We start from the raw sequence: 56,138 nt of genomic DNA on the forward strand, positions 1-56,138 counted from the left end.
CTCCCTCCCCGGCTCGGTTCAAGCCAGGATCTCTCCGGGAAGCTGGTCAATTTTCAGTTGCCGCCCACTGGTCAGTTTTCAGCTGCCGTCGACACGACACCGAGGCCTTCGGCTTGGAGCGCTTGGTCGCTTCCAGATCCTCGGAGGCCGCCTATATCCCAGCTCTTGGGGTCACCCCGGTCAGGCATGAAGCCTGCCGGGACCGACAGATCAGAAGGGCGTCCGGTGCGTCTGGTCGGGCGAGACCAGGCGTGAGCCGCGACCTGGGGTGGTCGAGGTGCATGGCATGACTCGTGGCACCAAATGACGGATACGCATGGGGAATCTCGCGCTCGTTGGGGGCGGCCGTGTTGCTAAAGCGCTGGTAGAGAGAAGATGCGACGGTGTAGTTCTTCCTCGTAATGAGAAGGTCGTCAGTCCGACTTCGACAGGTAGCCTCACCGAAGTCCCCCGGGGGAACACTCCCTCCGCCGTGTAGCCGGTTTCAACCTCGCCGCTCTTGGGATACCGCGCAGACCCGCCCAAGCTGTGATCCGCCAACAGATCCGCGACAGATTTCCTCGGCTTATGTCCGACGGTCTAGCAGGCCGACAACGACGCCGAGACCCTTCGGTGGCTGCAGAGCAGCTCGGAAGAGAACGCCCTCGTCTTCGCACTGTTCAGCTCGCTGCGCGAAGACCCCCGGCCGCGCCGCGTCCCGATGATCTCTACACCGCCCTGGACCTCGACGACGACAAATAGCGCCTGCGGCTGGGCACTACCGAGTTCCTCACCAAGGCCCGAACACGCCCCACAGAGGTCGAACAACAGGTACTGGCCCTGCTCAACAGCGTCGTCGCCACACCGCCGCGATGAACCAGAACAGACAACGGCTGGCCGGGGGCCCGGGCACAGCTTGCGACCGAGGGCCGCGGCGCTCCTCATCCAAACCTGGGCCGCCACTCGATACGCACACGGCCGCGACAGCGGACTCCCCTCTGACTTCGGGATGCATTTCAGGTCGAAGTAGCTAACGGCGGACGACGGCCACGCGTTCATGGCGGCCCTATCCACAGCTGCAGTGCTGGCTTGCCGGCGCGCCTCCGTTCCGCTTCGCTGATCTCCCAGGCCGCGTTGACCAGGCCGATGTGGCTGAACGCCTGCGGAAAGTTGCCGAGCAGCTCGCCGGTCTTGGGGTCGACCTCCTCAGCCAGCAGACCCACGTCGTTGACGAAGGCGGCTGCACGTTCGAAGGTGGCCCGCGCGCGATCAACCTGTCCGGCCATCGCCTGCGCTTGAGCGAGCCAGAACGTGCAGAGCAGGAAGCTGCCCTCCTCTCCGGCGAGCCCGTCGACACCAGTCTCGGTGCGGTATCGATAGACCAGGCCGTGCTCGTCGGTAAGGTGCCGCTCGGTCGCGTCGATCGTGGCAAGGACGCGCGGGTCGTCAGCCGGAAGGAACCCGACGATGGGGATCATCAGGTTCGATGCGTCGAGCTCGTGCGATCCGAAGTACTGCGTGAAGGCGCCGGCCTCGTCGCTCCATCCCTCCCGCAGTACGGCCACATGAATCTCGTCGCGGGTCCGCGCCCACGAGTCGACCCGGCCCGCAACCCCAAGACGATCGCACATGCTGACCGCGCGATCGAGCGCGGCCCAGCACATCACCTTCGAGTAGAGAAAATGCTGCGGATCGCCGCGCACCTCCCAGATCCCGTTGTCCTTCTCAGCCCAACGCCGAGCCGCGAGGTCGGCGCAACCCGCGAGGAAACGCTGGGTGGTGTCGTCAATGTTGCCGAGCAGTTCGACGAGCCGGGAAGCGGCACTCCACAGCTCTCCGTAGACATCGATCTGCTGTTGATTCCACGCCCCGTTCCCCACCCGCACGGGTCGACTGCCTCGCCACCCCCGCAGGTGGGGCAGGGTGCGCTCGGTCAGATCGCGCTCACCGCCGATACCGAACATAATCTGCAGCGGCTCGTCTCTGCTGAGTGTGGCGGCCGAGGCCAGGAAGGCGAAGAAGTCCGCCGCCTCGTACGGACACGCGGCCACCCAGAGCGCCTCCATGGTCAGGCTCGCGTCGCGGACCCAGGCATAGCGGTAGTCCCAGTTGCGCTCACCACCGACTGCCTCGGGAAGTGACGTCGTGGGTGCAGCAACGATGGCTCCGCTCGGTTGGTATGACAGAGCGCCAAGAACCCGTCCGCTGTGGTGGACGAGGTCCTTCCAGGGCCCCTCGTACGCCTGATGGTGGGCCGACCACAATTGCCATGCCTTAACTGTCTCGTCGAGCCGGTCACGCAGGTCATGCTGCTGCCACACGCGCGCCGGGGTCTCCTCCAGCGTCGAGCTGTGCATGCCGAAGTGCACGGTCTCGCCCGCGACCATCTTCATCCGACCTTGCATGCCTCCACTCTCGAGGTTCAGCGGAGCGGGTGTGGTGAGCACCAGCGAATCGGCTCCGTCGCGCGACGTCACGCCTCCGTCAACCGAGGTCAGGATTGGGGAAATCAGGCCGTATTCTGGACGCGGCCGGTAGGCGATCTCCAGCTCGACGCTTCCGGTTTTGCAGGCGACCCGTCGGACGAGTACGTGCGGAGCCCCCGCCCCCAGCCGGTGATCGTTCTTTTCCGGGCCAACGATCAGGGCGTCGGTGACCACCGCCATTCCCGTGTCGGTTTGGAACCGCGTCTCGAGGACCAGCGTTTGATCAACATAGCGGCGCGTCACGCTGAATGGACTTGATGGCCGGATCGACCAATGACCCGCCTCGTCGTCGAGCACCCGGGCAAAGACAGCCGGGCTGTCAAACCTCGGGAAGCACAGCCAGTCGACCGAGCCGTCGCGAGCCACCAGGGCTGCCGAGTGCCGGTCGGAGAGCAGCGCGTAGTCGGCGATGGGCGTCGTGCTCATGACAGACAGCCTGACACTCCCCGCCGGCCAAGGCGACGGCCCGACAGTGTGAGTCTCCCCAGGTCACCGACCGGTTGACGACGGGGATCGCACCCGCCGGCCGCGCCGGGCCGTGCCGAAGGCCCATCGTGCAGGACCTGGCCGCCGTCCCCATCATTGGTCGGGTCGTACGCTGGTCGCGATGACGTAGCCGTCGAGGACATGCTGATCTCGCTCGCGCCGACCTGGGTGAGCGCCGCCATCCCCTCGATGACCCATCATCAGCCTGCGCTTGTCGGCGTCAACGTCGTACAGGCTCGCTACGCTGCGCGTGCTCCACATTGACCCACTCCCACGCGCACGCCGTCGCAGCGTCAATCGAGGGAAGGCCGTTCACGGTCAATCAGCCAAACGTCGCCCGTGGTCACTAGGGGTGCTGCTGGGTTCCCCCGCTCAGCGAGATGATCGCGCAGATCGTGGAGTCGGACGGGTACGACCTGTCAGCCACCGAGCCCACTCGAAGGCGCTCAACGAGAAGGTGTTCGCCTGGGTGAGCAGCAAGGCCGCCGGGCATGCGCAGGCTCACGCTCGCGAGATGAAGACCCTTTGCAGCTCTGGCATGGTCGGATAACGAGCGATGGCCTGGCGTCGGATGCGCTAAGGTCGCGCCGTTCGGCCCTCGTAGCTCAGGGGATAGAGCAGTGGTTTCCTGATCCGAGCGTCAATCCCATGAAACGTGGGCCTGGCGGTTCGGCAGGCTCGCTTGTCTCTAGCTTCATTTCACTCTGTGAAGCACACGGCGATCTGAGCTCGGTGACCGACGCGAATGGTTGCCCATCGCCACCAGCTACAGTCGCGCGCTTTCCAGGTGAAGCCGTGACGAGTCCTGCCGCAACCAGTAGCGCGACAGCTTGATGTGCGGTGCTGGCAGCTACCCGTACCGGGTCGCCAGGGCCTTCTCGGTCGGCAGTGGATCATTCGGGCTCAGTATTCCGGCGTCGATCGCGCCACGCAGATCGGCGGCGATCCGCTGGTAAGGCTGAAGGGCCTCGTGCAGAACGCTGGCGCTGGAGCGGCGGCCTTGTCCGTGCGCGGGCTGCTTGACGTCGGTCTCGTCGGCATTCGGGTCGGGGTCGAACCTGCCGCACGTTGATCTGCCTCAGACCACCATGCGGTGTACACCCTCAGCGTTGTCGTCCCTCCACCGGAGGGCCCAATCGTCCGGCCGCCGCGCGCACGTTGTAGCCCGCGTTGATCAGCTCGGTCGCGTTGTAGTGACGATTGTTCTTCAGCGTGGTGTTGATCCCGAGGCGCTTCGCGAGCCTCGCGTACCGCTTCGTGACTGTGTCAGGGTGATGTGGAGTCCTTCCATCAGGGACGGGGGAGTAGATGTATCCGTGCGGATTGAAGGGGATGCCTGCCTGCTCGGCGCGCTGACGGGCTCGCTGTTCCTGCTCGTCCAGTACGGCATCTGACTCGGCGTCGAGAACAACTCGCCGTTGTTGGTGGGTCTTTGTGTCCTGCTCATCCAGTTGCCCGTTGTCGTTGATAGAGATCGAGCGTTCGACGCGGAGTACGGACGTTGCGCCGTTTCTGCGTTCGAGGTCGGTCCAGCGCAGTGCGCACACCTCGTCGCGGCGGTTCCCTTTGTTGTCTTCGTCGACAGGAAGGATCCCCAGCCCTCGTCCTCCTCCCATGCCGCAGTGATCAGCCGCCCGACCTCATCGACAGTGGGCGGCTGCGGATTCGGTATCGGTAGGCCTGGCTTGTCGGCGTGCTCGGCGGGGTTGACGGAGATCCACTTCCACACACGACTGCTCGGTCTAAAGCCCCGCTGAGAATCCAGTGGATCTGCCGCACGGTCGAATCGCCGAGGCCTCTGCAGACGTGTGGTTTGCACATGCGGCGGCATCGGCGACAGCCCTCTGGATTGTTGCGGGGGCACCGGTGTCCTTCGTGTTCGTCACACTGATGGGGGACCGCGGTTCGGTGCTGGATGTACTTCTGCCCTCGGCAGTGGTCCCGGCATCGGCGGAGGTCGGCGTAATACGAGTCGAGTATCTCGGTGTCGAGCCGGGTTGGTTGCGTCGTCCCGAGAAGGGGCATGATGTGGTTATCGTACTTCGATCGATAGTTCCGCTTCGTGAGCGTGTCGACATCGAGCACGTTGAAGTACTTGACCATTAGCTGGTCGACCGTCGCGCGGGTCTTGGGATTGCGCTTCTCATCCACCTGGTCAGAAGCCGTGTGCGGGCCTTCTCGGCCTCGGCGGCCTGACGCGGCCCGACGGGAACGACCTCGGTGAGGTAGAGGTCCTTCTTCGTGACTGGGTCAGCACCGGCATATACCCGCACCCTGAAGGGATCCGGAGGTCAGCCGGCGGACTGAGCCCCGGCGCCGCTGGCTTCTGAAGTTGACGCGCCATGCGCAGGCCGTAGCACGGAGTTATGGCGCGAATCATGGCACGCGACGCGACGCGAGCTAGCCGAGTAGTCGCTCGAATCGCCTCTGACCTACGGTTGTGCTTGGTAGGGCGGGTGGGACTCGAACCCACGACCCAAGGATTATGAGTCCTCTGCTCTAACCGGCTGAGCTACCGCCCCGTGTGCGGGAGATCGTATCGGGTTTGGGTGGGTGGGGCGCGAAACCAGGGGTGGGTCAGGGGTTTGACTGAGGGGTGGGTGGGGTGGACCGGGCATGATGGAGGCAGGTCCCGAGGAAGGGAAGACCGATGGGCTGGTTCATATTCTTCGTGCTCGTGGTGGGCGCGGTGGCGGCGTACAAGTACCGGGTGCCGCTGATCGCCAAGCTGACCGGGCAGCCGCAGCACCGCATCCAGCGGGCGATCGATCGGCGGAAGGACAACAAGAGCTGATCAGGCGCTCGTGAGCTGGGCCGGGCGGTGGGTGCAGGGTGCCGCCGTCCGGTCTGTCGGGTCCGTCCGGTCTGTCGGGTCGCGGTGCGGCGTACGACGGCACGCGGTTGGGCGTACGACGGCATGGGGTGCGGCGTGCGCCGTACGAAAGGCATGAAAGAAGCCGGTTCCTGAGCGGATACCGGCTTGGGTTGCTCCCGCGACTGGACTCGAACCAGTAACCTGCCGGTTAACAGCCGGCTGCTCTGCCAATTGAGCTACGCGGGATCGGTGTGTATCTTGCCCCCGATCCCCGAGGACCTGAGTAGGTTAGCAGGCCCGGGTCGAACTACAAAAACGGGATTCCGGGGCAGCGAGTTGGCTTCCGGAGCAAATTCGGGGGCAGCTTCTGGGGTGGCTGCCGGTCAGATGCCGAACTCGTCGCGGACCTCCTTCAGGGCGGCTTCGGCGGCGTCGACTACGCCCGGCTGGCTGGGCTCCAATCCCTTGTCCAGAACGAAGTTCCAGGTGACCGGGGCGTCGGTGTCGGCGGGGCTGCGGCGGCCGACGATGCGGACGCCGCGCTTGCCGGTCAGTGGGACGTGGCGCTGTACGACGATGCTTGCGTCGACGCGTTCGCGGAGCAGTTGGCCGAAGCGGCCGGGGTCGTCGAGCTTGAGCTCGGTCGCGCGCAGCGGGGTGCCGAATGCGGTGGTCTCGTAGATGTGCATCACAGACGCCTCGGAGTCCCAGCCGGCGCGCTCGATCGCCTCCCAGCCGACCCGGCGGAGCTCGCCCGGGGTGTCGGTGGGGAGGTAGACGGCGGCGCGGGTGCCTGCGACCCAGTGGCCGTCGGCCAGCTGGACCGCGGCCAGGATGTCCTCCTTGCCGCCGGCCGCTTGCTTGGACGTGGCGGTCACTGACTCGGTCAGTTCGCGGGGCCAGGTGCTGCGCCGGAGTCTCACGCTCCCATCATTCCAGTTGGTCCAAGGGGGGTTGGGGTGGGTGGTGCCCCTGCCGCATGCCGCCGCGGTTTGTGCGGGTAGCTCCCGTTCGGTGCTTTGCAGGTTGGTGGTCGGGTGGTCGTTGGTGGGTAGGCAAAGCACCGAACGGGAGCAGTTCGGGGGTGAGGGGGCGGTCGGACGAGAGGTGGCGGCGTGGTCGGGCGAGGTGGCGGGGTAGTTGGGCGGGAGGTGGCGGGGTGGTTGGCGAGGTGCGGCGGGGGGGTGGGGTTGGGGTGGGCGGTTAGGCGGCGTAGTCGCGGAGGTGGGGGGTGGCTCGGCGGCGGAGGTGGCGGAGGGCTTCTCGTTCCAGGGTTCGGATTTGGTCGGGGGGCAGGTTGAGGGCGGTGGCGGTTTCTTCGGGGGTGGACGGTGGGTGGCCGTTGAGGCCGTAGCGGTGGTGGAGGACGGCTTGGTGGAGGTCGTCGAGGAACTGGAGGTGGTGGGCCAGGTCTCGGCGGAGGGCGGCTTGGAGTACTACGGACTCGTCGTCGATCAGGGCGTCGGAGTCGTCCAGGTCGAGGGTTTCGGGGTGGACTCGCCAGGCCTGGGCGCGTTCGACGCGGGCGATGGTGAGGTCGGCTGCGGTGGCCAGCTCCTGGGTGGTGGGTTCGCGGCCCAGGCGTTGGGTGAGGTCGTGCCGGATCGCGGCCAGCCGGCAGGCGTCGGCGTACGCCTGGGCGGGCATGCGGACCAGGCGTGATCGGTCGGAGATGGCGCGGCCGATCGACTGCTTGATCCACCAGATCGCGTACGTCGAGAAGCGGTGGCCGCGGCGGTGGTCGAACCGCTCGACCGCGCGCATCAGGCCGATGTTGCCTTCCTGGATCAGGTCGAGGAGCGAGATGCCCTTGCCCGTGTAGCGCTTGGCGAGCGACACGACCAGGCGCAGGTTGCCCTCGATCATCCGGCGCCACGAGCGGCGGCCGAGCGCGACCACCTGCCGCAGATCGGCCGCGTCCTGACCATCGGTGCCCTGACCAGCGGTGCCCTGACCGGCCGGGTCACGGCCGCTCAGGTCGCAACCGGCCGGCCCGCCGGCCGCCGGTTGTCCCGCGGCCAGGCGTTCGGCGGCCAGCAGGCCGGCTTCGATCCAGTACGAGTGCTCGTTGACCTCCTCCAGGGTGAGTAGTTCGTGGTGCCCGATGTCGCGCAGGTAGGCGATGAGCGCGGTGATGTCGGCGGGTTCGCAGTCGAGCTCGGCCATCCGTTCCCCTCTCTTCGTCAGAGAGAGTGCCCCGATCTGCCCCACAGTGGGGCGCTGACTTTCCGTCGGTGGATAACTACCGGAGGTCATCACAACAGCCCTGTGGACAACGGGCTGGGCCGGCCACAGGAGCCGTACGATGCGCGGCTGCGCGCGAGGCGCGACGTCCGGAGGCGTAATGCGTTGGATGCCGCCGGGCCGTAGGCCCCAAAGTGGTGGGGCAGTTCTGAGTCGCACGTGGGCCAGAGCGTGCCCGGCTACTGCCAGCTTGGGTACGTCGAGGCGACTTCCTCGTAGCGAATGGTCCAGTTGGGGAGCTGGTTCCCGGCGAGATGGCAGGTGAGGCGATCCAGGAAGGCGTGAGTGCCGGGGAGGAAGCCTCGTGCGTTGGTCGGGGAGAGGCCGATATGGGTGAAGGTCAGAAGCGTGCCTTCGCCGTCCGGGCTGAGCTCGTAGCGGACAGCGCTCGACTCGACGATCCGCTGGTTCCACTCGTGTTCCAGGACGTACGGCGGGTCCCACACCAGGATGCGGCCGGTGAGGCGCTTGGCGTCGGGCGCGGCCGGCGGCTCGTCCGGCATCATCTCGATGAAACCGCCGGCCCGTGGGTCGATCGTGGTCTCGCCGAACCAGGCCTTGCGTTCCAGCGGATCGGTGAGCGCGGCCCACACAGCCTCGATCGGGTGCGGCAGGTGCCGGCGGAACGTCATCGTGGCCCGGTCACCATCGATGGTGAGCTCGCCTTGCGGGTCGGTCATTCGTCAGTCTCCTTCTGGGTCAGGTGGTGCTCCAGCGCGTCGAGGTGCCGCGGCCAGTACTTGCGGTACCGGCTGATCCAGTTCTCGATCTCGAGCAGCCGATCGGCGCGGAGCGCGTAGATCCGGCGCTGGCCGTCCGGGCGGACCTCGACCAGGCCGACCTCGCGGAGGATGCGGAGGTGGCGCGAGACGGCGGGTTGCGTCAGTCGGTGCAGGTGCTCGACCAGTTCGCCGGCCGGGCGGTCCCGCTCGGCGAGCAGGTCCAGGAGCTCACGCCGGCTGGGTTCCGCGATCGCCTCGAACACGTCCATGACCAGAAGTATTACAAGAAGCGTATATACAGATCAAGTGATATATCCGCGGAGCCCCGAGAGCAGACCGTTGTCGAACGGGTTGGCGTCGACCGCGTCGAACCAGGCCGATCCGGTGGTCAGCGGTTCGTACGGCGGAATGGTGACGGGCGGCGGCGTCGCGGCAGACGGGCCACGGCGGCGGAGCTCGCTGTCCAGCTCAGGCGCCGGCATGTCGGGCAGCAGGACGAAGCTGCCGTCGGTGTCCATCGGACCGTCACCGGCGACGGCCGCGGCGAAGCCGGTCTCGTCGGCAGCGGCCAGCGCGGCGAAGGTGGCCGCCGCCCGGGCCGAGGCGGCTGACGGGTTCTTCCGGATCTCCTCCAGCTCGGACAGCACCGAGTTCCAGGTGACCGTCGGGTCTCCGTAGTCGATCGACCGGGAGAGCCGCCCGACCGAGATCGCCGTCGCCGCCGGAGCCACCACCTTCATCAAAGACCGCAGGCCGTACCGAGCCCGCCCGCCCACGACGACCAGGCGTACGTCGGCCTCGGTCGCCGCGATCAGATTCCGGTGGACGTCGGCATGATCGCGCCGTACGACGATCAGGTCGGCCAGCGCGCCGCGTTCGATCCGGCCGAGTGGGTGCGGCCAGACACCCGACAACGCCTCGCCGGGATTGGACGTCGCCAGCTGCACCAATTCCTCGTCGGTGAACACCGGTGACGGCTGCGCTTTGTTCCAGATATCGGCGACCTTCAACTCCCACAGCACATTCCGGGTCCCCGACGGCGCCCAGTCCGAACCGATGCACAGCCGTACGCCGGCCGCTTTCGCCGTGGCCACGTCCGCGGTCGCGCCGTACAGCCAGTAGTTCGAGAACGGCGACCAGACCAGGCTCGACCGGCCGGCCTTCATCCGGGCGAAATCGGCCGCGGTCAGCGCGCCGCCGTGAATTGCCACCAGTTGCGGCGTGACGACGCCGACCTCGTCGAGCAGCTGGAACTCCTTGCGTAGTTTGGGATCCGACCCCTCGGCCGAGTGCGCGATGAATCCCCGCCCCTGCTGGACGGCGGCGGCGTACGGCGCCAGCGCCTCCTTGCTGTCGGCAACAAGAGTGCTGACCCGGATGAAGTCGTCGCGGGTGCCGAGTTTCTCCGAGTCGACGTTCCGGATCAGGTCGTTGTCCGGTGGTACGGCGCCCCGCGGGTTGCCCTGGATCGACGTCGTCCCGCCCACGATGGCGCGCGTCTCGACGTACCGCAGCAGGGCGCGCCCGGCCGCGGCGCCGAGCAACCTGGCAGGCTGGCTGATCTGCTCGCTGTACGTCGGCGCCCGCCCCCACTGGTTGTGGGAGGTCCACGGAACCGTGCGCGAAGGCTCCGTCCACAACGGCAGGCTGTTGTACATCAAATGGTTGTGCAGGTCGATCAGGCCGGGATAGATGAGGCCGCCTGCAACAAGTCGCGGCGCATTCTCGAATCCGGCGGGTACGGCGTCGAGCGGGGTGACAGCCGCGATCAGTCCGTCGTCTCCGACGTACACCGCGCCCTGTTCGAGCACCTCGCCACCGGACCGCATCGTCACGACGGTTCCACGCAGTACAAACATGTCCCCTCCCGCTCTACAATCCCCGTGCCGCCCCTGTTCACGAGCGTAGGTCAGGAATCGTTGAGGGGGAGGTATTGACGATGGCCGATTTCGATCCCGGCCCGCCGGCCGCGGTGGCCCGGCACTTCGCGAATGTGCCGAGTTATGCGGATTTCCGGCAATTGTTCTGGCACGACTGGGGCCCGGTGTTCTACCGGGGCCGGCTGAATCGCAGCGCGCGATTGCTGGCGATCGCTTCCGATCCCGGTCCGACCGAGCGGATCGCGGGCCGGACGCTGGTGGGGGATGCCGGGCAGCGCGTGCAGGGGTTCCTGGCCAAGCTAGGCCTGACGCGTAGCTACGCGCTGGTCAACGCGTACGCGTATGCGCTCTTGCCGTCGCGTGCGCAGCAGGCGGCGCCACTGCTGTCCAAGCCCGACCACCTCACCTGGCGCAACACGCTGTTCGACATGATCACCGGTCCGGACCTGCAGGCGATCGTCGCGTTCGGCACCCAGGCGCGCGCGGCGCTCAGGCTGTGGGAGAACAAGCCCGACGTGCCCGTGTTCGAGGTGCCGCACCCGTCGAGCCGCAGCCCGAAGGTGCTGGTGGACAACTGGCGCGAGGCCGTGACCGACCTCCGGGCGATCGTCACGCCGGACGACGACGGCGACCCGTCGATGCCGAACTACGGCCCGAAGTTCCTCGAGACCGACTACGCGCCCATCCCGCCGCGCGACCTGCCGTTCGGCGTGCCGCCGTGGCTGGGGGACGACGCTTGGGGCCGCAAGGACAAGCCGCGGCACAACAACAGCGTGGAGCGCCCGGCCAGCGACCTCCGCAACACCTTGGTCTGGCGGGCCCCGAAACTCGGCTGAAGCCTGAAATGGTCCGTGCCGGGGGCTACCGTGGGTCGGGTGCGAGTAGCGACCTGGAATGTGAACTCGGTGAAGCAGCGGCTGCCGCGGTTGCTGGGGTGGTTGGACGAGCGGCAGCCGGACGTGGTGTGCCTGCAGGAGACGAAGCTCGCGGACGACGCGTTCACCGAGTTGCTCGACGACGAGCTGACCGCGCGCGGCTACGAGACGGCCCTGTACGGCGAAGTGCAGTGGAACGGTGTCGCCCTGCTCTCCAAGGTCGGCCTGGAGGACGTGGTCACCGGTGTCGCCGAGGCGCCCGGCTTCCCGAAGCCGGAGGCCCGCGCGGTCGCGGCGACCTGTGGTGGCATCCGCATCCACTCCCTCTACGTGCCGAACGGGCGGGTCCCCGACTCCGATCACTACCACTACAAGCTCGCCTGGCTCGCGGCCCTGCGTGAGGTCGTCGCGGCCGGACCAGCCGATCAGATCGTCTGCGGCGACATGAACATCGCGCCGACCGACGCCGACGTCTTCGACCCGGCGGCGTACGTCGGTCAGACGCACGTGACCGCGCCGGAGCGGCAGGCGCTCGCGGACCTGATGGCCGCCAAGGACCTGCACGACGTCGTCCGCGATCGCTGGCCCGACCACCGGATCTTCAGCTACTGGGACTACCGCGCCGGCATGTTCCACCAGGACCTCGGCATGCGGATCGACCTGATGCTCGCGACCGAGCCGGTGGCCGATCGAGTGAAGGCGGCGTGGATCGATCGTCAGGCCCGCAAGGGCACCGGGCCGAGTGACCACGCGCCGGTCATCCTCGACCTCGACGTCGCGCCGGACGGCGACATCGGCCCGGTCGTGCCGCCGCCGTCCGCGCCGCGGACCGGCCGGAAGAAGACCACCAAACTCCCGCAGAACCGCTGATGCGTCGCCTGGTCGCCGCCGTCCTGGCGCTGGCATGTCTCGCCGCGTGCAGTGAGGCCAAGTCGTCGACTCCACCGGTCAACTGGACCAAGGTCGACGTCGGCGCGGAGCCCGTCACACTCACCCAGTACGGCGACCAGTTGCTCGTCGGACTGCGTGACCGCGGTGCCAAGGTGGTCCCGCAACTCGTGGTCCTGGACGGCGATCAGCGCAAGCAGGTCAAGGTGACGCCGTCGCCGAAGAGCCCGTACGCATTCGAGGCGATCTGGTACTCGATCGCGTACGACGGCAAGCAGTTGCTCGCGCTCGGCGGCGCAGCCGGTGGCGCCCACTCGAACACTCGCTGGACGGTGTGGACGGGCACAGTCGACGGCGGTCTGGTCGAGCGTCCGCAGGAGTTCAACACGTTCGGCGGGCAGACCGCGGGCGGGCTGTACTCGGCCGTCATCACGCCGAGCGGTCGCGCCTTGCTCGGCTCCTGGGGCGGTGTCGAAACCGGGAACGACGCCGCCGTCTGGCTCCCGGAGAGCGACGCGAAATGGGTCCGGCAGAACCCGGCGAAGACGGCCCTGCAGAGTACGCCGTCCCTCCTGGTCGGACCGAGCTTCGGTACGACGCTGGGCGACAGCATCGTCCTGGTCGGGTCACAGGTGCGGCTCGCGCCGAACGTGGTCGTCCAGGAGGCCGCGGTCTGGCAATCGACCAAGCTCAACCAGGGATGGCGTGCGATCGGGCTGCCTGATCCGGGCAACCGCAGCCAGGCGATGACCGCATCCTGTGACTCCTCCGGCTGTTACATCTCCGGATACGTCGACAACCAGCTGGCCATCTGGCAGCTGTTGCGCGGCGGCCCCGCCAAGCGCCTCAAAGACGTGCCGGCGATTCCGGTCGGGGACAAGGACAAGCTGCCGCCGCCGCTCGTCGTCGGCGACAAGGTCGTCCAGATCGTTGCTCAGGACAACAAGGTCAAGGTGGTCAGCGGGAATGACGGCGGCTGGACCGTGCGGGAGTCGAACGACGGCCCGCAGGGTCCCGTCGTGGACGCCGCCTACACCGCCTCGAACAAGCTCTACCTGATCGCCGGCACGTCGCTCTGGGAAACCAGGCTCAACTGAGCAGACCCTTCACGTACGCCGCCTGACCCGCGTGCTGGTCGCAGTCGTTGATCACGCTGACCAGGCGGACACCGAGCGAGACCGGCGGATTCCAGTGGCGGTCGACGATCCGGTCCAGGCCCTCGTCGGTGACTGTCTTCAGGAACTCCACTGTGCGCTCGTGAACGGCATCGTGGTACCCGAGCAACTGATCCGCAGACAGTTGGACCAGCGCGACCTGCTTCGGTGTGTGCGCATACCCGGTGTCGGCGGCGTCGAACGGGAGCCCGAGCCGCTCGTGCCACCCGTCCGCGGTGTACACCTGCTCGTAACCGCCCGCGTCGGCCAGATGGTCGTCCTGCACGCGGGTCAGGTGCCACACCAGCCAGGCGATCGAGTTGGCCGTGTCAGCCGGTCGCGCGGTCAGAGTAGTGTCGTCGAGGTCGGCTACGACGTCGTGCACCACCTCACGGATCCGGCTGTGGGCGTCGATCAGCAGCTCACTTGTATCCATGAACAGCCACCGTAGTCGGCCGTTCGGACAGTCTGAGAAGGAGCAACCGTGGAATACCGCACTCTGGGCGCCAGCGGCGCCGTCGTCTCCACCTACGCGCTCGGCACCATGACGTTCGGCAACGAGACCGACGAGGCCGGCTCGCACGCGCAGCTGGACCGGTACGTCGAGGCCGGCGGCAACTTCGTCGACACCGCGGACGTGTACTCCGCCGGGGTCTCGGAGGAGATCGTCGGCCGCTGGCTGGCGAAGAGCTCGGCGCGCGACGACGTCGTACTCGCCACCAAGGGCCGGTTCCCGACCGGCGACACACCGAACGACGTCGGCACCTCCCGTCGCCACCTCCGCCGTGCCCTGGACGCGTCGCTCAGCCGGCTCGGCGTGGACCACGTCGACCTCTACCAGCTGCACGCGTGGGACCCGGTCACCCCGCTCGAGGAGACGCTCGGCTTCCTGGAGGACGCCGTCCGCGCGGGCAAGATCTCGTACGGTGGCCTGTCGAACTTCACCGGGTGGCAGCTGCAGAAGGCGTGCGACCTGATCGACCGGCGCGGGTGGTCGCGGCTGGTGACGCTGCAGCCGCAGTACAACCTGCTGGTGCGTGAGATCGAGTGGGAGATCGTCCCGGCCGCGCAGGACAACGGCCTCGGGCTGCTGCCGTGGTCGCCGCTGGGTGGTGGCTGGCTGACCGGGAAGTACTCGTTCGACGAGGAGCCGACCGGCGCGACCCGCCTGGGCGAGAACCCGGACCGCGGTGTCGAGTCCTGGCATCGCCGCAGCCGCAACCAGCGCGTCCGCGACGTGGTGGATGCAGTCCGGGAGATCGCTGAGGCGCGGGGCATCTCGATGGCGCAGGTAGCGCTCGCGTGGCTGGTCGACCGCCCGGCCATCACGTCGGTCATCCTCGGCGCGCGCACGATGGAGCAGCTCGACGACAACCTCGCCGCCGCGGACCTGCACCTCACAGCGGACGAGACCGCCAAGCTGAACGAGGCAAGCGACCCAGGCGCCGCCGACTACCCGTACGGCGGCCCCGGCACCGACCAGCGCTCCCGCCCGATCACCGGCGGTCGCGCCTGATCTCCACTGCCTGCCGGAGTGCAGCGTGCGACGCCACCAGCGCGCGCCGCACTCCGGCGAGCAACGGGTCGTCGCGCTTGCGCCCTGCCTGGACCCAGCGGTCCGACAGGTCCATCGCCTCGACCCGCTTGGCGACCGCGGGGCGGACCGCCTCCGCCGAGCCGTCGTAGACATAGGCATAGAGGTCGGCCATCGCGTCCTCCAGGGCCCCGTTCGCGCCGGAGTCCCGGTGGACCCGCCACCACTCGACCTCCAGCGCCGCCGCCCGCGCCGGGTCCATGAAAAGGCAGCCGGAGCGTACGACGAGCTCGTAGAACCGGCGCATGTACGCACGGGCCGCGTCCGGCTGGTTGTCGGGGTACGGTGCCCACACCTGGTTCGCACGCAGTACGTACCAGGCTCCGAGCAGTGTCCGGCGCGGTGTCATTCCGAAGGCGGCTCCGACCAGTCCGACGGAGGCGACGAGGAAGTGACGCCATTCGTGCAGGTAGTAGGCGGCCCAGGCGTCGGCTTCGCGGTTGCCGACGACAACCGGGTCGAATGTGCGTGGTCCAGATGCCCCCATGGTCCCTCCCACCCCGAGGAGATCCGATGATCGATGGTATTGCAGGTGTTGTCGCCCGGATGCAGGAGCGGCTGGACGCGTTGCCGCCCGAGCTGGAGCACCGGCGGATCTTCCTCAGCACCTACCTGCGCACCACGCAGGCGGTCGGTACGGCGGTCGAGCAAGGCCGCTTCGAGGACCCAGAGTGGGTCGAGCGGTGGGACGTGGAGTTCGCCGAGCTGTACCTGGTTGCGCACGACGCGGCACAGAACGCTGCACGACCCTGGCGGCTCGCCTTCGGGACGCCCGCGGACATGCCTCCGCTGCTGCACGTCCTGCTCGGCATCAACGCGCATGTCAACTACGACCTGCCGCAGGCGCTGTTGGCCGTGATCAGTGACGAGGACTTCACCGATCCACAGCTGATGGCCATGCGTCGTCGCGACCACGAGCGGATCGACGGTGTGCTGGCCGAGCGGGTCGCCGCGGAGGACAGGCAGCTTGGCGGCGCAAGGAGTCTGCTCGACCAGGTGCTGACTCCGCTCAACCGGCTCGCGTCGCGGCGGTTCCTGCGCGAGTCCCGTCAGAAGGTGTGGCACAACACCACCGAGTTGCAAAGCGCTCGCCTCGACGGCGAAACGGCGTACGCGAACCGCTTGGCCGAGCTGGAGCTTCTCAGCGCCGCCAAGATCGCCGACCTGCTCCGCCCAGGCCAGGTGCTTCTGCGACTCGCGATCACCGGCTTCGGCGTGACGCTGCCACCACCGGCCTAGTCCGGCAAGACGCCTGACCACACGACGCCGACTGCCAAGCAGGCGAGCGTCACCAGTCCGAAGAACCCAACCCACATCAGCGCCGGTACGCCGGTCAGTCGCCGCAGCTGATCCGCGTCCGAACTACGGCCGCCACCGCCTCGACGTGAGTGCTGCAACTCCAGCACGGCGCGCGGCGCAGCCAGCAGCAGGAACCACGTCAGCAAGTGTGCGAACGCGGACTGCACGTCCGGCGATCCCCACCAGGACACAGCGAACACAACCGCACCGAACACCAGCACCGACCACAGTCCGAAGAGATTGCGGATCTGCAGCAACAGGACCAGCAAGGCGAGCAGCAGTCCCCACAGCAGCGCCACGGCGTACCCACGGCTGAGCACGAAGGCTGCAGCAAGCCCGAACAGTGCCGGACCGGGATAGCCGGCCAGCAGTACGGCGATCATGCCCGGGCCAGTGGGGTGGCCGCGGGACACGGTGACCCCGGACGTGTCGGAGTGCAGCCGGATCCCGGCCAGCTTCCGTCCGACGAGCGCGGCGATCAGACCGTGCGCGCCCTCGTGCGCGATCGTCACGACCTGCCGCGTGTACCGCCAGATCGGCCGCCAGGCGATCAGCAGCAGCGCCGCGACCCCGGTGCCGATCACCACCCGGAGCGACGGATCCGGCTGCACCGACGTCAAGCTGTCCCAGACCTCATCCACCACCCCATCCTTGCAGCACAGTGGTCAACCGCTGTCCCGTTGACATCGCCCGGTGCGCGGACGACGGTGGAGGGATCGTGGCCCGGGGAGGGGCTGCCGCATTGGGGGAGAGATGTCACAGCCACGCAGTATGAAGTCGACTACCCAGAAGACGACGACGGCGAAGAAGACCAGCACCGCCAAGAAGACCAGCACCGCCAAGAAGGCGCAGGCGACGGCGACGACCGCCTCCAAGCGGGCTACCAGGAAGACCATCGCGAGTACCGCCGGGACCCGCGCGGCCCGGGCAGCGACCACCGAGGCAGCGGCGGCCGCCGTACCCCTGCCGCAGTTTCTGGCCTCGGCCGGAACGTTGACGCTCGGGCAGCGGAAGCTGCTCGTCGACCAGTCGTTGCTGATCCTCGACCAGAACTACGTGCACCTGCCGCTGAAGGCTGCGATGCACGCGGTGAACCCGTTGCAGCGGCTGCGGGTGATGCGGTCGCGGATGGAACGCCAGACCGCCGACACGATGGAGCCCGAGTGGGTGTTCCACCGGCAGATGTCGAGCATCTTCCACTCGGTGCGCGACCTGCACACCAACTACCTGCTGCCGGCTCCGTTCGCCGGCAAGATCGCCTACCTGCCGTTCATGATCGAGAAGTGCTACGACGCGGCCGGCGACGAGCACTACCTGATCACCCAAATGGTGACCGGCTACTCGGCGCCGCAGTTCGGTCCGGGCGCCGAGGTGACGCACTGGAACGGCACCCCGATCGCCCGCGCCGTGGCCCTGAACGGCGCGCAGTTCGCCGGGAGCAACGACCCGGCCAACCTGGCGCGTGGGCTGGAGTCGCTCACCCTGCGGCCCCTGCTCATCCAGCTACCGCCCGACGAGGCATGGGTCACGCTGACCTATCTCGGTCTCGACGGCTCCACGCAGGAGCTGCGCGAGGAGTGGAAGGTCACAGCGAACCTCCCGCCGATGACGGATCTGGACGCGGTCAGCGAGACTTCTGCCTCGATGGGTCTGGACCTTGACTCCGACGAGAAGGCACGGGCGAAGAAAGCGCTCTACGTACGCGACGTCGTCGAGCTGGAGCGCGGTCAGAGCTCGGCCGAACTCCGGACGCCGGCCGCGGTCGGTGCCGCGGACCTGCCGACGACGATGCCCGGCGTCTTCCGGGCCCGCGAGGTCGTCACTCCGGACGGGGCCTTCGGGCACCTGCGGATCTTCACCTTCAGCGTGCAGAACCCGGTCGCGTTCCGGGACGAGTTCGTCCGGCTGGCCGGGCTGCTGCCGCAGCGTGGCCTGATCGTCGACGTCCGTGACAACGGCGGCGGTCACATCTTCGCCAGCGAGTTCACCCTGCAGACGCTGACCCCGCGGCGAATCTCGCCGGAGCCGGTGCAGTTCATCGCCACGGCGCTCAACCTGCGGATCTGCCGCCGGCACAAGGACAACCCGGCCGGCATCGACCTCGGTCCGTGGTTCGAGTCGCTCGAGCTGGCGACCGAGACCGGGGCGGGATACTCGGCCGCGAAGCCGATCACGCCGGAGGACGGCGCGAACGACATCGGCCAGACGTACCACGGCCCGGTGGTGCTGATCACCGACGCCCGCTGCTACTCGGCGACCGACATCTTCGCCGCCGGGTTCGCCGACCACGAGATCGGAACCATCCTCGGGGTCGACGACAACACCGGCGCGGGTGGCGCGAACGTGTGGACGCACGGGTTGCTCGCCGCGCTGCTGAACGAACCACCGCCGCCGGACTCGACCTCGCCGTACGAGGCGTTGCCGAACGGCGCGAACCTGCGCGTCTCGATCCGCCGCACGCTGCGGGTCGGTGAGCTGTCCGGTACGCCGGTCGAGGACCTCGGCATCCGGCCGGACGAGACCCACAAGATGACGCGGGCCGACCTGCTCGACGGCAATGTCGACCTGCTGAACAAGGCCGGCTCGTTGCTGGCGGCGATGCCGTACCGCCGGCTCGGCGTGTCGACCTCCTTCAGCGGTACGACGCTCACGGTCACGCTCGACGTGGATGGGATGAACCGGGTCGACCTGTACCTCGACGACCGGCCGATCAGCTCCGAGGACCTGACCGGTGCGCCGTTGAGCATCGACATCATCGACGTCAGCCCGGGGCAGCTGCTCAGGGCGGACGGCTACCAGGCCGGGACCCTGGTCGCCTCGCGCCGGCACACCGTCTGAAGGATGTAGTTCCGCGCTGACCGCTGGGGTGACGCCACTAGGTGCCTGTGGCGTCACCCCAGGCTTATCGCCAAGGCACTGCTGCTGGTGCTGTGATGTCCGTAGGTCGTGGATCGCTCGGTGAAGTCCGCGGCGACCGGCCTTAGGGGAGGGGGAGTCATGCGCAAGCTTGCTTTGGGGGCGGCGGTGCTGCTGCTCGGCACGGTGCTGCCGACCGCTGCGAACGCCCAGGAACCGCCGCTGTGCGGTCCGCCCGGCGAGGAGGTGCCGGCCACGATCGTCGGGGCGGGCACCATCGTCGGCACGAGCGGTGACGACGTGATCGTCGCCAGTGCCGGCAACGACATCGTGTTCGCCGGTGACGGCGACGACATCGTGTGCGCGGAAGGCGGGAACGACACGGTGGACGGCGGCCGCGGCAACGACGTGCTCATCGGCGACGAGCTCGACAGCGTGCCGTTCGCGCCGTCGAACGGGGCGAACAACGACGTCCTGAACGGTGGCCAGGGCGACGACCTGCTGGCCGGTCTTGGTGGCGACGACACTCTGAACGGCGGTCAGGGTGCGGACCAGCTCATCGGGTTCGGCGGGGCGGACACGATCAACGGCGGAGCCGGTGCGGACACCGCGTTCGGCGGACCGCTCGACGACGTGATCACGGGTGGCCCGGACAACGACACGCTGTTCGGCACCTTCGGCAGTGACACGATCAGTGGTGGATCCGGCGACGACTTTGTCGACGGCGACAACCCGTTCCCGCCACCGCCCGGTGGCCCGCCGTTCCCACCCGGCGGCAACAACGATGTGTGCAGCGGTGATTCCGGCACCGACATCGTGCAGAACTGCGAGGTCACGTCCTGACCCTGAGGTTGTAGTTTGTCGGGTTGTGGACAATCTGCGTCTGACCGCCGAGGACGAAGGGATGCTCGGCGGTCAGGAGGGTGGCGGGGTGGCGCTGGCGATGCGGGTGGTCGTCGGCCTGGCCCGGATCGAGGGCGCGCCGCGGCTGGTCGAGATCACCTCGGCGCACGTCGACTCCTGCCTGTACCACGGTCAGGTCAGCCTCGACTTCGCCCACAAACTCGTCGGCCTCGGCGCGCAGGTCCGTGTCCCGACCACCCTGAACGTCGGCTCGATGGACCTGCTGCATCCCGGCCTGGTCCGCACCGGCACCGAGGCCGAACGCGAGACCGCTCTCCGCGGCCGCGAGCTCATGTCCGCGTACGTCGACCTCGGATGCACGCCGACGTGGACCTGCGCGCCGTACCAGCTTCCGAACCGGCCCGGCCTCGGCGAGCACGTCGCCTGGGCGGAGTCGAACGCGATCGTGTTCGCCAACTCGGTCCTCGGCGCCCGCACCGATCGGTACGGCGACTTCCTCGACATCTGCGCCGCGATCACCGGACGAGCGCCGTACTCCGGACTGCAGACGACCGAGGCGCGGCGGGGGACCGTGGTGTTCGACTGCCGTCCGCTCGGTGAGTTCCTGCGGACGGACCTGGCGTATCCGTTGCTCGGGGTGCATGTCGGGTCGCTGGTCGGTGGCGAGATCCCTGTGCTGGTTGGAATTCCGGAGGATGTCAGCGAGGACGACCTGAAGGCGTTCGGCGCCGCGGCGGCGTCGGCCGGGGGAGTCGCCCTGTTCCACGCGGTGGGTGTGACGCCGGAAGCGCCGACCGGTCCGCCCGACGACCTGCCGACGTACGTTGTCGACCTGGACGCGATGCGCCGGACTCGGCGTCGATTGTCGACAATCGCCACGAATCAGCTCGATGCGGTGAGCGTCGGCACCCCACACGCGTCGTACGACGAATGCCGGCAGTTGGCCGACCTTCTCCGCGCCGGTCCGCCCATCCGGGTGCCGTTCTACCTGTCCACCGGCCGCGCGACCCGGGATCGTGCGGCCGCGACCGGAGTCATCAGCGCCCTCGAAGCGGCCGGTGTCACGGTCGTGGTCGACACGTGCACCTACGTGACCGCGATCCTCTCGCCGGCCTGGAAGAACGTGATGACGAACTCCGGCAAGTGGGCGCACTACGCGCCGGGCAACATCGGCGTCGACGTGGTGCTCGGCTCACTGGCGGAATGCGTCGCCTCCGCCCGCGCGGGCCGGGTCGTCATCGGGGAGCTGACGGCGTGACGATTGAGGCGCGGACGCTCCATCCCGGCACGGCGGTCGGTACGCCGATCCGCCTGACCGCACCGCTGTCGTTCTGGGGCGGAACCGACGAGCACGGCCGGATCGTTGACGCTCACCATCCGCAGTGCGGCGAGGTCCTGGCCGGTCGCGTCCTGGTGATGGAGTCCGGCCGCGGTTCGAGCTCGGCGTCCAGCGTGCTCGCCGAGCAGATCCGCGCCGGCGCCGCCCCGGCAGCGATCATCCTCGCGCGCCCCGACTCGATCATTGCCTTGGGCGCCCTTGTCGCCCACGAGCTCTACGGCCTGTCGACACCGGTCGTCGTCGTGGAACAAGCGGCGTACGGCGAACTCCCGGCCGACCAACCCCTACAGGTCAGCGCGAGTCCCGACCACGCGACGATCAGCTGGCCGCCGCATCAGTAGCGCGGTCGCCAGGAACAGCGCCGCACACGCGGCCAGCGCGACCGGCAGACTGCTCAGCCGGGCGATCGCGGCGATGCCGACCCCGCAGACAATCTCCCCGAGGTACTCGAGCTGGGCCAGGAACGAGTGCGTCGTCGCCCGAACGTCCGACGTCGTCCGCGCGTTCACCCAGATCGTGCTGATCACCCGCGTCAACGGCGTCACTATCCCGGAGACCAGTACGACGGCGATCGCACCGACCACCGGATCCCGCGCCAGCGCGAGCATCGCCATGCTGACCACCCCGGAAACCGCCGCCCACGCGTAGTCGGTGCGGGCCTGGTCGCCGTCGATGCGCTTCCCGAGCACGCGCAACGTCAGCGCACCGACGAGCAGCCCGACCACACCGAGCCCGGTGAACCAGATGATCGGATCCGGCTCGCTCGGCCAGCCCAGGTCGAGCAGCTGCTTCTGCGTCATCCGCCCGGCCGCGTCGGACGCGCCGTTGACGAGGAAGGTCGCGGCGAAGATCAGCATGATCTCGCGATTGCGCCGTACCAGGGTGAGACCGCGGCGGAACGTCGTCCACGACCCCGACCACCGCGCGGTGCGGATCGGGACGAACCGCTCCTCGCGGAACCTGAGCGCGATGTAGACGGCGAGCGACATCATCGCGACGCCGGCCACGACGATCGTGACATCGCGCCGGGTCGCCCACGCCAGCGACCCGAGCGCGATCAGGCCGGTCGCCGCGCCGGTCAGCTGAGCCCGGGCAGCCCGCGCGAGTACGGCGGTGATGCGGTCCGGCTGATCGAGCTCGTCGGTGATCCACGCGACGTCCGACCCACTCGCGAACGTCCACGAGATGCCCCACAGAACCTGGGTCGCGAGGAGGAGCGGGAACGACGTCACCAGCCCGGTGGTGAGCATCGCCGTACCCATCAGAAGTTGCGAGATCACCAGCGACCACTTGCGGCTGATCGTGTCGGCGAACACGCCGGCCGGCACCTCGCACACCAGTGCGAAGACGCTCTGCACCGACCCGATCAGCACGAGCTGGGCGGCGGACAGGCCGGCGTCGACGACCAGGTAGACGCTCGTCACGAGCCACCACCCGTTGTGCAGCACCGCCCGCATCCAGGTCCACCGGATGAACACGCCAACCATCCCTCGAACCCTTCCGGACCGGCCTCCGCCCGGCAACGCAATTAACGCAGGCCTCGAAGTGTGAGTTGGTTCATATTCTTCGCAACTATAAGCATGTTGCAATAGTTGAAGTGCGGGCTGAGAAGGGGGTTCTCGTGGCGCAGTTGACGCTGGAGCGGGTGGAGCAACCGGTCGTGGTGCGGCCGCGGACCGGTGGCGGACGGCGGATCGTCCGTGAGGTCGGGCTGCTCGCCGTCCTGTTCGGCGCCTACAACCTCGGCCGGTTCCTGTCCGCCGACCATGCGGGATCGGCGTACCGGCACGCCGACAAGCTGATCGGCTGGGAGGCCTGGCTGGGACTGCCGAGTGAGGCGACCGTCCAGCAGCAGGCGCTGCAAATCCCCGGACTGGCCGAGGCTGCGAACGTCTTCTACGCGAGCGTGCACTTCCCGCTGACCGCAGCGGTCCTGGCGTGGTTGATGATCCGGCGACCGGCCGAGTACGGCAAAGCTCGCTGGGCGCTCGCGGCACTGACCGGGCTGGCGCTGGTCGGGCACATGTTCTTCCCTCTGGCGCCGCCGCGGATGATGCCCGGCTGGGCGGACACCGGCGTCCTGCTCGGGCAGTCCGTCTACGGCCCGACCACCGACTCCGGGGTGGCGAACCAGTTCGCGGCGATGCCGAGCCTGCACGTCGGCTGGGCGTTCATGGTCGCGGTGTTCCTGATCCGGGCGACCCACTCGCGCTGGCGCTGGTTGTGGATGGCGCACCCGGTGCTGACGTTCGCCGTCGTCGTGGTGACGGCCAACCACTACTGGCTCGACGGGCTCGTCGCGATCGCGTTGGCCCTGCCGCTGCTGCTGGTCTTCGATGCGCGGCGGGTGCGCCGCCTGAAGAACGCACCCGCCGGGTTCGATCAGCGCTTGGACAAGGTGCCGGCGGTGGCCAGTTCCTCGTCGGCGCGGACCAGGTAGGGCTCGCGGTCCAGGACCAGCCGCGCCGCGGCCGCCCCGATGTCGAACCACAGCCCGATCAGCTCGAGCCGTCCTTCGGCCTCGGCCTTGCGAACACAGGAGAAGTTGCGCAGGTTCGCCAGCTGTACGCCGACGTTCGCGACGGACAGCTTGTCGGCCGGAGACAGTTTCACCCCCGTCGCCGGGTCGACGATGTCCGGTAGCCCGACGGCACGCCGTACCGACGGCTCCAGGTGGCGGAGCCAGTTCTGCAGGCCGGAACCGGCGGGGACGTTCGCCTCCAGCGCGGCCGCGGCCGCACCGCAGTGCGAGTGACCGCAGACCACGATCGACTGCACGCCGAGGACGTCGACGGCGTACTCGATCGCGGCGTCGACGGAGTTGCTGTTCGATCCCTTCGGCGGAACCAGGTTGCCGATGTTGCGGACGCAGAACTGGTCGCCGGGACCACTCGTGGTGATCATGTTCGGCAGGATCCGCGAGTCCGCGCAGGTGATGAACAGGTGCGCCGGCCGCTGTCCGTCGGCCGCCAGTTTCGGCCGGATCTCGTCGGCCGACGCCTCGAACGCGCGGACGCCGTCCAGCATCGAGACGCGCTGGTCGGGCTCGGGGATGACCTGGCGCTGCCAGGGCAGCAGCCGCCGGGCCGCGTCGGTGTGCAGCGCGGCGCGCAACGCGACCCGGTTGAGCTCGACCGAGCCGCCGCGCGCGAGGTGACCGCGCCGCCAGTCCTCGATCGCTTCGTACGCTGCGTGATCGAGGTGATCGACCTCGAGCTCGACTCGCACCTTGGTGCCGACGGGGATCGTCCGCAGCGTCCGGATCAGCGATGCGACGCCGAGGAAGACGAGGGAGCCGCGGATCCGCACGGTCCACAGTCCGTCCTGCTCGGTCGCAGTGACTGTCGCTCGACTGAGCCGGTAGAGCACGCGTGCGAGCGCGAGCACCAAGCCGAGCAGCACCCCCTCGGCCAGCCCGAGTACGGCGACTCCGGCAGCGGTCACGACGTACACGAGTAGCTCGTCATGCCGCCGCAAGGTGCGGATGTGAGCAAGCTGGACCAGACGCAACCCGGTGACGAGCAGTACGCCGGCGAGCGCGGCCATCGGGATGAGTTCGAGCATCGAGCCCGCGGCGAGCACGAATGCCGCGATCCAGATGCCGTGCATGATCGCCGACGCCCGGCTGCGCGCGCCGGCCGCGACGTTCGTGGAGCTGCGCACGATCACGCCGGTCACCGGCATGCCACCGAGTGCGCCGGACACCGCGTTCGCGGCGCCCTGGCCGATCAGCTCACGGTCCAGGTTGCTCCGCTTGCCGCGGTGAAGCTTGTCCACGGCAACGGCTGACAGCAGTGACTCCACGCTGGCGACCAGGGCCACGGTCAGCACCGCGGTGATGATCTCCATCGGGGTGCCGTTGGGCACCGCGGGCAGGATCAGCTCCTGCAGCGGCTGGTCCGGAAGGTTGACCCGGGCAACGTCTGCCATGAAGACGGCGGCCAGTGCCGTCACCGCCACGACGGCGACCAGAGGTGCCGGAATCGCTTTGACCTTGGGCAGTCTGGGCCAGGCCAGCAGGATGACGACGGTCAGCACACCGCCCAGCACCGAGTGCGGGTGGTGGGCCACGAGCTGGCCGGGCAGCGCCTCCAGGTTGGCGATCAACGAGCTCTGCGCCTGCCCGCCGAGCACCACGTGCAGCTGCTGGACGGCGATGGTGACGCCGATCCCCGCGAGCATGCCGTGCACAACGGCGGGTGAGAGTGAGAGGGCGAGCCGCCCGATCCGGGTGACGCCCAGCAGGATCTGCAACAGGCCGGCGGCGCAGGTGATGCCGGCCGTCGCGGCCCAGCCGAACTGGGCGACCAGGCCCGCGACGACAACGGTGAGGCCGGCGGCGGGACCGCTGACCTGCAACGGGGAGCCGCCGAGCGCGCCGGCGACCACGCCGCCGACCACCGCGGCCACCAGGCCGGCGATCAGCGGGGCGCCGGACGCGGCGGCGATCCCCAGGGAGAGTGGAACGGCGATCAGGAAGACCACCAGCGAGGCCGGCAGGTCATGGTGGAGAACGGACTGCCAGGTACTGCGTTCGGGCACAGGTGTCCGCTCGGAACCTGGCGGAGAATGGGAAGTGGACATGGTCGGCACGGGTCCCTCCGGCGTCGGGTGCTCGGCAAGCAGCTCTGGGCATCAGGCGTCGAAACAAAGAGTGTCGATCTGGTTACCCACTGTACTGGGCTGTTCAAGGCCGCAACAGCGACAATTCCAATTCGTTGCCGACGGCCCCGACGTCCGAAAGGTGACGATTGCTCATGGCATCCACGCTGCGCCGTAGACTTTCCGGGGCCAGTGAGGGACGAGAAGGAGTCAGCACGTGGATCTGCAACTGTCCGGCCGGACTGCGGTGGTCACCGGCGCCAGCAAGGGGATCGGGCTGGCGTGCGCGGAGGCGCTCGCGTGGGAGGGCGCGAAGGTGATCGGGATCTCCCGGGACGCGGGGAATCTCGCGAAGGCGCAGGCGGAGCTGGCGGCCAAGGGGCTGGCCTTCGACGTCGAGGCGGTCGACCTGACCGATGCCGACGCGACCAAGGCTGCGTTCGCGCGGATCGGCGTACCGGACATCCTGATCAACTGTGCGGGCGCCGCCCGCCGGACGCCGATCGACGAGCTGGACAGCAAGGCGCTGCACGCGGCCATGGAGGCGAAGTACTTCACGTACATGCACGCGACCGAGGCGGTCATCCGCGGGATGGCCGAGCGTGGCAGCGGCGCGGTCGTGAACGTGGTCGGCCAGGGCGGGCGCGCGGCGAACCCGCTGCACATCGGCGGCGGCGCGGCCAACGCGGCGCTGATGCTGGCGTCGGTCGGCTACGCCAAGGCGTACGCCGGTCAGGGCGTCCGGGTGAACGTGATCAACCCCGGCATGACCCGCACCGCCCGGGTGGACGAGGGCCTCGAGGCCGCGGTCCGCGCCAGCGGCCGGCCGAAGGACGAGTTGCTCGCGGAGATGGTCGCCGAGATCCCGATGGGCCGCGCCGGCGAACCCGCCGAGGTCGCCAACGTCGCCGTCTTCCTCGCCTCCCCGCTCGCCAGCTACGTCACCGGCGCCATCATCACCATGGACGGCGGCGTCACCTCGGCGATCTGATGTTCGGCATCGGAGACCTCGCGGGCCGGTTCGGGCTGGCCACCCATGTGCTCCGGCACTGGGAAGACGAAGGCCTGCTCACCCCGGCCGCGCGAGTCGGCGGCCAACGCCGGTACGACGAGTCGCACGTCGCCCGCGTGGTGATGATCCAGCGCGCCAAGGCCGCCGGGCTCAGCCTCGACCAGATCCGTCGCATGTTCGACGCCCCCGGCGGGTCCGAGCGCCGGGCGGTCCTCACCGAGCAGAACGCCGTACTCGACGAGCAGATCCGCCAGGCGCAGGAGTCCAAGCGCCTCATCGAGCACGCCCTCACCTGCGAGGCCCCCGACTTCACCGAGTGCCCCCACTTCCACCAGCTGATCGCGGAGCTCAGTCCGAGAACGGGGTGATCGGGCGGTCCCGGAGGGTGCCGTCGATGGTGGTGTCGACCTTCTCGTCGAAGAAGGCGATGTGGTTGGCGATCGGGAGCAGGGGCGCGGTGGGGAAGTCGTACGACCAGGCGAGGTCCTTGCGGTCGCCGACCGACCACCAGGCCGACGTCGTGCCCTTGTACGGGCAGGAGGTGACGGTGCTGCTCGGGGTGAGGTGCTCCAGGCGCACCGCCGTACGCGGGAAGTAGTAGCGCGGTGGCAGCCCGGTCTCGAAGACGATCACGGTCGACGCGGACTCCGCGAGGACGACGCCGTCGACCGCGACCTGGACGTGCCGGGTCGACTTGATCGCGTCGCAGCGTGCGTACGGATTGCGGGGGTGGACGAAGACCTCCTCGTCCTCCTCGAACCAGCTGTCCAGCGCGTCCCACTGGAACCGGACCCGGTCCTTCGCGACGCCGTCGTCGTACACCCAGGCCTTCCCCGTGCCCGCGGTGTGCACCCGCGCGACACCGTGCTCGAACGTCTTGGTCTCGCCGGTGTCGGTCAGCACCCCGTCGGCCACGTCCGCGACCGGCACGTAGTACTGCGGGTACGGCGGGAACTCCCACAGGTAGATCGCGTCCGACGTGTCCAGGACGACGCGGTCGCCGAGAGTCGCGCGGATCCGGCGGGGGACCGGCGCGGTCGAGCCGGGCGGGACGAGAGGTTCGGGATAGACGCTCATTCGTCCAGTAAAGGCACGGGGCCGGCCCAGGGGAAGGCCGGCCCCGCGATCTGTGGACAACCGGTCAGACGGTGATCCAGTCGATGTCGGCGATGTAGCCGCCCGGGTTGTGCACCTTGATCGAGTTGGCTCCGGCCTGGAGCTTCATCGGCAGGTAGGTGACCTGCGGTGTGCCCCAGTCGTTGTCGCCGAGGCCGTGGTAGTTCACCCAGTAGTCATCGGCGCCGTTGACGGTGAGCATGCTCTGCCGGCTGGTGTCGCCGTCGGTGTACGCGATCTTCACCAGGTAGGTCCCGGTGGCCGGCACCGTGATGTCGTTCAGCGTGACCGACGCGTCGTAGCCGATGTTGCCGATCTTCTGGCCGCCCGAGCACAGGTTGCAGCCGGAGATGCCCGCGTTCCCGGTCAGCGTGCTGGTCGACGCCTCGGCCTCGTACTTCACCGGTCCACCCGACTTCGAGGTGAACATGGTGACCGGCGCACTCGCTTCCGACGACCGGCCGCTCGACACGCCCTTCACGGTGAACGTGTACTGCGTCTGCGGCAGCAGCCCGGTCACGACCGCGCTCGTGCTCGAGCTGGTCGCCACCTGCTTGCCATTGGCAAACACCTTGTACGACGTCGCGCCGGTGCTCGGCTGCCAGCTCAACGCCACGGTGGTCCGGCTGACGTCGGTCGCGGTCAGGTCGGCCGGCTTGCTCGGCGACGCCTTCTTCTCCGGCGTGATCTTGTACAGCTTCGAGCCGTGCGCGGGCAGCTCCGCGCTGACCTGGCCGGAGACGCCGCGGGTGTTCTGGTCCGCCCAGACGTCGCGGACGGTGGCCTTGCCGGCGATGCCGAGCTGGTCGAAGTTCCCGGTCACCGTGGCCGGGGTCTCGGCCAGGTTGAACAGGCCGACCGTGACGCTGCCGTCGGCGTTGTCGGCGTACCAGACCTGCTGCAGCTGGTCCTGGTTCAGCGGGCGGGCCGGGTTGCCGGACTGGTTGATCGCGATGACCTCGCGGTTGGTCAGCAGCTTCAGGCCGTACGCGTCCAGCTTGGTCATGTCGTCACCGACGAACAGCGGCGCGGCGTTGATCGCCCAGAACGTCATGTAGCTCTGCCGCTCGGCCTCGTTGATGCCGTCCATCTCGCCGACGCCGACGTTGATCGCGTCCAGGTTGTTCCAGTGCCCCGGTCCGGCGTCGTCGATCCACTGCGGCAGGTCCCACCAGCGCTGTTTCACCGAGCCGTCCCAGCGGACGATCGTGTCGCAGTAGCACTCCACGTCGGTGTCGATCCGCCAGCCGTTCGAGTTCTGCTTCCACACGTCGGCGTACCGGTGGCTGAGCGACCACGACAGCGTGTACATCATCGGGCGGCCGGAGTTCTGCACGGCGCGCCACCAGGCCTCGACGTCCTCGGTGTTGTTGTGGTTGGGGTCGTCCGGGGCGCCCTTCCAGGAGCCTGGGCCGACGCCGTCCATCTTGATGAAGTCCACGCCCCAGCTGGCGAACAGGTTCGCGATCGAGTCCGCGTACTTCTGCGCGCACGGGCTCGCGTAGTTGATCTTGTACGCCTGGTCCCAGCCGTTCGTCGTTCGCAGGTCCGGGTAGACGATGTCGCGGGTGAAGCATCCGGGCGCGTCGTAGATCGGTGTGTTGCCGTCGCGGTAGACGTCGAAGCCGAGCCCGACCACGGTGTAGATGCCGAACTTCAGGCCGAGCCTGTGGAGGTCGTCGCCGACTGCCTTCATGCCGCGCGGGAACCGCGTCGGGTTCGCGGTCGGGCGGCCGTACTCGTCACCGCCGAGCTGCCAGCCGGCGTCGATGTTGATGTACTCGTAGCCGTACGGCTTGAGCTTGGTCGCCATCGCGTGGGCCTGGGTGAGGATGTTCTGCTCGGAGATGAAGCTGCCGGGGCCGTCCGGGTTCACGCCCGGGTAGTTGGTGGACTGCAGGCTCCAGCTGGACCAGCCCATGTACGGCTTGGCCGCAACCTGCGGGTACGTCGCCGGCGTCGCCTTGGCGCTCGTCGTCAGGTCGGGGACGCCTTGGAAGGCGGAGTCCGGCTCGACCAGCGCCGGCTTGGGGCCGGGCTGGTCGGCGGTGGGCGGGGCCGCGTCGGCCGGTGCGATCGCGGCGGCCGTCGACACCAGGGCGACGGAAGCCAGCACGGCCGCGGCGGTACGGCGTCTGGTCAGGTTCAGCACGATGTGATCCCTCGGGGGGAGGAGAGAGCGGACCTCGCCGAGCCTAGGTGTGCTTAATTTACGTCGTCAAGTATCCAGACCGCACACCTTGAGAAGCCACCGACCACAAAACGTGCCGAGAAATGGTTGGTGGGTTCTCAAGGTGCGGAGGGTCAGTGGTGTTGCGGGCGTCGGCGGGGGCGCATCGGGCGGGTGTGCGGGTCGATGCGCTGGTGCTGGCGGCGGCCCAGGGTGAACGGGCGCGAGGTACGCGTGATCCGCGGGCTGGCCGGGGCCGACAGCCGGATCTCGGTCTGCTCGAGGTTGACCCGGACCGGAGCCTGGTGCCAGGGCGAGCGGGTGCGGACCAGGACCAGCCGGAACCGGCCGTCGCGGCGGAGCCGCAGTGCGATCGCGATCGTCGCCGCGGCCGGGATCAGTCCGGACAGCAGCAGGCTGCTGCGCGCGCCCCAGGTCTGGGCGAGGAAACCGACCAGCGGACCGCCGATCGCGCCGCCGCCGATGAACACCAGGTTGTAGATCCCGGAGACCCGCCCGCGCAGCCCGTCGGGCGTGGTCAGCTGCACCATCGACTGCGCGGCGGTCAGGAACATCAGCGTCGCCATGCCCAGCGCGGCCAGCAGCGGGATGAAGGTCCACAGCGAGGGCTGGATCGCCGCCAGGATCTCCATCACGGCCAGGAAGGACGCGATACCGACCAGGTTCCGCAGCCGAGGCGTCCGGACCCGCCGTGCGGACAACAGTGCGCCGGTCAGTGCGCCGACCGCGACGACGGAGTTCAGTACGCCGTACCCGGTGGCGCCGATGTGGAAGACGCGGTCGGCGAACGCGGTCAGCGTCACCGGCAGGCTGATCGCGAACATGCCGTAGATCCCGACCAGCGCGATCGCCCAGCGGACGGCCGGCTCGTGGAACGCGTACCGCACGCCGTCCCTCAGCCCGTCCCGGATCCGCATCCCGGCACTCGCCTTGCGGGCCGCCTGCAGCCCGGGCATCTCGTGCTCACGCATCCGCAGCAGCGCGGAGATCGAGGCGAAGAACGTGATCGCGTTGATCGCGAAGGCCCAGCCGGCGCCGAGCGCGCCGAGCAGCACGCCGCCGAGCGCCGGGCCGACCATGCTGCCCAGCTGGAACGTCGACGAGACCATGCTGATCGCGTTCCGGACCCGCTCCTTGCCGACCAGTTCGGGGACGAAGGACTGCCGGGTCGGGTTGTCGACCGCGGTCGCGAGGCCCAGGAACAGCGCCATCAGGTAGACCTGCCAGACCTGGACCGAGCCGGTGAAGGCCAGGACGGCGAGGACGGCGGCCCCCGTGCCCATCGTCGTCTGGGTGACCAGCAGGACCTTCCGCTTCGGGAAGCGGTCCGCGATCACCCCGCCGTACAGGCCCAGCAGGAGGGTGGGGAGGAACTGCAGCGCGGTGGTGATGCCGACCGCGGTGGCGCTGCCGGTGATCGTGAGCACCAGCCAGTCCTGGGCGATGCGCTGAATCCAGCCGCCGGTCGAGCTGACCAGGAGTCCGCTGACCAGGAGGCGGAAGTTGCGGACCTCCAGGGCGCTGAACGTCTCCCGGAATCCGGGCCGGCGCCGCGGGTCGGTCGCGGTCTTGCTGTTGTGGGTGTGGAAGTCGGGGACGGATGGGACAGTACCGGTGGCCCGGGAGGTCAAGAGCGTTCCCTACGCGAGTGGACTGGTCAGGGGAGGACACGTCCATCCTCACGGTCGGTACTGAATTCTGATAGCGAATTACTCCTATTACTCTTATCGCGTCGCGTAATAGGAGGTCCATCGATGTACGACCCGGATCAGCTCCGCACGTTCCTGGCGGTCGCGCAGTCGCTCAGTTTCACCCAGGCCGCCGAGCGGCTGGGTATCCGGCAGCCGACGGTCAGCCAACACGTCCGCAAACTCGAGGTTGCGGTCGGGCGGCCGCTGTTCCTGCGCGACACCCGGACGGTCACACTGACCGCGGACGGCGAGGCGATGGCCGGGTTCGCCCGGACCATCCTGGCCGCGCACGAAGAGGCGGCCGGCTACTTCACCGGCTCGGACCTGCGCGGCCGGCTGCGGTTCGGCGTCACCGACGACCTGGCGCTCACCCCGCTGCCGCGGATCCTGCGCGACTTCCGGCAGCTGTACCCGCGGATCGACCTCGAGCTCACGGTTGCCCAGAGCCCCAACCTGCTCCGCCGGGTGGAGTCCGGCCACCTCGACCTCGCCTACGTCAAGCACAGCGTCGGCACCGGCTACGAGCCGAACGGCCGGCTGGTACGGCGGGACCCGCTGGTCTGGGCCGGGATCAACGGGACCCGGATCGCGCCCGACGGCCCGGTGCCGCTGGTCGCGTACCAGGCGCCCAGCCTGAGCCGCTCGCTCGGTGTCCAGACTCTGGAACAGGCCGGTCGCTCCTGCCGGATCACCTGCATCGTCCGCGGTGTGAACGGCGTCCTCGCGGCGGTCCGGGCCGGCCTCGGCATCGCGATCTTCGCCCGCTCGCTGATGCCCGCCGACCTGGTCGAACCGCCGCCGAGCGCCGGTCTCCCCGAGCTCCCGTCCATCGACCTGGTGCTGATCACCAACCCGCGCGCGTCGAAGGAGCCCGCCGAGGCGCTGACCGCCGCGATCCTCGGCAGCAACGCGCCACTCAAACCTGACGCCGCATAAAGGAGACGTCTACGGGCACCCGAGGGGTGACACCGAGGGAGGTCTCATGAAGACGGTTGGCGACTACCTGCTCGAGCGGCTCCGGGACTGGCAGGTGGACACCGTCTTCGGCTATCCGGGCGACGGCATCAACGGCATCCTCGCCGCCTGGACGCAGGCCGAGGAGGGTCCGCGCTTCATCCAGTCGCGGCACGAGGAGATGAGCGCCTTCCAGGCCGTCGGCTACGCCAAGTTCACCGGCCGGGTCGGCGTCTGCCTGGCCACCTCCGGCCCCGGCGCGATCCACCTCCTGAACGGTCTGTACGACGCCAAGCTCGACCACGTCCCCGTGGTCGCCATCGTGGGCCAGACGAGCCGGTCCGCGATGGGCGGTTCGTACCAGCAGGAGGTGGATCTGCACACCCTGTTCAAGGACGTCGCGAGCGAGTACGTCGAGACCGTCAACGTGCCCGAACAGCTGCCGAACGTCCTCGACCGGGCGATCCGGACCGCGCTGGCCCGGTCCGCCCCGACCGCGGTCATCGTGCCGTCCGATGTCCAGGAGCTGGAGTACACGCCGCCGGAGCACGCGTTCAAGATGGTGCCGTCGAGTCTTGGGTTCGCGGCCGCGGTGGAGGTGCCGGACGAGGGGGGTCTGCTGGCGGCGGCCGACGTACTGAACAGTGGGGAGAGGGTCGCGATCCTGGTCGGCCAGGGCGCCCGGGGTGCGCGGCGGGAGCTCGAGACGGTCGCCGAGCTGCTGAACGCGGGGGTGGCGAAGGCGCTGCTCGGCAAGGACGTGCTGAGCGACCATCTGCCGTACGTGACCGGGTCGATCGGGTTGCTGGGGACGCGGCCGAGCTGGGACCTCATGCAGGGCTGCGACACGCTGCTGACGGTCGGGTCGAGCTTCCCGTACTCGCAGTTCCTGCCCGACTTCGGCCAGGCGCGGGCGGTCCAGATCGATGCCGACCCGACCATGATCGGGATGCGGTACCCGTACGAGGTCAACCTGGTCGGCGACGCCGCGGCCACGTTGCGCGAGCTCACGCCGTACCTGCTGCAGAAGGAGGATCGGTCCTGGCGTTCCGGGATCGAGGACGGCGTGCAGCGGTGGTGGGAGGTGATGGCCGCGGCCGCGATGGTCGAGGCGGACCCGGTGAACCCGCAGCGGTTGTTCCGCGACTTCTCCGAGCGGTTGCCCGAGGACTGCATCGTGGTCGCGGACTCCGGCTCGGCGGCCGACTGGTACGCGCGGCAGCTGCGGTTCGACGAGACCACGCGCGGCTCGTTGTCCGGCACGCTGGCGACGATGGGCTCCGCGGTGCCGTACGCGATCGGCGCGAAGATCGCGCATCCCGGCAAGCCGGTGGTCGCGTTCTCCGGCGACGGCGCGATGCAGATGAACGGGCTGGCCGAGCTGATCACGATCAAGCGCTACTGGCAGGAGTGGAGCGATCCGCGGCTGGTGATCGCCGTACTGCACAACAACGACCTCAATCAGGTGACGTGGGAGATGCGGTCGCTGCAGGGCGCGCCGAAGTTCCCGGACTCGCAGACGCTGCCGTCCGTGGACTACGCGGCGTTCGCGCGGTCTGTGGGGCTGGCGGCGATGACGGTCCGGTCCAGCGCGGAGCTGGGTTCGGCCTGGGGTTCGGCCCTCGCGGCGGACCGGCCGACCGTGCTCGACGTGCACTGCGACCCCGACGTACCGCCGATTCCGCCGCACTCGAGCTGGGACCAGATCCAGAAGACCGCCAAGTCGCTGTGGCGCGGCGACGAGGACCGCTGGGGCGTGTTGAAGGAAGGCGTGAAGACCAAGTTCCAGGAGCTACGGCACTAGCGCGTCGCCCCGGATGACCAGCGCTGCCACGCTGACTGCGGCGACCGCGATGGTGACCAGGAACGGTGCGTTCTTCCAGACCAGGATCACGGCCAGCAGGACGGCGACCACGCCGAGCACGAGCCAGCCGATCACACCGGCCGGGCCGGGTGGGGCGAGGACCAGGAGGATCGTGGCCGCGGCCAACGGGACCGGGGCGAGCAGGCGGGCCGCGCTGCCGAGGCGTTGCGGCCAGCCGCGGACGCCGGTGGCGAGATCGTCGGCCAGATCGGGTACGACGTTTGCCAGATGGGCACCGACTCCGAGCAGGGCGGTGGCCGCGGTCGCCCACCAAGGCGCCCAGGTGCCCGTGGTGCCGAGCGTCACGAACGAGGGGAGTGCGCCGAACGCGACGGCGTACGGGAGCCAGGAGACGGCGGTCGACTTGAGGCCGAGGTTGTACGCCCAGGCGCAGGCGACGAAGAGCAGGTGCATCAGGCCGGCGGCGATCCCGTTGGCCAGTGAGACCGGGACAGTGACGACCAGCATGACTCCGGCGCCGATCGCGAGCGTGCGGCGACTCACCAGTCCACGTACCACAGGCTTGTCCTGCCGGTTCACAATGGTGTCGCGGGCGGCATCTATCGCGTCATTGCTCCAGCCGATCGAGAGGTGTCCGGTGAGGATCGTTGCGGCGACGAGGAGACACCCGGCCGGACTGCGCCCGGCCGACCAGGCCACGGCCGTGGTGAGCGCGGTGACGGCAGCAGTCGGGCCGGGGTGGCATGCGAGTGCCAGACCTCGCACCGTCGTCAGAACACTCACCGACGTAACGATGCCACGATGACGCGGATCGCAGCGGTCCGGCCCGCGTTGCCGCCGTACCGCTATCCGCAGTCTGCTCTCACCGACGCGTTCGCCTCGATCTGCCTGCCCGACGGCAGCGGTACGGCGTTGCTGCGGCGGCTGCATGCGAATGCGGGGGTGTCGTACCGGCATCTGGCGCTGCCGCTGGAGCAGTACGCCGTACTGAAGGACTTCGGTGAGGCCAACGACGCGTGGATCGCGGCAGCCGTGGACCTGGGGGCTGAGGCGGTTGCTGGGGCGGTGAAGGATGCGGGGCTGACGCTGGACGACGTCGATCTGCTGATGTTCACCACGGTGACCGGGGTGGCGGCGCCGTCGATCGACGCGCGGGTCGCGTTGCGGTTGGGGCTGCGGGAGGATCTGAAGCGGCTGCCGTTGTTCGGACTGGGGTGTGTGGGCGGGGCGGCGGGGATCGCTCGGGTGCATGACTACCTGAAGGCTTGGCCGACGCAGGTCGCCGTCCTGCTGTCCGTGGAGTTGTGCTCGTTGACGTTGCAGCGGGACGACTCGTCGTTGGCGAACCTCGTCGGCGGCGCGTTGTTCGGGGACGGTGCGGCGGCGGTGGTGATGACCGGTTCGGAGCACCCGCTGGCCTCGGGGCCCTCGGTGGTGGCGACGCGGAGCCGGCTGTACCCGAACTCCGAGCGGGTGATGGGGTGGGACGTCGGCTCGGGCGGGTTCCGGATCGTGCTCGGGGCGGATGTGCCGGACGTCGTACGGACCTATCTCGGTGGCGACGTGCGGGCGTTTCTGGCCGCGCACGGGCTGACGGTCCCGGACATCGGGACGTGGGTGAGTCATCCGGGTGGGCCGAAGGTGCTGGAGGCGGTCGCGGAGACGCTCGACCTACCGCCCGGGGCGCTGCAGCTGACCTGGGATTCGCTCGACGCAGTCGGCAACTTGTCGTCCTCGTCCGTGTTGCACGTGCTCGGTGAGACCCTCCGACGAGATCCTGTCGGCATGGGACTGCTACTGGCCATGGGCCCCGGCTTCTGCTCCGAGCTCGTCCTCCTGGAGTGGCCGTGAGTTGGTACGTCGTTCTCGTCGTCCTGGTCGGGTTCGAACGGGTCGCCGAGCTGGTGGTTTCGCTGCGGAACGCGCGATGGAGTTTCGCGCAGGGTGGCGTCGAGTCGGGGCGTGGGCACTACCCGTTCATGGTCGTGCTGCACACCGGGTTGCTGGTGGGGTGTCTGGTCGAGGCGGCCTATCGGCCGTTCATCCCGTGGCTCGGGTGGACGATGTTCGCGGTGGTGCTGCTGTCGCAGGGGTTGCGATGGTGGTGCATCGCGGTGCTTGGGAAGCAGTGGAACACGCGGGTGATCGTCGTACCAGGGCTGCAGCTGGTTGCACGTGGCCCCTATCGATGGATGCGGCACCCGAACTACGTCGCCGTGGTTGCCGAGGGCATCGCGCTGCCGCTGGTCCACACGGCGTGGGTGACGGCGGTGGTCTTCACGGTGCTGAACATCCCGTTGCTGGCGGTCCGGATCCGGACCGAGGAGGCGGCCCTGGACGCCGCCCTGCACAAGTGATCGACCTCCTGGTCGCCGGCTCCGGCCCCGCCGGTGCTGCCACCGCCATCCGCGCCGCCCTGGCCGGCCTCTCGGTGGTGGTCGTCGAGCCGCGCTCAGCCCCGATCGACAAGGCTTGCGGAGAAGGCATCGCGCACAGTGCCGTGGAGTACTTGGGCCGTCTCGGGGTATCGCTCGACGGCCGCCCGTTCTACGGCATCCGCTACCTCGACGCGGGGCATCAGGTCGATGCTCGCTTCACCACCGGACCAGGCCTGGGCGTCCGCCGCACCACGCTCCACCAAGCCTTGGCGGATCGCCTGACCTCGTTGCGCGTGCCGATTGTCGAGTCCCGCGTCGCTGCTATCACGCAGAACACCACCTCGGTAACGGCAGCAGGCATCACAGCTCGCTACCTGGCCGCCGCCGACGGCCTGCACTCAGGCATCCGCCGCCAGCTAGGTCTGGCCGGTGCACCCGGCGCCACCCGCCGCGGCCTGCGCCGGCACTTCCACGTAGCTCCATGGACCGATCTGGTCGAGGTGTACTGGTCCGGGCTGGGCGAGGCCTACGTGACTCCGGTTGCCGACGACCTGGTCGGCGTGGCCATCCTCACCTCCGAGCGTGGCACGTTCGACTCGCACCTCGACGCGTTCCCGGCCCTGAAGCGCCGCCTGCGCGGGGCCTGCCCCGCGAACGCCGTGATGGGGGCCGGTCCACTCCGCCAGCGAGTGCGGGCACGGGTGGCTGGGCGGGTGCTGCTGGTCGGCGACGCGGCCGGGTACGTCGACGCACTGACCGGCGAGGGCATCGCCGTTGCACTACGTACGTCGGCCGAGCTGGTGGACTGTGTCCTGAAGGATCGGCCGTCGGACTACGAGGCCGCCTGGCGGCGAGTGTCCTGGGAGTGCCGGCTGCTCACCGGCTCGTTGCTCTGGGCCCGCAACAGGTCGTTGCTCGCGCCCCGCATCGTGCCGGCGGCCACGCTGCTCCCCGGCGTCTACTCGCACATCGTCAACCGCTTGTCCTGAGCAAGGATTTCGCTGTGTCCTTCTCCTGGGGCCCGGCGATCGCTCAGACAATCGCCGGGCCCGGAGAAGCCCGAGCTTCCTGGTGAAAAGCTCGGACCGGCCGGTCCAGCCTCCTGGTGAAAGGCTGGAACGGTGCCCCAGCTTCCTGGTGAAAAGCTGGGACAGTCCTTGGGGGTGGTGCTCGGTGTTCCTGAGGAAGACTTAATCAGTCGGATGTTGCCCAACAGTTGCCGGAATATGAAGCCTTGTTACGTAGGGTTGTGGCGTACATCTCAGTGCCCGTCTTAGTGTTCGGTGCGCACCGCGGCGATCTGCAGCTGGAGCGCGAGGCGTTCGCGCGGACTCGACAGATCCAGCTCTGCGATCTCGCCGATCCGTTTCATCCGGTGCCGCAACGTGTTCGTGTGCAGATGCAGTTCCCGCGCCGCGCGCTGCGGCTGACCCGGGTACTCCAGCCACGCCTGCAGCGTTTCGACGAACCCGGTGTCGTGCTCGATGTCGTGCCGCAGCAGCGTCGCGAGCGGTCCGTCCAGCTTGCTGGTGTCGAGCGAGGTGACTGCCCGGTGAACAGTCAGCACGTGCCACGCCTGCTCCACCGGCAAGGCGGGTCCTGGTGCAGCGCCCCGCCGTACCAGGCCTAGCAGCTCGACCGCCTGGGCACGTGAGCTCGGCAGGTCTGCCGGACCGCGTGCCTGCCCACCTGCCGCCGCGATGGTGCCTGGCGCTGTCTTGGCCTGCTCAGTGACGAGCTTGCTCAACCAGCTCCACGAGCCGGGCCCGTCCGTGTCGGTGACGACTGCCAGGACCGTGCCGTCGAGGTCTGCGAGCTGCGGCTCGCTCCACCCGTGTCTGCGACCGGTCGACTCCCACAGGTCGAGCTGCTGCGGTACGTCGTACCCGTCTGGCGAGCCAAGGGCGACAACACGCCATGGCTGCGGTGGGAGCCGTACGTCGATCGGGTTGTCGGGGGAGAACTGCCTAAGGATCGTCCGCAACCTGTCGATCGCACTCCGCCGCGCCACGTCGGCCTGCGCGCGCAGCCGCAGCAGATGCAGCGCCAGCACCGACGCAGCGTTGCTCAGCTCGGCCGTCACCTCGTCACTCACAGGCCCGTCGACCACAGCCCAGATAGACCCCAGCCACTCACCACCAGCCCGCACAGGTACGACGAGACGCGGCCGAATCCCGTTGGGTCCGTCAGGGACCAGGAACGGCTCGCTGGAACGTGCAAGCCGACGGAAGATGCCACGGGCCCGGAAGTGCGCGATCACCTCGGGCGGTACGCGACGGCCGACGATGGTGGAGACGCGGGTCGGGTCGGTGAAGTCCTGGCCGGAGGAGTACGCCAGCACTCGCGACTGGTTGTCCTCGATCGTGACGGGCGCGTCCACGATCGCAGCGGCGGCGTCGGCGAGTGCAAACAGCTCCTGGTGCACGCCGGCGTCTCCGGCGGCAGGGGAGTCGGGTGCTGCGGCCCTGTCGATCACACCGCGTAGCAGCCAGACCACGTGCGCCCAGGTGACGCTCGGCTGCAGTGCTACGAGGGTGAGCAGCCACCGCTCGGCTGCCGCGACCACGGTGGGGTCGTGGGCGAGCGTCGTACGCAGAACGACGCCTGAGGCGCTGCTGGCAGCGCAGCGCTCGACCAGCTCGACCGCATCCTCTGCGTCGCGGAGGCCCAGGCCAAGCACGAGGTCACCGGGCTGGCCGGTCGCGGGCTCCTGGGGGTCGGCGAGGAAGACGTCGCGGACCTCGCCGTCGCCCTTGCCGGTCACCACCACCTCGAACAGGGCAGGGCCGACGGCGACGATCAGGTCAGGCGCGGTGATCATGGAGTTATTGTGCTCTGAGCACAGTCATTTGTCTCTTCAGTGGTGTGATCGCACCATGACAGCGGTGCGCGGCGGCCGCACCATCGATACATGGTCGCTGTTGGTTCCACACACATCGTTCCCGATCGCGTCGCTGTCGTCGGCGCGGGCATGGTCGGACTCGCCACCGCCTGGTTCCTCCAGGAGGCCGGCGTCGAGGTCACCGTGCTCGACCGCGAAGGCGTCGCCGCGGGCGCGTCCTGGGGCAACGCCGGCTGGCTGACGCCCGGCCTGGCCACCCCGCTGCCGGAACCGGCAGTCCTCAAGTACGGCGTCCGCGCGGTGCTGAGCCCGTCCTCACCGGTGTACGTTCCACCGACCGCGAGCCCGCGGCTACTCAAGTTCCTCACCGGCTTCGCTCGCAACAGCACCGCCGGACGCTGGAAGACCGCGATGGAGTCGCTGGTCCCGATCAACCGGCAGGCCCTGCCCGCGTTCGACTTCCTGGCCAAGGCCGGCGTCGAGGCGCAGACCTACGAGGCCAAGTCGTTCCTGGCCGCGTACCGCACCGAGGCCGAGCGCAGCGTGCTGCTCGAGGAGATCGAGCACATCCACGCGGCCGGCCAGGGCATCGAGTTCGAGGCGATCAGCGGTGACGACGCCCGTGAGATCGAGCCTTCGCTGTCGGACGAGATCGGGGCCGCGATCCGGTTGCACGGACAGCGGTTCATCAACCCGGGCGACTACGTGAAACTGCTGGCCGAGTCGGTCACCGCCCGTGGCGGGCAGATCATCAGCGGGGTCGACGTGCTGGACATCGTCGACGAGATCCGGGGGGTCCGCCTGGTCACCGGCGACGGTGAGACCGACCCGTTCGACGCCGTGGTGATGGCGACCGGCGCGTGGCTCGGGGACCTGTCCCGGCAGTTCGGGGTGAAGACCGTCGTACAGGCCGGGCGTGGGTACAGCTTCAGCGTGCCGATCGAGCACGTGCCGGCCGGCCCGGTCTACTTCCCGGCGCAGCGGATCGCCTGCACACCGCTCGGCGACCGGCTGCGGGTCGCCGGGATGATGGAGTTCCGCAAGCCCGACGCGAAGCTCGACCCGCGCCGGATCGACGCGATCGTCGAGGCGGCCCGGCCACTGCTGCGGGACGCCGACCTGGACGCGCGCACCGACGAGTGGGTCGGACCGCGGCCCTGCACCCCGGACGGCCTCCCGCTGATCGGCGCGACCGCGTCGCCGCGGGTGTTCGCCGCCGGCGGTCACGGCATGTGGGGCATCACGCTCGGCCCCATCACCGGACAGTTGCTGGCCGAGACCATCACCACCGGCCGCACCCCCAGCGAGTTGGCTCCGTTCGACCCGCTCCGCTGACGACAACGGGATGGACCCCGGAGCGGGCCCTGGCGATAGATCTCCTGCCCAGGGCCCGCTCCCGTCGTTTTGTCGGCGGTGGGTGACATCGTGGTCCTCCTCGACCTTACGAGGAGGACTTCTTCATGGTGCTGCGCTGGTACACCCTCGTCATCGACTGCCACGACGTGCGCAAGCAGGCCGCCTGGTGGGCCGAAGCGCTCGGCTGGAGGACGATCTACGAGACCGACGAGGAGTGCGTGAACATCCCCGGCTGGGTCGACGAGCAGGCCGTGCGCGACACCCCCTGGGAGCGGATCGGTCCCGGCATGACCTTCGTCCCCGTCCCCGAGGGCAAGGCCCTCAAGAACCGCCTCCACCTGGACCTCGCCCCGCACACCACCCAGGACCGCGACGCCGAGATCGCCCGCCTGGAGGGCCTGGGCGCGCGCCGCGCTGACGTCGGCCAACCCGAGGATGCCTCCTTCACGGTCCTCGCCGACCCCGAAGGCAACGAATTCTGCATCCTGAGCTCTCGCGCCACCTGACCGTTGCCGAACGTCGAGACTGAGCGCACCATCGGTCTCAACCTCAACAGTCAGGAGGCCGGGGGGATGCCAAACACGTACGACGGCCCGCCGACCGCGGCTCGCAACGCTCCACCGCAGTTCCAGCAGCGGGCTCCGATCGAGCGGCAGCGGAAGAGCAGTTGGCTCGATCAAGCACCGAGGACGCTGGATGTCGTCGCTCGGGCGGCTTGTCTGCTGGCGGGGGCGGCCTTGCTGGTCACGAGCATCGTCGCGCTCTTCGCGGACGTCGATCAGACGAGCCTGTTCGCCGTACTCGTCGCGGGTCTGCTGTTGCTGATCATGCCGACGATCGCCGATCGGATCCGGAAGCTCAGGCTCGGCCGGTTCGAGGTGCAGCTGGTCCGCCAGATCGCCGCGAGCGCCCGGGGCGCGGCCCAGACGCTGCAGCGGCTCGGCCTCGGCCGCGAGCTCGACGCCTACGCCACCGTGTACACCGAGTTGCGCGGACCGGAGCTCTCGGACGTCCGGGGGATGGTCCTCGACCGGATCGTCGACCGCGTGGCGGGCGCCGCCCGGGTCGAGAAGTTCGACAAGGACGAGGTCAGAACGATGTTCACCGAAGGCACGCCGGTCATGCGCGTGCTGGCGCTCGGCCTGATGGAGGGCGATCCGTCCTTGGTGGACGCTGCGGTGCTGCACGAGGCGGTGAGCCGATCCTCGAGCGCGAACGAGCAGTACCACGCGCTGAGGCTGGTCCGGGACCAGTGGAGCCGGTTGACGCCGCCCGAACGCTCCAACCTGCGGTCAGCGATCGAGGCGAGTTCTCAGATCGAGCCCGGAACGGCCCGGCACCGGCTGGCAGACGAAATCCGGATGCTCACCGTGTGAGCACCCGGATTCGTTCGACAGTGCTGTGTGCTGTCAGTGGCTGTGCGGCTCGCTGCCGTGCTCGGCCTCGTGGGCGGCGATCTGGGCGCGGACCTCTTCCATGTCGACCGCGCGGAGCTGGCCGATCAGATCCTCGAGGGCGGCGGCCGGGAGCGCGCCGGGCTGCGAGTACAGGACGACGCCGTCACGGACTGCCATCAGCGTCGGGATCGAGCGGATCTGGAACGCCTGGGCGAGCTCGACCTGCGCCTCGGTGTCGACCTTGCCGAACGTGATGTCCGAGTGCGTCTCGGACGACTTCTCGTACACCGGTCCGAACATCTTGCACGGGCCGCACCAATCGGCCCAGAAGTCCACCAGCACGAGGCCCTCGCCACTGACGACCTCGTTGAAGTTCTCCTGGGACAGCTCGACCGTTGCCACTACGACCTCCGAAGTTAGACGAATACAGCCTCTACAACACCAGGCCGGCCGCCGGTGTTCCCGTCCGGCTCGCGGGTCCGGCGTACAAGCGCTTGACCCTGACCGGAATGCGGATCGGCGAGTGTGACCTGGCACACGTCGAGGTCAGATCGGCATGTCCACGAAGGGTGACGAGTAGTCCTGCACCTCGTCGAGGATCGACGCGGCGTCCTCCGCACTGATGTCGGCCCGCTCCCGCTCGGCGATCACCATCTGCTGCAGCAACCGGGTCTCGCCGGCAGTGGCCAGGCCGGTGATCTCCGGGTGCCCATTGAGCAGCCACGCGGTCGCGGCCGTGATGTAGCGCTGCTCGTCGAACGGCCGGTACCAGGTGTCGTACGACTTCTCCTCGCCGTCCCGCCAGTTGCGCCGGGCAATCATCTTGATCGTCATCAGGGCCGCATCGGAAGCCTTCACCGTGTCCACGAGGGCCGCATAGTCGGCGGCGTACTGCGGATCCGTCGACAGCCGGTAGTTCAGCGGCGTCAGCACACTGTCGAAGTCGAAGCGGCGCAGGCCCTCGGTGTGCACGGCCGGCGCCTGCGCGGTGTGGCCGGTGATCCCGATCGCCCGGACCAGTCCTTCTTCCTTGGCGCGGACGGCTGCTTCGAGCGATCCGCCTTTGCCGGTGACGAGATCGAGGTTCTCCAGGTCGCACACGGCGTGCATCTGGATCAGATCGACATGGTCGGTCTGGAGCCGCTCGAGGGACCGGTTGATTTCGGACCAGGCCTCCTCGTAAGTCCGGCGGCCGGTCTTGGTCGCGAGGAAGATCCGGTCCCGGATCTCCGGCATCCGCGGACCGAGCCGGATCTCCGCGTCGCCGTAGTCGGCGGCGACGTCGAAGTGGTTGATGCCGGCGTCCAGGGCCTCCTGGATCGAGGCGTCGGCCCGATCCTGGTCGACCCCGCCGAGCGACGCGGCGCCGTAGATCAGTACCGAGCTCTCGTGGCCGAGTCTGCCCAGTCGGCGAGTTTCCATCCTGGTCCTCCAGGGGGTAGCAGGGTTACTGCGACCCTATGCCCGCCCCGGCGGGTTGACCCCTCGCCACGGGAGAGTTTTCCACAGGCTGGACGTATCGATCAGTTACTATGCGTGACTAGTTGATGCGCTCTTTACCATGTTGTTCGCACGGATCTTCGAACCTGTCCGCGGTGTGTGGCATGGTGTGCGCTGCCTGATCGACTTGATCGGGCATGAGAGAGGAGCTATGACGACCGTACCGAAGGTGTCACCCTTGCCCATTGAGGGTGACACTTCCCGCGAGCGGGGTAACAGTATGGCTGCGGGGAGCGATGGAGCATCCGGATCCTGGTCTCAGGCCTCCCGGAGGGCAGTTGCTTGCCGTATTGTCCCGGCTACTGTCCGCGTAACTGCTGTCTGAGGGGCGGGTAGCGATGAGTTGGTGGCGAACGTTGCTGAATCTGCCGCCAAAAGGTGAGCACTGGTCGGACCAGCGCCGCACAAAGAAGCCGGGCAAAGGACGCCCGTCGAACACCGCACCGGAGTGGTGGGACCACCCGGATGGCCCGGTGTCACCCACTCCTCGCCAGGCACAGGGCGTAGCCGCGCAGTACTCGGCTCCACAGCCGCACCCGCCGACCGGCGGAGTGATGGCTCCGCCTCGTCGTCCGTCCGCTCGTACGCCGGACAGCGCGCACCGCACACCCGAACGTCTGAAACAGCGCTCACCTCACGGTACGCACCCCGCACCCGGTCCGGTCCGGGAGCCGCTCGATCACGGACAGCCGCCGTGGTCGACGGAGCCCGAGTCGTCGTTCTCCACCTGGGCCCGGCGGTTCTTCCGCGGCCTGGTGGTCGTCGTGCTGCTGCTCGCCGCGATCAGCGGCATCCGCTCCTGGGTCGCGCCGAACCGCGCCCCGGAGACGGTCGTCAGCAACCAGAACAGCTTCCCGGTCGACGAGGCCCGTGCGGTCGCGACCAGGTACGCCGTTTCCTACCTGAACTGGGACGAGGCGAACCCGGACGCCCGGCCCAACCTGATCACCCTCGACCTGGCGGCCGGCCTGGACAGCCGGGCCGGGTGGAACGGCCGCGGGAAGCAGACCGCCGACACGGCGTACCCGGGAGAGGTGAAGGTCGACTCCGCCGGCGTCACCGCGGTGGTCGACGTACGTGTAGAGGTTCGGTCGTTCACCAAGCGCGGGCAGGCCTGGGTTGCCGGTCCGTACTCGTGGGAGCGGCTGTCCGTACCGGTCGCCCGGACGGCGTCGCGGGTGGTGGCCAGCGGGCCGCCGACGTTCGTGCCGGACGAGCGGGCCGCGCTGCCGGAGAACATGCCGGAGGCCGGCATCGCGGACGACGAGCTGACCGCGGCGACACTGAAGGACGCGGAGGCGTTCTTCAGCGCGTACGCGGAGTCCGACAACAAGGTATCGGCAGTGACCGCGCCGGGCTCGACCATCCGCAGTCTGAACGGCTCGGTGAAGTTGGCCGAGCTGAAGGACTGGCAGGTCTACACCGGCAACGACGACGAGCGGCGGGCGACCGCCGCCGTCACCTGGGACGGGGCGGGGGAGACCACCCTGGACCAGACGTACACGCTCACGCTGCGGCGGACAGTCGCCACGGACGGAGCACAGCGATGGCAAGTGGCTGCCGTCGGATGACACCAGCAACCCGCCGTCGGATGACCGAGGCAACAAGGGAGACACCGCAATGATGACGCACGAACTTGCCGCGAGCGTGGTTCAGCTCGCCGCGCCACTGGTCGACAGCAACGTCCCGACGGGCGCGGACTTCAAGGACTGGGTCCTGGTCATCGCGGGGAACATCTTCATCGCCATTCTCGTGCTGCGTGCCATCGGGCACTACTTCAAGCGCGAGTGGGGCGAGCTGTTCGGTCACATCGCGGCCGGGGTGCTGGTCGGAGGGCTGATCTACGCCAACAACCAGACCATCAACGTGCTCAAGGGCTTCTGGGGATTGCTGTCCGGAGGTAATTGATGCGCGTCGGCCGTACCCTGACCCACCACTTCGAGATCGAGACCCGGCAGTACGACCTGCTCGGCATCGACCTCGGAGAAGGCGCCCGGCGCCGGATGATCATCTTCGGAGCGGTCATCATCGTGCTCTGGGTCGCGCTGCTGATCCCGTTCATCGGGGTGCCGCAGAAGTCCACCGTCAGCCTGTACATCGTTCCGCCGTTCGTGATCACCGCGTTCGGCTGGCGACCCGGTAAGTTCCACGAACGCCGCCGCCGCGTGACCGAGTGGGCGCTGGCCGTCCGCTACGCGTTGCGCGCCCACCGCCCGATCATCGGTCTCGGCGCGCGGGCCGCCGACAAGACGGAGTACCTGCCATGGCGTGAGCGCGTCGCGACCCACAAGGTGGCCAACCTGGCGAAGGCCAGAGTGACGCCGGAGTGGGAACGCGAGGTCGTGGTGGAGCTGGATCCGAGGGTCCGCGCCGGCGCGGACATCACGGTGAACCAGCGGGCCCGCCTGCTCGGGGCGGATCACGTGCAGCGGGTCAGTCGCAGGACGTCGTCTGGGCTAGGCCGATCGGAGAGGAAGGGGCACGGATGAAGATCGCTGACAAGCTCCTGAACCTGGTGGGGGTCGGTCGTGAGCGCGGCCTGCCGCCACCTCGTCTTGTTGCCATCGCGGACGGCCTGCTCGTCACCGAGCGCAGCGCCGAGGCGTGGTTCCTGATCTCGGTGGCCAACACCGACCTCGCCACCGAGGCCGAGCAGGACGCGGCCCTCGACGCCGCGGTGAGCGCCGCCGCGACCATCCTCGGCGACCGCCTCAGCCACCTGAAGGTGGTCTGGGGACGCTCGACCGGCCAGGACTACATCGACAGCGTGACCGGCCACTACCGGCTCGGCGACCACGAGTCCTGGGCGCAGACCAGGGCCGACCGCATCGACGAGATGCGGATGCCGGAGCGGTACGTCGCCCTCGGCGTCCACCTGTCCGACCGCGACCCGCGCGCCACCGCCCAGGTCCGCGGCTCGATCAGCGACGCCCTCGGTACGACGTCCTGGCGCGTGAGCGCCCGTGAGCTGGCCCATCTCGACGAGCGGGTGCGCAAGCTCGCTCGCCAGCTGGGCTCGACCGTCTGGCGGGCGCACACCGCGCCGGCCGAGGTGATCTCCTGGCTGATCAGCCGCGAGATGCACCGCGGCGCCGTCGCCGCCCCGCGCCGTGGCCTCATCACCGGCGCGTCGCTGGCCCGGCTCACGTCCGGCCGGGTGGTGCCGTACACCGACCACCTGCGCATCTACGACACCCGCGGCCAGATCGCGGCGTACACGACCGTGCTCGCGATGACCGACTTCCCCGAGGAGCTCGAGACGCCGGGCGCGGGGGAGTGGCTGCGGACGCTGTCGGAGATCAAGGCGATCGACGACGACGGCGACGAGATCGACGTCACCGTGGAGGCATCCGTCCGGTTCCGGGTGCTGACCAAGAAGACCGCTCGGCACCTGGTCGACGAGACCCGCAAGAGCGCCAAGGAACAACGTAGGTCCGCCGCCAAGGGCACCGCGGAGGAGACCGCTGACGAGATCGTGGAGACCGAGCGCGTGATGCGCGAGGTCAAGCGCGACATCAACCGCAGCGGCCTGACCCTTGTCGAGGACCACCCCCGTCTGCTGGTCAGCGCGGACACCCGCGAGGACCTGGAGGCGTACGTCGACGCCGTCATCGCGCACTACGCCGACCGCGGCATCAGCGTCGCCGTCGGCGCGGACGAGCAGCGCGACCTTTGGCTGGAATCCTTGCCAGGCGACCAGTTGCGCGTTCCCGACCTCGGTCACGTCCGGGAGTCGACAGCCTTCTTCGGCTCCTGGTTCTGGGGTGGCGCGTCGATCGGCGACGCGACCGGCCCGGCCATCGGCTACCTGACCGGGTCGACGCCCGGTCTGGTGCGTTTCGACGCGGCCGCCGGTTCTGCTCTGGGTGACGCGACGACGACCCTGTTCCTCGGCCGTTCGGGTCGAGGCAAGACGACGGCCGCGATGCTCGGTGGTCTGGACTCGGCCTTCGCCGGCGCGTGGGTGCCGCTGCTCGACCTGAAGGGTGACGCGGCCGGCGTGTCCGCAGTCGCTGCGGAGTACGGCGTACCGACTGCTGTCGTCGAGATCACCGCACAGTTCTCCGGCGCTGCCGACCTGCTGCGCGTGCTGCCGGTCGACGACGCGTTGCTGCAGGCGCCTTCACAGCTGATGCTGCTGCTTCCGCCGCATCTGCGAGGTGCGGCTGAGGCTCCCGTCGTGGCCGCGACTCGTGCAGAAATCCAGTCGCCCGATCCGTCCTCGTGGGGCGTCATCCAGCGACTGTGCGCTTCTGACTCGGAGACGGTGCGGACTGTCGGCTTCGCACTGCGGGACCTCGTCGAGACCGGCCTCGGTTCGGTCGTCGCCGGTCCGCCGTCCGGCCTGTCCTCGCTGACCACCAACCCGGGCCTGTGGGTCGTGCAGATGCCTGGCCTGACCCTGCCCTCACCCGAGTCGGCGCCGGAGTCCTGGTCGCCGATCGAACGTGTCGGCATGGCCTGCCTGCGCGGCTGCCTCGCCTGGATGGTCCGTACGACGGGCCGCCGCGAGTTCCGTGGCCGCTCCAAGGTCGTCATCGTCCCCGAGGTCCACCTGCTCACGAAGACCCCGGACGGCGCGTCCTTCCTCGACTACATCGCCCGTGTCGGCCGTGCCCTCGGCGCGTCCCTAGTCCTCGACACGCAGGACCCCGCATCCATTCTGAAGCTGCCGGGCCTGGTCGAGCAGATCACCACCCTGTTCGCGTTCAGCCTGCGCTCCCGCGAGCAGGTCGACTCCCTGCTCGAACTGCTCGGCCGCCCGCAGACACCGCCGTACCAGACCCTTGTCCGCGGCATCAACACCGCCGCCAACGGCAAGAGCATCCGCCACGGCCACTGCATCATGCGCGACCGCTGGGACGAGGTAGCCACCGTCCAGATCGACATCCCCAGCCAGCAGGTGGCCGCCCTCCTCCGCACGACCCCCGAATCCGAGCACGCCACCGAACCGGCCCAGCCCGTCCTCCCGCCCGTCGAAGTCGACCCCTTCGCCGAAGACGAGGAAACCCCCCAACCTGCCGCCACCGCCACAGCCCAAGCCGAGGCCCACACCCAGGCCCCACCCCAGCCAGACCCGGCCTACGCCGAGCCGACTCCCAACGGCTCGCCGCACCCCGAGCCAACTCCCAACGGCTCGCCGCACCCCGAGCCGACTCCCAACGGCTCGCCGCACGCCGAGCCGACGTACACGGAGCCCACGCAGCCGATTCCGACGCAGCACCACTCCCAGCCTGCGCCGGAGCCGACGCCTGCCGAGCCCACGTACGCCGAGCCACCAGCACCCCCCGCCCCCGCGGTAGCCCAGCAAAACGGCCACCCCCCAACCCCCAACGGCCAAGACCACACCCACCCCCTCCGCTACGAGTCCCCCATCGGCCCCGACGAGGTCTACGACCAAGAAGCCGACGAAGCCGCCTACAACGAAGCCATGTACCCCGCCTACGGCGACAACGGCTCCCCGTCCCCCGACGACGACGCACAACGCCCCAGCTCCTCAAACAAGGAGCACGTCGCATGACCTGGTCACGCCGTCTCCGCACGGCCGTGACCACACTCACCATCTCCCTGATCGTCACCACTCAGCTCGCGCTGGCCGCAGATCCAGAACCGGGCCCGACAAGCCCGACCGGTTTCGGCGACCTGTTGCCGACACCGGACCTGACTCACGGCGACACGCGGACACTTTTCGAGCAGTACAGCCCGATGGCCTACGGGCTGGACTTCGAGCGCAGCATCCGCGATCCCATGGAAGCGGTCTTCAACGGCTACGCGCACATCGTGATGATGTACATCGTCGCGATCACACGGGGCGCAATCTCGGTTGGCTGGTGGCTCTTCTCGTTCACTGACGTCAAACCGCTCACAGACGCGACGTCAGCGACGATCGGAGCGACCAGCACGCAACTGGTCGGCTGGCTACTACCGTCTGCCTTGGCCTTCGGCGCGGTCGCCGCATACACGCAGCGCAAGACCAGCGGAAGCTCGTTGGGGCAACTGGCCTGGGTCTTCGTTGCAGGCGTGCTCAGCATCAGTTTTGCCCTCGCTCCGGCGACCTGGCTGCGTGGTGTCGACGGTGCGCGTCAGATGGGCGCAGGTGCGATCATGACGGCCTCCGCTGACGCGATGGGCCCGACCATGCAGAGCCCAATCGCGTGGCCTGAGCCCAGCTTTACCGGCACGCCAAGAGACACATTGCTGCGGAAGTCAGCCGACGCGAGTTGGCGCGGATTCGCAGTGACACCGTGGTGTATCGCCGAATTCGGTTCCCTGGAGGCGTGCGGACGGTACGGCAAGGGCATGCTTGACGCCGGGACGGACGTTGATGCGCGCAACAAGTACATCGACTCTGTGATAGCGCCGGCTGAAGGTGGCGATGATGCGCCGACGGTCAAGTGGGCGAAGGGCGAGAATGCCTTCGGCCGAATTGCCGTCGTCATGCTCGCGGCCATCGCCGCGACGTTGTTCGCGTTTCTCAATATCTCGTTGGCGTTTACAGCCCTGATGGCCTTCGTCGGCTGTCTGCTGCTCCTGGTCGTCGGGGTGTTCTTCGCCTGCCTTTGGATCATCCCGGGCCGGACTCGGCAGTGGGGACTCAACTGGTTCGAGGCCTTGGTCGGGCTCGTGCTGCAGTCGTTCTTGGCAATGCTCGTCTTCGGTACGGCGCTCACCCTCGTGACAGCCGTCTTCAGCTTGACCGGTGTACTCGGCTGGCTTCCTGTTTCAGGGCTCGCCATCGCCGTGCTGATCGCCGGATTCAGGCTACGAAGGCTGCTGGACAACCTGACCTCGATGATGCGACCTGGCTCCGGCAGCATCTTGTTGGGTGGTCTGGCTCGTCGTGGCGCGCTCAATGTGGCGAGGCGGATGTTCGGTTCCATCACGAGCCGGAGCGCGGCACCGTCGCTCACCGAGCGCAAGAGGGGCATGGCCCAGGAGGGCGCGAGCCCGCAACGCGTGACATCGGTCCGCGTGTATCGGCAGGCACCCGTGGTTGGTTCGTTGACTCGGGGAGCTGCGGCTAGTTCGCCGTATGAGCTTACGGCAGGGCCTGAGCGGCGGAAGTCGGATGCGGCAGGCGGCCCAGGAGGCTTCGGGCCTGGTGGGCAGCAAGCTGGTGCTGAGGGTGGCGCTGTGCGGACAGCAGGCGTGAGCGGGCCGGCCCGGAGCACGTCGGCCTTGAATCTCGCCCGCGCACGAGCGCAGTCCAAGGGCGAAGGCCGCCGTACGATCTCGATCTCGGCGGCCAACGTCGCGCAGGCCAGCAGTTCAGGGAACCGCGGCACCCCCGCAGAAGCCAAGAAGGCCCGTCATTCCCGCCGGCCAGCCCCAACCTCAGCCCCGGTCAGCGAGCCAAGGTACGAGCCAAGGGCATACACGCATTCGGCCAGCCTCCGCGAGGGGCCGCCCAAGGGTCGCCAGCGGCGTCGGGCGGCGACGGCTCCGCAGCCTCGCCGGTTCCGCGAGTACTCCGCCATCACGAAAGACGGCGTGACCATACACGTGCCGACGCGCAGGTGATCGCGGATGGCACGCAAGCACCGATCGACTGAGGACCGGCGGGAAGGCGCACGTCGCGCCTCGAGCCGGCACGCCCGCGAAACCGGCCCCGAGTACGACGAGTACGACGAGTACGGCGACTACGACGAGTACGACGACCGCGGAGAGCGCCGGCACCCGGACGCGCCGGACAGTTGGCGTTCGCTGATGAGCACGGACTACGACTACCCGGAGGAGATGCGCGACCTCCGTGGTCGCGATCGCCGTCGCGCGAAGAAGGAATGGCGGCGCGACGACCACGCGCAGCGGATGGCTTGGTTGCGCAACCAACGTCAGGCCGAGCCGACCAGCCCGGCCGTCATCGTCGCGCTGGTCATCCTGCTGGCGATCATCATCCTCGGCCTCGGTGGCGGCCTGCCGCGCCTGCTCGGCCAGGAAAGCTCCGACGACGGCGCTCCCGTCGGCCTGCTGACCCCGGGGCGTTCGGTGGTCCTGCCGACCGCGCCGTCGAGCACCCAACCGGGCCAAGGTACGTCCGAATCCACCCCTCCGCAGCTGACGACGCCGCCACCGCAAACCCAGCGCCCCGCGGCCGAAGCGACCGCGCTCGCCACCGACGTGGTCGGCACCTGGGCACGGACGTTCTACACGCGCGATCCGGCCGCGGAGTCGTACTCGGACCTGGTCGCCAAGTCGGCGCAGTACATGACGGCTGAGGTCGCGTCCAGCTTCACCTCGGCCGGCGATCCGACGTACGACGCACTGAAGAAGGACGGCGGGAAGTCGACAGTCGTCTCCGCACCGGTGAGCGCGCCACCGGACAACGCCGACGCGCCGGTCGACACGCCGGACCGAATCACCAGATTTGTCAAAGTCACTATCAACGTCACCGGAAAGAACGCTCAGCGATTCGACGTACCCCTGCTCGTCACGCTGGTGAATCAGAACAACCAATGGGTCATCAGCGAAGTGTCAGGCGGTACCGGGCCATGACCACGTCGGTGGAGGGCTGCGATGTTCGATGAGCGTGATCTCGGCAGGGGCATTTTCGCAGTCGCGAACCGGGGTGTGTTCGTCAAGGCCGCGGCGGCTTTGGCGGTGGTCGGGGTGGCGAGCCTGCTGATGCTCGCTCCGTTCGGCGGGACGGGCAAGCCGCAGGCGGCCTGCTTGCCGCTGGCGCCGGGACAGGCCGACAACCCGATGCCGAACGGTCCGCTGCGGGCTACCCAGATCGGCTGGGCGAAGATGATCGACGAGGTGGCCGTCCAGCGCGGGCTTCCCGGGCGGGCGACTCTGGTCGCGCTGATGACAGCCCTGGTGGAGTCGAATCTGCAGAACCTGACGTACGGCGATGCCGACTCGGTCGGACTCTTCCAACAGCGGCCCGGTGCGGGCTGGGGCGACGCTATCAAGATCACGTCGGACCCGGTGTACTCGATCAAAGCCTTCTTCGGTGGTAAGGACGAGCCAGAGCCCCCGGGCTTGGTGGACATCGACGGTTGGCCGTCGATGGCCCTCGGGGACGCGGCCCAGCGAGTGCAGGTGTCCGCGTTCCCCGAGCGCTACGCCACGCGCGAGGGCGAGGCGCGTCAGATCGCCGCACAGGCCGGCATCGACCTGACACGCCCCGGCAACCCGTACGCCGGCCGCGCAGGCACAGCGCCGTCCGGCGACATCGAAGGCGTTGACCAGGACAACGAGTGCGGCGGTGGGGACCTGATCTCTGGCAAGCCGGTCAACGGCGTGTGGCCGCCGGAGGAGCAGAGCGTCACCGACCCGACCGGCACCGGCGGCATGGTCACCCCGCGTACGGCGGCCTGGGTCGCCCAAGCCCGCCAGAACCTCGGCACCCTCAGCATGAGCTGCTGGGACGCACACCTCTGGAACCCGACCAGCGACCACCCCCGAGGCAAAGCCTGCGACGTCATGGTCGGCACGGACGCCCGAAAATCGTCCCCGGCCCGCGCCCGCGGCGACCAGATCGCCAACTGGGCCGTGAAGACCGCCGGCCAGACCGGCGTACGCTACGTCATCTGGTACGGCAAAATCTGGTCCGCCCGCCGAGGCACCTGGATCCCGTACAACGGCGGCGGCGTCTACAGCCCCACCGACGCCACCGGCGGCCACTACGACCACGTCCACGTGTCGCTGTACTGATGACAGATGTCTCCGTAGTCTGCCGCGTGTGGCTGAGGTGGCACAGGAAGTGAGAGCTCAATGACCAGCCCAGGCGACCCCAACGACCCCACCGGCCCCTGGACAACCGGCCCCTGGCAACCGACCAACCCCCCAGGCCCCCACCAAAACACACCCCCTTCCCCACAGTGGGGTCAGCTACCGCCCGGCGAACCAGCAGGCTCAGCTGGACAAGGCAGCCCTAGGCCCGGTGGCCGGGTTGAGGTATCTGCGGCGACGACTCTGCTCACAGCGGTCCCTTGGTTCTTCTGGAGTTTCGTCACGGTCTCCTGGATCGCCGGGATCATTGGTTTCGGCTACGGATGGATCCTGGTGGCTGTCTGGCTCGTCTCCGGAGCAGTCGTCTTCATCCAGCCGGTCGAAGAGTGGATCGCTCGCTATCTGTTCCGTCTGCGGAAGCCGACCCTGGTCGAGGAACAGCGGATCGCATCGGTCTGGCCACAACTGTCGAACCGTGCCGGCGTGGGCGACAGCAAGTACTCCGTGTGGGTCCAGGAGTCGGAGGACGCCAACGCAACGCCTACCCCTGGTCACATCGTCGCTGTGACGACCTGGTCGTTGTACAACCTCCCTGCACCGCACCTGGAGGGTGTACTGGCGCACGAACTCAGCCACCACCTCGGTGGACGCGCACTGCTGAGCCTGCTGAGCTTCTGGTACTCGATTCCGGCTCGCTGCGCGCTCATCGGCGTACGTGCCCTCGGACGTCTGATGAAGGCTGTCCCCGCCGTCGGGTGCCTCGTCATCGGCTTCCTGACGCTGGGGTATTTCGGGATCCTGCTGGCGGTGCTCACCTTCGACGACAGCCTGGTGCTGCCCATCCTGTTCCTGACCCCGTTTGTCGCGCCGCCGATCCTGGCGTGGCTCGGCCGTCGAGAGGTCATGCAGGCCGATCGCCGCGCCGCCGCGATGGGCTATGGCGCCACTATCGTGCAGGTCCTCTATGGCTGGCAGGTTCAGCATCAGAACATGCTTGGTCGCGAGGCGAACCGGCGTTCGCAGTTGATGTCGAGCACGCCGTCTCTCGGGGACCGCGTCCGTGCACTTGAGGGGCTTGCGCCCCCTGCTCAAGCGTGAGTAATCAAGAGACCGCGGTGCATGGAGTCGAGTCCAAAGATGCGCCGCGGTCTCGTCAGTATCGACGGTGTTAGCCGCAGCTCCACTGACCTGACGACCTTAGCGGGCATTGGGTCGATGGCCTCAGGTGACCTCGCGTCAAGCGGTGACTCGGATGACTTCGTGGGTGGCGTCTGGGGAGGTGAAGGTTAGGAGGTTGTGGGCTTCGGATTCTAGGGAGGCCCAGGTTTGGGGGGTGAGTTTGGTGATGGGCTGGATTTCCAGGGTGGCTTGGGTTTTGGTGGTTTTGGTTTGTTTCCAGAGGGCGGTGGCTTGGCCGTTGTGGAGGGTGGAGCCTCGGGTCAGGACCTCTTGGAGGGTTAGGGACTTGCGGGTTGCGGTGTCTATCCAGCGGGAGCGGTCGGCGTGGGAGAGGAGGAGGTTGTCGTACTCGGGGAGGAAGCGGGTCGGGACCTCGGTGTGTTCGTCGGGGAGGGTGATGTCGGGGAGGTCGTAGAGGGTGCGGCCGGACTCGGCGTCGGTGTAGGTGCGGAGGTCCAGGCGGTCGAAGACCTCGGACAGGCGGGTGAGGCCGGACCAGGTCTGGGCGTCTGCGACGGAGGCGGGGCCGTAGGCGGCGAGGTAGCGCCGCACCAGGTCGTCGACGGACGGGTTGGGGTTGACGGGGGAGCCGAGCCAGAGGTCGGCGGTGGACATCGCGGGGTTGCCGCCCTTGCCCCAGATGCCGCGGGGCGGGGTTTGGATGGTGGGGAGCAGGCAGCGTACGGCGTGGGCGAGTGCGGCCGGCTCGCGGTCCGGCCAGAGCGGACCGAGGTGTTCGCGGAGTTGCACGGCGGTCGCGGGGCCCTCGGCCATGCGTTCGATGCCGGCCTTCAGTACGGCGTCGATGTCGAGACCCTCGAGCCGATGACGCCCGTACGTCATGTTCTGGAACACCTCGCGCTCGAGCCGCGGCTGCGTCACCGCGCGGAACGCGAGGAAGTCCCGGCTCGACATCAGGTGGATCGTTGCCCGCATCAT

At 68.6% G+C, this 56,138-nt stretch carries 50 protein-coding genes and 2 tRNA genes (1 of these 52 running past the window's edge); 29 read left to right on the forward strand and 23 right to left on the reverse strand.

The window, feature by feature from the left end; all coding sequences use genetic code 11:
- Positions 1–1,034 precede the first annotated feature (1,034 nt).
- From ACIBGM_RS41965 to ACIBGM_RS41980, 4 genes are all read right to left on the reverse strand, one after another.
- Positions 1,035–2,891 carry a glycoside hydrolase family 15 protein gene (locus ACIBGM_RS41965; RefSeq protein WP_360538134.1) on the reverse strand — a complete coding sequence of 619 codons (1,857 nt, stop codon included), beginning with the start codon at positions 2,889–2,891 and terminating at the stop codon, positions 1,035–1,037.
- Positions 2,892–3,801: 910 nt separating this feature from the next.
- Positions 3,802–3,927, reverse strand: coding sequence for a GntR family transcriptional regulator (locus ACIBGM_RS41970; RefSeq protein ID WP_396388789.1), 126 nt, complete (start codon positions 3,925–3,927; stop codon positions 3,802–3,804).
- 127 nt (positions 3,928–4,054) lie between these two features.
- Complete coding sequence (locus ACIBGM_RS41975) at positions 4,055–4,567, reverse strand: tyrosine-type recombinase/integrase (protein WP_396388724.1); 513 nt, start codon at positions 4,565–4,567, stop codon at positions 4,055–4,057.
- Positions 4,568–5,396: 829 nt separating this feature from the next.
- Positions 5,397–5,473: transfer RNA gene (locus ACIBGM_RS41980), tRNA-Ile, on the reverse strand.
- A 128-nt stretch (positions 5,474–5,601) separates the two neighbouring features.
- Between ACIBGM_RS41980 and ACIBGM_RS41985 the strand changes: the two genes are divergently transcribed.
- Positions 5,602–5,745 carry a hypothetical protein gene (locus ACIBGM_RS41985; protein ID WP_360520645.1) on the forward strand — a complete coding sequence of 48 codons (144 nt, stop codon included), beginning with the start codon at positions 5,602–5,604 and terminating at the stop codon, positions 5,743–5,745.
- Positions 5,746–5,939: 194 nt separating this feature from the next.
- Here the strand turns inward: ACIBGM_RS41985 and ACIBGM_RS41990 are convergent.
- The 6 genes from ACIBGM_RS41990 to ACIBGM_RS42015 all read right to left on the reverse strand — a co-directional run bounded on the left by ACIBGM_RS41990 (position 5,940) and on the right by ACIBGM_RS42015 (position 10,591).
- Positions 5,940–6,012: transfer RNA gene (locus ACIBGM_RS41990), tRNA-Asn, on the reverse strand.
- A 137-nt stretch (positions 6,013–6,149) separates the two neighbouring features.
- Positions 6,150–6,689 (reverse strand): hypothetical protein, encoded by a 540-nt coding sequence (locus ACIBGM_RS41995; RefSeq protein WP_396388725.1) that lies wholly within the window; start codon positions 6,687–6,689, stop codon positions 6,150–6,152.
- Positions 6,690–6,969: 280 nt separating this feature from the next.
- On the reverse strand, positions 6,970–7,932 hold the full coding sequence (locus tag ACIBGM_RS42000; protein ID WP_396388726.1) for an RNA polymerase sigma factor RpoD/SigA: 963 nt from the start codon (positions 7,930–7,932) through the stop codon (positions 6,970–6,972).
- A gap of 257 nt (positions 7,933–8,189) precedes the next feature.
- Positions 8,190–8,690, reverse strand: a complete 501-nt coding sequence (locus tag ACIBGM_RS42005) for an SRPBCC family protein (protein WP_396388727.1) — start codon at positions 8,688–8,690, stop codon at positions 8,190–8,192.
- The gene (locus ACIBGM_RS42010; protein ID WP_396388729.1) at positions 8,687–9,001 is read right to left on the reverse strand and encodes an ArsR/SmtB family transcription factor; all 315 of its coding nucleotides are present in this window, start codon (positions 8,999–9,001) and stop codon (positions 8,687–8,689) included. Before ACIBGM_RS42010 ends, ACIBGM_RS42005 begins: the two co-directional genes overlap by 4 nt.
- A gap of 33 nt (positions 9,002–9,034) precedes the next feature.
- Positions 9,035–10,591, reverse strand: coding sequence for an amidohydrolase family protein (locus ACIBGM_RS42015; protein WP_396388731.1), 1,557 nt, complete (start codon positions 10,589–10,591; stop codon positions 9,035–9,037).
- Positions 10,592–10,671: 80 nt separating this feature from the next.
- Here ACIBGM_RS42015 and ACIBGM_RS42020 point away from each other — a divergent pair, with 80 nt between their 5' ends.
- From ACIBGM_RS42020 to ACIBGM_RS42030, 3 genes are read left to right on the forward strand one after another with little or no spacing between them, the layout of a single operon-like run.
- Positions 10,672–11,448, forward strand: a complete 777-nt coding sequence (locus ACIBGM_RS42020) for a uracil-DNA glycosylase family protein (RefSeq protein WP_360520663.1) — start codon at positions 10,672–10,674, stop codon at positions 11,446–11,448.
- Positions 11,449–11,487: 39 nt separating this feature from the next.
- On the forward strand, positions 11,488–12,357 hold the full coding sequence (locus tag ACIBGM_RS42025) for an exodeoxyribonuclease III (protein ID WP_360520666.1): 870 nt from the start codon (positions 11,488–11,490) through the stop codon (positions 12,355–12,357).
- On the forward strand, positions 12,357–13,472 hold the full coding sequence (locus ACIBGM_RS42030) for a hypothetical protein (protein WP_396388732.1): 1,116 nt from the start codon (positions 12,357–12,359) through the stop codon (positions 13,470–13,472). The genes ACIBGM_RS42025 and ACIBGM_RS42030 overlap by 1 nt, the downstream gene beginning before the upstream one ends.
- Here the strand turns inward: ACIBGM_RS42030 and ACIBGM_RS42035 are convergent.
- A complete protein-coding gene (locus ACIBGM_RS42035) occupies positions 13,465–13,965 on the reverse strand; it encodes a DinB family protein (protein WP_396388733.1) in 501 nt (166 codons plus the stop codon). The genes ACIBGM_RS42030 and ACIBGM_RS42035 overlap by 8 nt on opposite strands.
- Positions 13,966–14,013: 48 nt before the next feature.
- Here ACIBGM_RS42035 and ACIBGM_RS42040 point away from each other — a divergent pair, with 48 nt between their 5' ends.
- Positions 14,014–15,045: an aldo/keto reductase gene (locus ACIBGM_RS42040; RefSeq protein WP_360520675.1), complete on the forward strand. Its 1,032-nt coding sequence runs from the start codon at positions 14,014–14,016 to the stop codon at positions 15,043–15,045.
- Here ACIBGM_RS42040 and ACIBGM_RS42045 read toward each other — a convergent pair.
- The gene (locus tag ACIBGM_RS42045; RefSeq protein WP_396388734.1) at positions 15,026–15,610 is read right to left on the reverse strand and encodes a hypothetical protein; all 585 of its coding nucleotides are present in this window, start codon (positions 15,608–15,610) and stop codon (positions 15,026–15,028) included. The two genes, ACIBGM_RS42040 and ACIBGM_RS42045, sit on opposite strands and share 20 nt — an antisense overlap.
- A gap of 26 nt (positions 15,611–15,636) precedes the next feature.
- Between ACIBGM_RS42045 and ACIBGM_RS42050 the strand changes: the two genes are divergently transcribed.
- A complete protein-coding gene (locus ACIBGM_RS42050; RefSeq protein ID WP_396388735.1) occupies positions 15,637–16,362 on the forward strand; it encodes a DUF5995 family protein in 726 nt (241 codons plus the stop codon).
- On the opposite strand, the gene ACIBGM_RS42055 is transcribed toward ACIBGM_RS42050, so the two are convergent.
- A complete protein-coding gene (locus ACIBGM_RS42055; protein ID WP_360520684.1) occupies positions 16,359–17,063 on the reverse strand; it encodes a M50 family metallopeptidase in 705 nt (234 codons plus the stop codon). The genes ACIBGM_RS42050 and ACIBGM_RS42055 overlap by 4 nt on opposite strands.
- 130 nt (positions 17,064–17,193) lie before the next feature.
- On the opposite strand from ACIBGM_RS42055, the gene ACIBGM_RS42060 reads away from it, so the two are divergent.
- The 4 genes from ACIBGM_RS42060 to ACIBGM_RS42075 all read left to right on the forward strand — a co-directional run bounded on the left by ACIBGM_RS42060 (position 17,194) and on the right by ACIBGM_RS42075 (position 21,822).
- Positions 17,194–19,260, forward strand: coding sequence for a S41 family peptidase (locus ACIBGM_RS42060; protein ID WP_396388736.1), 2,067 nt, complete (start codon positions 17,194–17,196; stop codon positions 19,258–19,260).
- 159 nt (positions 19,261–19,419) lie between these two features.
- A complete protein-coding gene (locus ACIBGM_RS42065; RefSeq protein ID WP_396388737.1) occupies positions 19,420–20,121 on the forward strand; it encodes a calcium-binding protein in 702 nt (233 codons plus the stop codon).
- A gap of 25 nt (positions 20,122–20,146) precedes the next feature.
- Positions 20,147–21,400, forward strand: coding sequence for an aconitase X catalytic domain-containing protein (locus ACIBGM_RS42070; protein ID WP_360520693.1), 1,254 nt, complete (start codon positions 20,147–20,149; stop codon positions 21,398–21,400).
- Entirely contained in the window at positions 21,397–21,822 is a 426-nt protein-coding gene (locus ACIBGM_RS42075; protein ID WP_396388738.1) for an aconitase X swivel domain-containing protein, read from the forward strand. Before ACIBGM_RS42070 ends, ACIBGM_RS42075 begins: the two co-directional genes overlap by 4 nt.
- Here the strand turns inward: ACIBGM_RS42075 and ACIBGM_RS42080 are convergent.
- A complete protein-coding gene (locus ACIBGM_RS42080) occupies positions 21,766–22,968 on the reverse strand; it encodes an MFS transporter (protein ID WP_396388739.1) in 1,203 nt (400 codons plus the stop codon). The two genes, ACIBGM_RS42075 and ACIBGM_RS42080, sit on opposite strands and share 57 nt — an antisense overlap.
- 134 nt (positions 22,969–23,102) lie before the next feature.
- On the opposite strand from ACIBGM_RS42080, the gene ACIBGM_RS42085 reads away from it, so the two are divergent.
- Positions 23,103–23,921, forward strand: coding sequence for a phosphatase PAP2 family protein (locus ACIBGM_RS42085; protein WP_396388740.1), 819 nt, complete (start codon positions 23,103–23,105; stop codon positions 23,919–23,921).
- Here ACIBGM_RS42085 and ACIBGM_RS42090 read toward each other — a convergent pair.
- Positions 23,864–26,023: a bifunctional SulP family inorganic anion transporter/carbonic anhydrase gene (locus ACIBGM_RS42090; RefSeq protein ID WP_396388741.1), complete on the reverse strand. Its 2,160-nt coding sequence runs from the start codon at positions 26,021–26,023 to the stop codon at positions 23,864–23,866. The genes ACIBGM_RS42085 and ACIBGM_RS42090 overlap by 58 nt on opposite strands.
- A gap of 277 nt (positions 26,024–26,300) precedes the next feature.
- On the opposite strand from ACIBGM_RS42090, the gene ACIBGM_RS42095 reads away from it, so the two are divergent.
- Together ACIBGM_RS42095 and ACIBGM_RS42100 are read left to right on the forward strand one after the other, a co-directional pair.
- A complete protein-coding gene (locus ACIBGM_RS42095; RefSeq protein ID WP_360520708.1) occupies positions 26,301–27,074 on the forward strand; it encodes an SDR family oxidoreductase in 774 nt (257 codons plus the stop codon).
- Positions 27,074–27,463, forward strand: coding sequence for a MerR family transcriptional regulator (locus ACIBGM_RS42100; protein ID WP_360520711.1), 390 nt, complete (start codon positions 27,074–27,076; stop codon positions 27,461–27,463). The genes ACIBGM_RS42095 and ACIBGM_RS42100 overlap by 1 nt, the downstream gene beginning before the upstream one ends.
- Here ACIBGM_RS42100 and ACIBGM_RS42105 read toward each other — a convergent pair.
- The 3 genes from ACIBGM_RS42105 to ACIBGM_RS42115 all read right to left on the reverse strand — a co-directional run bounded on the left by ACIBGM_RS42105 (position 27,444) and on the right by ACIBGM_RS42115 (position 32,033).
- The gene (locus tag ACIBGM_RS42105) at positions 27,444–28,172 is read right to left on the reverse strand and encodes a DUF427 domain-containing protein (protein ID WP_396388743.1); all 729 of its coding nucleotides are present in this window, start codon (positions 28,170–28,172) and stop codon (positions 27,444–27,446) included. The genes ACIBGM_RS42100 and ACIBGM_RS42105 overlap by 20 nt on opposite strands.
- Positions 28,173–28,236: 64 nt before the next feature.
- Positions 28,237–30,363, reverse strand: coding sequence for a fibronectin type III domain-containing protein (locus ACIBGM_RS42110; protein ID WP_396388744.1), 2,127 nt, complete (start codon positions 30,361–30,363; stop codon positions 28,237–28,239).
- Positions 30,364–30,515: 152 nt separating this feature from the next.
- Complete coding sequence (locus ACIBGM_RS42115; protein WP_360520720.1) at positions 30,516–32,033, reverse strand: MFS transporter; 1,518 nt, start codon at positions 32,031–32,033, stop codon at positions 30,516–30,518.
- A gap of 123 nt (positions 32,034–32,156) precedes the next feature.
- On the opposite strand from ACIBGM_RS42115, the gene ACIBGM_RS42120 reads away from it, so the two are divergent.
- Complete coding sequence (locus tag ACIBGM_RS42120) at positions 32,157–33,029, forward strand: LysR substrate-binding domain-containing protein (protein ID WP_360520723.1); 873 nt, start codon at positions 32,157–32,159, stop codon at positions 33,027–33,029.
- Positions 33,030–33,075: 46 nt separating this feature from the next.
- On the forward strand, positions 33,076–34,851 hold the full coding sequence (locus ACIBGM_RS42125; protein ID WP_360520725.1) for a thiamine pyrophosphate-requiring protein: 1,776 nt from the start codon (positions 33,076–33,078) through the stop codon (positions 34,849–34,851).
- On the opposite strand, the gene ACIBGM_RS42130 is transcribed toward ACIBGM_RS42125, so the two are convergent.
- Positions 34,840–35,655, reverse strand: coding sequence for a UbiA family prenyltransferase (locus ACIBGM_RS42130; RefSeq protein ID WP_360520728.1), 816 nt, complete (start codon positions 35,653–35,655; stop codon positions 34,840–34,842). The two genes, ACIBGM_RS42125 and ACIBGM_RS42130, sit on opposite strands and share 12 nt — an antisense overlap.
- An 18-nt stretch (positions 35,656–35,673) precedes the next feature.
- On the opposite strand from ACIBGM_RS42130, the gene ACIBGM_RS42135 reads away from it, so the two are divergent.
- The 3 genes from ACIBGM_RS42135 to ACIBGM_RS42145 are packed head-to-tail and all read left to right on the forward strand — an operon-like array spanning position 35,674 to position 38,239.
- Complete coding sequence (locus ACIBGM_RS42135) at positions 35,674–36,723, forward strand: type III polyketide synthase (protein WP_396388745.1); 1,050 nt, start codon at positions 35,674–35,676, stop codon at positions 36,721–36,723.
- Positions 36,720–37,229: an isoprenylcysteine carboxyl methyltransferase family protein gene (locus ACIBGM_RS42140; protein WP_360520734.1), complete on the forward strand. Its 510-nt coding sequence runs from the start codon at positions 36,720–36,722 to the stop codon at positions 37,227–37,229. Before ACIBGM_RS42135 ends, ACIBGM_RS42140 begins: the two co-directional genes overlap by 4 nt.
- On the forward strand, positions 37,226–38,239 hold the full coding sequence (locus ACIBGM_RS42145) for an NAD(P)/FAD-dependent oxidoreductase (RefSeq protein ID WP_396388746.1): 1,014 nt from the start codon (positions 37,226–37,228) through the stop codon (positions 38,237–38,239). Before ACIBGM_RS42140 ends, ACIBGM_RS42145 begins: the two co-directional genes overlap by 4 nt.
- 284 nt (positions 38,240–38,523) lie before the next feature.
- On the opposite strand, the gene ACIBGM_RS42150 is transcribed toward ACIBGM_RS42145, so the two are convergent.
- Positions 38,524–40,071 carry a helix-turn-helix domain-containing protein gene (locus tag ACIBGM_RS42150; protein WP_360520740.1) on the reverse strand — a complete coding sequence of 516 codons (1,548 nt, stop codon included), beginning with the start codon at positions 40,069–40,071 and terminating at the stop codon, positions 38,524–38,526.
- A 90-nt stretch (positions 40,072–40,161) separates the two neighbouring features.
- Between ACIBGM_RS42150 and ACIBGM_RS42155 the strand changes: the two genes are divergently transcribed.
- The 3 genes from ACIBGM_RS42155 (at position 40,162) to ACIBGM_RS42165 (ending at position 42,824) form a co-directional block, all read left to right on the forward strand.
- Positions 40,162–41,427 (forward strand): NAD(P)/FAD-dependent oxidoreductase, encoded by a 1,266-nt coding sequence (locus ACIBGM_RS42155; RefSeq protein WP_396388747.1) that lies wholly within the window; start codon positions 40,162–40,164, stop codon positions 41,425–41,427.
- A 125-nt stretch (positions 41,428–41,552) separates the two neighbouring features.
- Positions 41,553–41,954, forward strand: a complete 402-nt coding sequence (locus ACIBGM_RS42160; protein WP_360520746.1) for a VOC family protein — start codon at positions 41,553–41,555, stop codon at positions 41,952–41,954.
- Between the two features lie 66 nt (positions 41,955–42,020).
- A complete protein-coding gene (locus ACIBGM_RS42165; protein ID WP_360520749.1) occupies positions 42,021–42,824 on the forward strand; it encodes a hypothetical protein in 804 nt (267 codons plus the stop codon).
- Positions 42,825–42,857: 33 nt separating this feature from the next.
- Here the strand turns inward: ACIBGM_RS42165 and trxA are convergent, their stop codons facing one another.
- On the reverse strand, positions 42,858–43,247 hold the full coding sequence (trxA, locus tag ACIBGM_RS42170) for a thioredoxin (protein ID WP_360520752.1): 390 nt from the start codon (positions 43,245–43,247) through the stop codon (positions 42,858–42,860).
- A 144-nt stretch (positions 43,248–43,391) separates the two neighbouring features.
- Complete coding sequence (locus ACIBGM_RS42175; RefSeq protein ID WP_360520754.1) at positions 43,392–44,267, reverse strand: aldo/keto reductase; 876 nt, start codon at positions 44,265–44,267, stop codon at positions 43,392–43,394.
- A gap of 416 nt (positions 44,268–44,683) precedes the next feature.
- Between ACIBGM_RS42175 and ACIBGM_RS42180 the strand changes: the two genes are divergently transcribed.
- The 8 genes from ACIBGM_RS42180 to ACIBGM_RS42215 all read left to right on the forward strand — a co-directional run bounded on the left by ACIBGM_RS42180 (position 44,684) and on the right by ACIBGM_RS42215 (position 55,118).
- Positions 44,684–45,916, forward strand: coding sequence for a conjugal transfer protein (locus tag ACIBGM_RS42180; protein WP_360520757.1), 1,233 nt, complete (start codon positions 44,684–44,686; stop codon positions 45,914–45,916).
- A 52-nt stretch (positions 45,917–45,968) separates the two neighbouring features.
- Positions 45,969–46,253, forward strand: coding sequence for a hypothetical protein (locus tag ACIBGM_RS42185; RefSeq protein ID WP_393150258.1), 285 nt, complete (start codon positions 45,969–45,971; stop codon positions 46,251–46,253).
- A complete protein-coding gene (locus ACIBGM_RS42190; RefSeq protein WP_360520760.1) occupies positions 46,253–46,834 on the forward strand; it encodes a hypothetical protein in 582 nt (193 codons plus the stop codon). Before ACIBGM_RS42185 ends, ACIBGM_RS42190 begins: the two co-directional genes overlap by 1 nt.
- A complete protein-coding gene (locus ACIBGM_RS42195) occupies positions 46,831–49,866 on the forward strand; it encodes an ATP-binding protein (RefSeq protein ID WP_360520763.1) in 3,036 nt (1,011 codons plus the stop codon). The genes ACIBGM_RS42190 and ACIBGM_RS42195 overlap by 4 nt, the downstream gene beginning before the upstream one ends.
- Complete coding sequence (locus tag ACIBGM_RS42200) at positions 49,863–51,866, forward strand: hypothetical protein (RefSeq protein WP_396388748.1); 2,004 nt, start codon at positions 49,863–49,865, stop codon at positions 51,864–51,866. The genes ACIBGM_RS42195 and ACIBGM_RS42200 overlap by 4 nt, the downstream gene beginning before the upstream one ends.
- Before the next feature lie 6 nt (positions 51,867–51,872).
- Entirely contained in the window at positions 51,873–52,838 is a 966-nt protein-coding gene (locus ACIBGM_RS42205; RefSeq protein ID WP_396388749.1) for a hypothetical protein, read from the forward strand.
- Positions 52,839–52,859: 21 nt separating this feature from the next.
- Positions 52,860–54,002: a hypothetical protein gene (locus ACIBGM_RS42210; protein WP_396388750.1), complete on the forward strand. Its 1,143-nt coding sequence runs from the start codon at positions 52,860–52,862 to the stop codon at positions 54,000–54,002.
- A gap of 351 nt (positions 54,003–54,353) precedes the next feature.
- Positions 54,354–55,118 (forward strand): M48 family metalloprotease, encoded by a 765-nt coding sequence (locus tag ACIBGM_RS42215; RefSeq protein WP_396388751.1) that lies wholly within the window; start codon positions 54,354–54,356, stop codon positions 55,116–55,118.
- Positions 55,119–55,256: 138 nt separating this feature from the next.
- Here ACIBGM_RS42215 and ACIBGM_RS42220 read toward each other — a convergent pair whose 3' ends face one another.
- Positions 55,257–56,138: the 3' portion of a winged helix DNA-binding domain-containing protein gene (locus tag ACIBGM_RS42220; RefSeq protein WP_396388752.1), read on the reverse strand. 222 nt of this gene lie beyond the right edge of the window; 882 of the gene's 1,104 nt are visible here — the last part of the coding sequence; the start codon falls outside the window, past its right edge — the gene reads right to left on this strand; its stop codon occupies positions 55,257–55,259.

This window comes from Kribbella sp. NPDC050470, from assembly GCF_044458365.1.
Classification (GTDB): Bacteria; Actinomycetota; Actinomycetes; order Propionibacteriales; family Kribbellaceae; genus Kribbella.

What these genes read in the sequence shown, in the direction of transcription:
- ACIBGM_RS42175 (WP_360520754.1), bottom strand. Translation starts at nt 44,267, where the DNA reads ATGGAAACTCGCCGACTGGGCAGACTCGGCCACGAGAGCTCGGTACTG.
- ACIBGM_RS42135 (WP_396388745.1), top strand. Translation starts at nt 35,674, where the DNA reads ATGACGCGGATCGCAGCGGTCCGGCCCGCGTTGCCGCCGTACCGCTAT.
- ACIBGM_RS42045 (WP_396388734.1), bottom strand. Translation starts at nt 15,610, where the DNA reads ATGGGGGCATCTGGACCACGCACATTCGACCCGGTTGTCGTCGGCAAC.
- ACIBGM_RS41965 (WP_360538134.1), bottom strand. Translation starts at nt 2,891, where the DNA reads ATGAGCACGACGCCCATCGCCGACTACGCGCTGCTCTCCGACCGGCAC.
- ACIBGM_RS42210 (WP_396388750.1), top strand. Translation starts at nt 52,860, where the DNA reads ATGTTCGATGAGCGTGATCTCGGCAGGGGCATTTTCGCAGTCGCGAAC.
- ACIBGM_RS42060 (WP_396388736.1), top strand. Translation starts at nt 17,194, where the DNA reads ATGAAGTCGACTACCCAGAAGACGACGACGGCGAAGAAGACCAGCACC.
- ACIBGM_RS42125 (WP_360520725.1), top strand. Translation starts at nt 33,076, where the DNA reads ATGAAGACGGTTGGCGACTACCTGCTCGAGCGGCTCCGGGACTGGCAG.
- ACIBGM_RS42005 (WP_396388727.1), bottom strand. Translation starts at nt 8,690, where the DNA reads ATGACCGACCCGCAAGGCGAGCTCACCATCGATGGTGACCGGGCCACG.
- ACIBGM_RS42165 (WP_360520749.1), top strand. Translation starts at nt 42,021, where the DNA reads ATGCCAAACACGTACGACGGCCCGCCGACCGCGGCTCGCAACGCTCCA.
- ACIBGM_RS42035 (WP_396388733.1), bottom strand. Translation starts at nt 13,965, where the DNA reads ATGGATACAAGTGAGCTGCTGATCGACGCCCACAGCCGGATCCGTGAG.
- ACIBGM_RS41985 (WP_360520645.1), top strand. Translation starts at nt 5,602, where the DNA reads ATGGGCTGGTTCATATTCTTCGTGCTCGTGGTGGGCGCGGTGGCGGCG.
- ACIBGM_RS42200 (WP_396388748.1), top strand. Translation starts at nt 49,863, where the DNA reads ATGACCTGGTCACGCCGTCTCCGCACGGCCGTGACCACACTCACCATC.
- ACIBGM_RS42120 (WP_360520723.1), top strand. Translation starts at nt 32,157, where the DNA reads ATGTACGACCCGGATCAGCTCCGCACGTTCCTGGCGGTCGCGCAGTCG.
- ACIBGM_RS42100 (WP_360520711.1), top strand. Translation starts at nt 27,074, where the DNA reads ATGTTCGGCATCGGAGACCTCGCGGGCCGGTTCGGGCTGGCCACCCAT.
- ACIBGM_RS42020 (WP_360520663.1), top strand. Translation starts at nt 10,672, where the DNA reads ATGGCCGATTTCGATCCCGGCCCGCCGGCCGCGGTGGCCCGGCACTTC.
- ACIBGM_RS42180 (WP_360520757.1), top strand. Translation starts at nt 44,684, where the DNA reads ATGAGTTGGTGGCGAACGTTGCTGAATCTGCCGCCAAAAGGTGAGCAC.
- ACIBGM_RS41975 (WP_396388724.1), bottom strand. Translation starts at nt 4,567, where the DNA reads ATGGGAGGAGGACGAGGGCTGGGGATCCTTCCTGTCGACGAAGACAAC.
- ACIBGM_RS42195 (WP_360520763.1), top strand. Translation starts at nt 46,831, where the DNA reads ATGAAGATCGCTGACAAGCTCCTGAACCTGGTGGGGGTCGGTCGTGAG.
- ACIBGM_RS42065 (WP_396388737.1), top strand. Translation starts at nt 19,420, where the DNA reads ATGCGCAAGCTTGCTTTGGGGGCGGCGGTGCTGCTGCTCGGCACGGTG.
- ACIBGM_RS42105 (WP_396388743.1), bottom strand. Translation starts at nt 28,172, where the DNA reads ATGAGCGTCTATCCCGAACCTCTCGTCCCGCCCGGCTCGACCGCGCCG.
- ACIBGM_RS42015 (WP_396388731.1), bottom strand. Translation starts at nt 10,591, where the DNA reads ATGTTTGTACTGCGTGGAACCGTCGTGACGATGCGGTCCGGTGGCGAG.
- ACIBGM_RS42080 (WP_396388739.1), bottom strand. Translation starts at nt 22,968, where the DNA reads ATGGTTGGCGTGTTCATCCGGTGGACCTGGATGCGGGCGGTGCTGCAC.
- ACIBGM_RS42000 (WP_396388726.1), bottom strand. Translation starts at nt 7,932, where the DNA reads ATGGCCGAGCTCGACTGCGAACCCGCCGACATCACCGCGCTCATCGCC.
- ACIBGM_RS42155 (WP_396388747.1), top strand. Translation starts at nt 40,162, where the DNA reads ATGGTCGCTGTTGGTTCCACACACATCGTTCCCGATCGCGTCGCTGTC.
- ACIBGM_RS42160 (WP_360520746.1), top strand. Translation starts at nt 41,553, where the DNA reads ATGGTGCTGCGCTGGTACACCCTCGTCATCGACTGCCACGACGTGCGC.
- ACIBGM_RS42185 (WP_393150258.1), top strand. Translation starts at nt 45,969, where the DNA reads ATGACGCACGAACTTGCCGCGAGCGTGGTTCAGCTCGCCGCGCCACTG.
- ACIBGM_RS42050 (WP_396388735.1), top strand. Translation starts at nt 15,637, where the DNA reads ATGATCGATGGTATTGCAGGTGTTGTCGCCCGGATGCAGGAGCGGCTG.
- ACIBGM_RS42010 (WP_396388729.1), bottom strand. Translation starts at nt 9,001, where the DNA reads ATGGACGTGTTCGAGGCGATCGCGGAACCCAGCCGGCGTGAGCTCCTG.
- ACIBGM_RS42030 (WP_396388732.1), top strand. Translation starts at nt 12,357, where the DNA reads ATGCGTCGCCTGGTCGCCGCCGTCCTGGCGCTGGCATGTCTCGCCGCG.
- ACIBGM_RS42205 (WP_396388749.1), top strand. Translation starts at nt 51,873, where the DNA reads ATGGCACGCAAGCACCGATCGACTGAGGACCGGCGGGAAGGCGCACGT.
- ACIBGM_RS42190 (WP_360520760.1), top strand. Translation starts at nt 46,253, where the DNA reads ATGCGCGTCGGCCGTACCCTGACCCACCACTTCGAGATCGAGACCCGG.
- ACIBGM_RS42150 (WP_360520740.1), bottom strand. Translation starts at nt 40,071, where the DNA reads ATGATCACCGCGCCTGACCTGATCGTCGCCGTCGGCCCTGCCCTGTTC.